The organism is Alteraquisediminimonas sediminicola (assembly GCF_019740335.1).
Lineage (GTDB): Bacteria > Pseudomonadota > Alphaproteobacteria > Sphingomonadales > Sphingomonadaceae > Alteraquisediminimonas > Alteraquisediminimonas sediminicola.
Genome location: NZ_JAHXZS010000001.1, coordinates 56,938 through 114,608, shown reverse-complemented (window position 1 = coordinate 114,608; position 57,671 = coordinate 56,938). Strand labels below are relative to the sequence as shown.

The following is a 57,671-nucleotide window of genomic DNA, read 5'->3' as shown; positions in this document are numbered from 1 at the left end:
ATATTGGGCGGCGGGCATGGCGACGTTCAACGTGCTGTTCCCCGATAATCGCCTGACCGTCACCGGCGATGTTCAATGGTTTGAAAGCATCGCCGCCAGCGGCAATAAGATGCGTCGTGGCTTTTGCGCCAGTTGCGGCACGCATTTGTTCAGCACTGCTGACCCGCTCCCCGCCGATGGCCAGATCCGCGTGCGCGCAGGCGCGCTCGACGATCCTGATATCCTGCCGCCGCAAGCGATCATCTGGACCCAAAGCGCACCCAAATGGGTCAAGCATGATCCGGCCCTGCCCCAATATCCGCAGCAGCCAACCGCGCCAGCTCAGACTATGCGTGAGGATCAGGCCTGATGCTGCTCAATTTCCTTGAAGAACTCCGCGCAGGCGGGATCAAGGCGAGCATGAAGGAGCATCTGCTCCTGCTGGAGGCGCTCGACCAGCAAGTGATCGACATGACACCAGAGGCATTTTATTACCTCTCCCGCGCCATTTATGTGAAGGACGAGAGCCTGCTCGACCGGTTCGATCAGGTCTTTGCCAAGGTCTTCAAAGGCGTGATGACCGAATATGGCGAGACAGAGGCCGATATTCCGGCGGAATGGCTGCGCGCGGTCACTGAGAAATTTCTCACCCCCGAAGAGATGGAGCAGATTAAATCCCTCGGCTCATGGGATGAGATCATGGAGACGCTGAAAAAGCGGCTGGAGGAGCAGCACGACCGCCATCAAGGCGGCAACAAATGGATCGGCACCGGCGGCACCTCGCCCTTTGGCAATAGCGGCTACAACCCGGAAGGCATCCGGATCGGCGGCGAATCCAAGCACAAGCGCGCGATCAAGGTCTGGGAAAAGCGCGAATTTCAAAATCTCGATAGCACCAAGGAACTCGGCACCCGCAATATCAAGGTGGCATTGCGCCGTCTGCGTCGTTTCGCCCGTGAAGGCGCGGCAGATGAACTCGATCTCGACGCCACCATTCGTGGCACCGCGCGACAGGGCTGGCTCGACATCCGGATGCGCCCGGAACGCCATAATGCGGTGAAATTATTGTTGTTCCTCGATGTCGGCGGTTCGATGGACCCGTTTATCAGGCTGTGCGAGGAATTGTTCAGCGCCGCGACCACCGAATTCAAGAATCTCGAATTCTTCTATTTCCACAATTGCATCTATGAAGGCGTGTGGAAGGATAATCGCCGCCGCTTTACCGAACGCACGCCGACATGGGATATTCTCCATAAATATAGCCATGATTATAAATTGGTGATCGTCGGCGATGCGGCGATGAGTCCTTATGAAATCAGCCATCCCGGCGGCTCGGTCGAACATATGAACGAAGAGGCGGGCGCGGTCTGGCTGCGGCGGTTGATCAACACCTATCCGGCGGCGGCATGGCTCAATCCGGCGAGCGAGCGGCATTGGGATTACACCCAATCCACCCGCATGGTGAAAGAACTGATGAACGACCGCATGTACCCGCTGACATTATCCGGGCTTGATGACGCCATGCGCTCGCTCACGAAGAAGAATTGACTCGGACAAGAATTGAAACCGGCCCGAAAGCCCCCTATCTTCGATAACAGGCGTATATTTTCCTGCATGGCGATGCGCATTTCTCACTGGAAATCCGTAGCCGAAAGGATTAACGACAGCGCAACACGGCCAGGAGGTCAGGCTTTGGATTACCAGCGCGTTTTTAATCAGGCGATTGATCGCCTGCATGCCGAAGGTCGTTACCGCGTATTCATCGATATTCTGCGGACAAAAGGCATGTTCCCCAATGCCCGTTGTTTCGCCGGTCATAACGGTCCCAAGCCGATCACGGTCTGGTGCTCGAATGACTATCTCGCCATGGGGCAACACCCCAAGGTGGTCGAAGCCATGGAAGAGGCGCTGCACAATGTCGGCGCTGGCTCTGGCGGGACGCGCAACATCGGCGGCAACACCCATTATCACATCGATCTCGAAGCCGAACTTGCCGATCTGCATGGCAAGGAAGCGGCGCTGCTGTTCACCTCGGGCTATATTTCGAACGAGGCGACCTTGGCGACGCTCGGCAAGATCCTGCCCGGCTGCATCATCTTTTCGGATGAACTGAACCACGCCTCGATGATCGCGGGGATTCGTAATTCCGGCTGTGAAAAGCAGGTATGGCGGCATAACGATCTCGCGCATCTCGAAGAATTGCTGGCCGCCGCCGATCCGGAAGCGCCCAAGCTGATCGCGTTCGAAAGCGTCTATTCAATGGATGGCGATATCGGCCCGATCTCGGAAATCTGCGACCTTGCCGATAAATATAATGCGCTCACATATTGCGATGAAGTCCATGCCGTCGGCATGTATGGCCCGCGCGGTGGCGGCATTACCGATCGCGACGGCGTGGCCGACCGCGTGACGATCATCGAAGGCACGCTCGGCAAGGCCTTTGGCGTGATGGGTGGCTATATCGCCGCCGATAGCGTCATCGTCGATGTCATCCGGTCTTATGCGCCGGGCTTCATATTCACGACCTCGCTGTCGCCGGTACTGGTCGCAGGCGTGCTCGCCAGCGTCCGCCATCTGAAACAGTCGAATGTCGAGCGCGAAGGCCAGCAGGCCGCCGCCGCTTATTTGAAGGATTGCTTCGCCAAGGCGGGCCTGCCGGTCATGCCATCGGTCACACATATCGTGCCGTTGATGGTCGGTGATCCGGTCAAGGCCAAGAAGATCAGCGATGTGCTGCTGGCGGAATATGGCGTTTATGTCCAGCCGATCAACTTCCCGACCGTCCCGCGCGGCACCGAACGCCTCCGCTTCACGCCGGGGCCGCAGCATAGCGAAGAAATGATGCGCGACCTGACGGCGGCATTGGTTGAAATCTGGGGGCGGCTGGAGATGAAGCTGGCGGCCTGATTGGAACCGTCATTGCCACCTTCATTGGCCATTGGCCTGATGTCCGGCACCTCGCGCGATGGCGTGGATGCTGCCTTGATCCGCAGCAACGGCCTCGGCCATGTCGAGCCGCTCGCGTTCCTGCACCACAGCTATGACGACGCATTTCGCGCCCGATTGGCCGAAGCATGCGATGTCGCACTCAAACTCCCCGCGCCCACAGCGCATGATCTGATCGAACAGGTCACGCGGGAATTGACGGATCGCCACGCCGAGATTGTCCACGCCCTGATCGAACAGGCGGGATACCACTCAAGGGACATCCATGCCATCGGCTTTCACGGCCACACCATCGCCCATCGCCCGGATCGCCGCTGGACATGGCAAATCGGCGATGGCCAAGCCCTTGCCAAGGCGACCAACATCATTACCGTCCATGACTTCCGCAGCGCCGATGTCGCCGCCGGTGGTCAGGGGGCGCCGCTCATCCCCATTTATCATGGCGCGATGACCCAAGGCCTTGGTCGCCCGGTGGCGTTGCTCAATCTCGGCGGGGTCGCGAACATCACGGCGATTGGACCTGATGAAGACATGATCGCCTTTGATTGCGGCATGGCCAATGCCCTCATCGACGATTGGGTGCAGCAGCATTTCGGTCTCGCTTATGACAAGGATGGCCGCATCGCCGCCACGGGCGTGGTCGATGATGCGACGCTCAAGCAGATGCTCACCCATCCGTTTTTCGACGCCTCTGCGCCAAAATCGCTCGACCGCGCGGATTTCTCGATTTCGCAGGTCGCGCACCTCTCACCCGAAGATGGCGCCGCGACCTTGACTGCCTTCACCGCCATGGGCGTTGCCAGAGGCTGCGCCTTGCTCCCCCATCCCCCTCAACAAATTCTGGTAGCGGGTGGCGGACGGCTGAATCCCGTGCTGATGGAAATGGTGGGACGTTTTTGCGGGGCGGAAGTCCATGCCGTCGATAGCTTTGGCTGGAATGGCGATGCGACCGAAGCCGAGGGCTTTGCCTATATGGCGCTGCGGCGATTGGCGGATTTGCCGATCAGCTTCCCCGGCACGACCGGCGCGCCCGTGCCGATGACGGGCGGCGTGATCTGCCGACCTTGATTACGCACCTCTTAGCACGACTTCCCATAACGCTTCGGGCCCGTTACTATGAGGGTTTACTGTGCATCGTCGCAAACAGGGGGACAGCATGGCCCAGATCGGTCACGACAAAGGGACCACATTGAAAATCGTCCGCCAGCCCAAGGGCCATGCGGATGATTCTGCTGTCGATGCGGCGATTGAGGCCGATGTTGAATCCGAAGAAACTTCAGGCGCAAATATGAACAATGACGACGCACCGGCATCCGATATGCTCGAAAGCCCTGCATGGATTTCGCATGACGATGCGCTGGAGTCATGGGACGAACCCGCCATTGCCAGCCGCTGGCCCTTGGTCCTGAATGGCGCGTTGCTGGTGCTGGCACTGGGCTGGACCGGCTTTGCCTGCTGGGCATTCGCCCCCAATATCCCGCTATATACCGATCAACTGCTGCTTGCCCGCGACATTGCCTATCTTGCTTTGCCTTTGGTCCTATTCGGCCTGATGTGGCTGATCCTCAATCGCAGCAGCTATGCGGAATCCAGGCGGCTGGAATTTTCCGCACGCAAGCTGCAACGCGAGGCCGCAGGGCTCGATAGCGTGCTTGCGGCGATCAACAACCGTATCAACGATCATAACAGCCAAATTCGTGAACAGGCTGGCGAACTTGCCAGCTTTGGCGAAGATACTGTGGATCGTCTCGCGACCACGTTGGCCGATCTTGCCCGCGAACGCGAGGCATTGGCACAGCAACGCGCCGCACTGGATGAAGCGACCAGCGCCGCCGAACAGCAAATGCAATTGCTGCTCCACGCCCTGCCCAAGGCAGTGGAGCAAAGCCGGTCGATGACGGGTGCGATGGAAATAGCGGGCAGCATTGCCCATGAACGCGCCAGCGCCTTGGAAGGCCAGTTGAGCGCCCTCACCGCCCTTGCTCGCGATACCCAGCAAGATGTCGGCACGGTCGCGCAAAAACTCGCGGCGCAAATCGGCCAGATCGAAACCGCCAGCCAGTCCACCAGTTCCAGCATCACCCAAGTCGCAACCGATCTGCACGCGACCGTCGATGCCCAGCTTGAACGCACCATCTCTGCCGCAGACGATGTGCGCCGCCTCATTTCCGAACAGGCGGCCGCGATTGTCGCCTTGTCCGAAACCTCGCGCAATGGGCTGGCGGACGCCGCCTCCAATGGCGTTGCCGCATTACAGGCCTCGCTAGACACGCTGGAAAAGCGCCTCGCCACATTGGATGCCCGCGCCGCCAGCACGGGCGCCGTCCACAAGGCAGAACTGGAACATCTGGCCGATGCGCTGGATGAAAATATCCGCGCCGTCGCCAGCCTGCACGAACGCGGCAGCGCACAGGCCGCCGCCCTTACGGGTGAGATTAGTGCGCATGAACAGCAGGTCGCCCAATTGCTGGAATCGCTCGAACGCAGCCATGACCGCGTCACCCATTTGGTCGCCGAAACCGGCCCGATCGAACAGCGCCTGTCCGATGTCGTCCAGTTGGTCGATGCGCAATTGCCGGAGATGGTCAGCCGCCTCGATCAATTGGCGAGCGAGAATTTGAATCACATTCAGACCAGCCTACCGGAACTCGAACGCGCCTATGCGTTGGGGCAGGCGATTGGCGATGCGCTCGATCAAAGCGGAAAGTCACTCAAATCGCAGGCGCGGGTCGCGGAATCACTGGCCGCCCGCACCAAGATCGACATTGCGGCGGTGCAAGAACAAATCAATACGCTCAACGCCGATCTGGAGGCCGTTGCCACGCGCGGTCAGGACCTTGCCGGCCAGACCGGACCGCAATTGCTCGAAGCCCTGATGCGGGTGCGCGAGACGGCGGAACAGGCCGCCGACAAGGCGCGTCAGGCCATTATCGACGTCATTCCACAGGCAATGGCCGAGCTTTCCGCACAGGGCAATGAGGCACTGTCCCGCGTGCTCGATGCCAATATCAACGACAAGATCGGCGCATTGCGCGATCAGGCCGATACTTCGGTCGAAGCCGCGCAAAAGGCCTCCGAACGCCTGATGCGCCAGATGCTGACCATCGCCGACACCACGGCGATGATTGAGCAACGCCTGAACGAAGCCGCTGCCGAGCGCGAGCATGACGAAAGCGACAATCTTTCGCGTCGCGTCGCCATGCTGATCGAGGCGCTGAACTCGACCTCGATCGACGTGACGAAATTGCTGTCCAATGATGTGACCGACACCGCATGGTCGGCCTATCTCAAGGGGGATCGCGGCGTGTTCACCCGCCGCGCGGTGCGCCTGCTCGACAGCGGCGAAGCCCGCAGCGTCCAGCATCATTATAATGACGATCCGGAATTCCGCGAACAGGTCAATCGCTACATCCACGATTTTGAAGCGATGCTCCGTCAGGTCCTCGCCACCCGCGATGGCCAGTTGATGAGCGTGACCCTGTTGTCCTCCGACATGGGCAAGCTCTATGTCGCGCTGGCACAAGCGATTGAGCGGCTCCGCACCTGATTTTTCATCCTTTCAATCCTTGATCGCGATTTAACCATCGCGATTAAGTCGTTGATATGAAGTGCTGAGCTAAGCACAAGTCATGAAGTATGCGTCTCATCATCGCAAATTGCGGCACCGCCATATCGCGGCCTGTGTCATCGCCATGTTCATTGGCGCGATGCCTGCACATGCAACGATCATGACCAGCCCCATTTCGGTCGGCGTGGTGACACCTTTGACGTTGACCAAGGTGCACGACATCGAATTCGGCGGCTTCAGCGCAGGTGCGACCAGCGGGCGCATTTTTATCAATGCCTATACCGATGGGCGCAGTTCCACGGGTGGCGTGACCTTATTGGGCGGCACGACATCCGCTGCCAAATTCTTGAGCTATGGCTATCGCGGCCAGACCATTTCCATTCTGCGTCCCGCGACCGCGATTACGCTGACCCGGGTGGGCGGCGGGGCGACGATGACCATGGACCAATTCACGCTGAATGGTGGTGCGCTTCGTTCCGTCAAAACGGATGGGGTCGTGGATGTGCGTGTCGGCTGTCGCCTGAATATAGCCGCAAACCAATTGGGGGGCAGCTATGCCGGATCGTTCACCCTGACGGTTGAATATCAATAAATGTGATCAGCGACGCAGGCTAAGATCGATCATATCGACCGTAATCCAGCCGTAAATGTAATTAAGATAATATATGGCGAACAATGCGCCCGACAGTAAAGTCGTACGGCGGATGATCATCCAAGCATTGAAATTGACAGGTGCGCTCTCGGCATGGCCGATTTCATGTTGCTTGCCAATGTCCGCATGGGTGCGCACGCCAAATGGCAGCACCATGAACAATGATGCGAACCAGAACAGAAAATAGATCGCGAGCGCAGAACCCCAGAACATCTTGCCTCCTTGCGGCCAGAAAGTAGCGAATTCAACTGAAAAACGGGTCGGCAGCGAACGCCCGCCACCGACCCATCATCATCAGATCGTAATCAGCGCGACATCGACAATCGGCTTCTTTCCCGTCCAAGCGACGGCGCAACGCCGCACGGCGAGACGCACGGACTCGCGCAATTTTTCCATATCCAGGCCATCATATTTATCGACGGCATTTTCAACGACGGTAATCGCCTCTTCGATAAAGTCATCGCGATCTTCTTCGACCGGTACACCCATCGGCTTGATCGACGGGACGCCATGCAAACAGCCATCGGCATCAATCGCAATCGCGACCTGCACCGTGCCATATAAGGCCAGACGCCGCCGCTCGGCGATGGTCGTGCCATTGGCGGGCAGGATCACATCACCATCCAAAACCAGTCGCCCGGTTGCCTCATTTCCGATCTTGACCGGTCCCTTTGGCGCCAAGCGGACGACATCGCCATTCGACTGGACCAAGGTGCGCTTCACGCCCTGTTCGATCCCGAACCGCGCCTGTTCAGCCATATGGCGGCGTTCGCCATGGACCGGCAGCAAGATTTCAGGCCGCAGCCAGCCATACATCGCCGCCAGTTCAGGACGACCCGGATGGCCGGACACATGGACATGCGCCTGCTTTTCAGTGACCATGATCACATTCTTGCGCGCGAGATTATTCTGGACGACGCCAATCGCCTTTTCATTGCCGGGGATCTGGCGCGATGAAAAGATCACGGTATCGCCCTCTTCGAGCTTGATCTGATGGTTCTCCGCCGCAATTCGTGCAAGTGCCGCGCGATCTTCGCCCTGCCCACCCGTGGCCACCACCAGCACATCGCGCCGGGGCAGCGACATCGCGGTGTCGAAATCGATCACATCGGGGAATTTCTTGAACATCCCGCACGCTTTGCCGACGGTCAGGAAGCGATCCAGCGAGCGACCGGCAACGCACAGCTTGCGGCCCGTCTTGACCGCAACATCGCCCAAAGTCTGCAAGCGCGCAGCATTGGAGGCAAAGCTGGTGACAACCACCCGCCCGCGCGCCGCCTTGACGCAACGCAGCAGATCGTCGCGCACGCCGCCTTCGCTGCCCGATGCCTTGGGGTTGAACACATTGGTGCTATCGCACACCAAGGCCAACACACCCTCATCGCCAATTGCTGTCAGTTCCTCCGGTGTCGCGCCCTCGCCGATCACGGGATCGTCATCCAGCTTCCAATCGCCGGTATGGAACACCCGGCCATAAGGCGTATCGATCAGGATCGCGCTCATATCCGGAATGCTGTGCGCAAGTGGCACATAACGGCAGTTGAACGGCCCGACCTGAACCTGCCCGCGATCCGGGACGATATGGAGCTTCACCTTATCGGCAATGCCTTCTTCTTCCAGCTTGCCCCTGATCAGGCGCGCCGTGAAATCCGTCGCATAGAGGGGCACGCCGAGATCGGCGGCGAGATAAGGCACCGCGCCGATATGATCTTCATGGCCATGGGTCAGCAAGATGCCCAACAGATCGTCGCGGCGCTCTTCGATGAAGCTGAGGTCCGGCAATACCAGATCAACGCCCGGATAATCGCCACCCGCAAAGGTCAGGCCCAGATCGACCATTAGCCATTTGCCCTGACAGCCATAGAGATTCACATTCATGCCGATTTCATCCGAGCCGCCAAGGGCCAGGAACAGCAATTCTTTACCCGGTGTAGTCACCTGTATTCATTCCAATCTAAAAACATCGTGCGGAAAACCGGCTTCCGATTTTCCAAAAAAATATCTAATACCAATAATATGCGGCCAATATCTGCATCTCATGCGACAAAGCACGCGCTCACAATAATCAGCCGGTCCGTCGTTGATACATGATGATCAGTCCCCTGATCGTCAGGTCCGATTCAATCGCATCGAATACCGGGCTGTGCTGCTCGAACAATGTGGCCAGCCCGCCGGTGCCAATCACCTGCACCGGACGGCCAATTTCCTTCTTCATACGGGCGACCAGCCCTTCGATCATCGCGATATAGCCCCAATACACCCCGATCAACATCTGATCTTCGGTGTTGATGCCAATCACCTTATTCGTATCAGGTGCGCGGATGGCGATCCGTGGCAGCTTTGCCGCCGCCGCCACCAAGGCATCGAGCGATAGATTAATCCCCGGCGCAATGATACCGCCCGCATAATTGCCTTGGGCATCCACATGATCGAACGTGGTCGCCGTGCCGAAATCGATCACGATCAAATCGCCCGCATGGGATGCATGAGCAGCAATCGCATTGATCACGCGGTCCGCGCCCACGGTTTTCGGTTCATCAACCAACAGGCCGATACCCCATGGCAATTCGTCGCGCCCGGCAATCAGTGCGTCCACGCCGAAATATTTGCTCGCCAGCACTTCCAGATTATGAAGCGCGCGCGGCACCACCGTCGCGATGATGACGGCTTCCACCACCGAACGATCACGGCCACCCAAGATGAGCAACTGGTTCAGCCACACCGCATATTCATCGGCGGTGCGCTTCGGATCGGTCGCGATGCGCCAACGCTCGACAATCTCGTCCCCGTCGATCAGGGCGAAAACGATGTTGGTATTCCCGGCATCAATGGCGAGTAGCATCGCCGCACTCTCCTTAAACTTTTCGGCCTTTAAAATTTCGGATCAGATCAGGAATACGTCCCCGGCATGGATCGTCTCTACGCTTCCCGACGCACGACGCAAGCGTAACGCGCCATCCGGGGCCATGCCGTCGAACATCCCGTCACAAGCGTTGCCATCCGGCAACCATGCCCGCATCATGGTGCCCAGCGGAAATGATCTCTTGCTCCATTGATCAGCAATCGCAGCCAAGCCTTCCGCCCGCCATAAGGCAATATATTCGGCAAAACGATGCTTGAGCGTCTCCACCAATTCCCCCGGCGTCGGATATGCCAGCCCCGCCTCGGCAAGGCTGATCGTCGCGCGGTCGGGAATGATCGGCGCATGGGCGAGATTGACGCCAAAACCAGCGATAATCGCATCGCCCTCGCGCTCCAGCAAAATCCCGGACAGCTTGGCATTATCCAGCATCAGGTCATTGGGCCATTTGATCCGCAACCGATCCGGCCCGGTAAAAGGCAGCAACGCCGCATCCAACGCGACCGCCGCCACCAACGCAAGGCTGGGCGCAGGCGGATCGCCGGGCAGCAACCTTACAAGCGTCGATGCGTAGAGATTGCCGGGTGCGGGCGACCACAGCCGCCCCTGCCGCCCCCTGCCCGCAGTTTGATGCTCGGCCCAAAGCCAGCAACCTTCGGCAGCGCCAGCCTTGGCCAGCGCCGCCATATCGTCATTTGTTGACTGCGTTACCGCGACTGAACGGATCATGCCGTTCAGAACAACGACCCCGCCGCCCTGTCGCTCAACTGCCCCAGCACCGGAATCGCGAGATAGCCGATAGGCGACACGGCCAAGGCCGTCAGCAGCATCAAGCCGGTTTCCACGACATTATTGTTCGCGGCAAACACCTCTTCGCCCGGTTCATCGAAATAGATGATCTTGACGATCTTGATGTAATAAAACGCGCCGATGACCGAGGTCGCGATACCCACCGCTGCCAAGGGCAAGAGGCCAACTGCAACGGCGGCATCGAATACGAGGAACTTCGGCCAGAAACCGAACAAGGGCGGAATGCCGGCCAGCGAGAACATGAAGATCGCAAATGCCGCCGACAGACCCGGACGGCTGCGCGACAGACCTGCCAGTGCTGATATGGCCTCAATCGGGCGGCCTTCGGCATCGCGCATCTGCAATACGCAGACAAAGCTGCCGATCGTCATCACGACATAAACGGCGAGATAGGTCAGCACCGCCGCGATCCCCTGCTGGGTCCCCGCTGCAAGGCCGATCAGCGCAAAGCCGACATTGTTGATCGACGAATAGGCCAGCAATCGCTTGATGTTGGTCTGATTGATCGCCGCCACGCCGCCGAGAATGGTCGAGGCCAAGGCCGCGAAGATCACGATCTGCTGCCATTGATGCGCCGCAGGGCCCATCGCCACGACCGCCACCCGGATCGCCATGCACAAGGCCGCGACCTTGGGGGCCGAGGCGAAGAAGGTCGTCACCGGGGTCGGCGCGCCTTCATACACATCCGGGGTCCACATATGGAACGGCACGGCGCTGACTTTGAACGCAAGACCTGCAAACACGAACACCAGACCGAACAATTCGCCCATCGACACGCCATCGCCATAGGCCTTGGCAATGCCATCAAAGGCGGTGGTGCCGGTAAAGCCATAGACCAAGGAAATACCGTACAGCAGAATGCCCGATGCGAGCGCGCCTAGCACGAAATATTTCAGGCCCGCTTCCGCCGAACGCTGATCCGAGCGCATGAAGCTCGCCAGCACATAAGCGGCAAGGCTGTTGAGTTCGAGACCGACATACAGCGACAACAAATCGCCCGCCGATACCATCATACCCATGCCGACACAGGCCAAGAGGATCAGGATCGGATATTCGGCCCGCAGCCCCATATGGCTACCATCCGCCAATTGGAAAAAGCGCGGGGCAATAAGGATCGACGCACCAGCGGCAAAATAGATCAGCACCTTGGCAAAGGCGGCAAAGCTGTCGGCCTGATATTGACCGCCAAAGGCCGCGCCCGCAGGCCCGAGCAACGCCAAACCGGCAACGGCCAGCAACACAACAGCAATCCAGCTGATCAGCCGCGTCGCCTTGTCGCCAGCCCAGCCCGCCACCAGCAACAACACCAAAGCGCCCGCCGCCAAAATGACCTCAGACAGGGTCAGGGAAAGAGATTCAGCGTAACTCATCAGTGTTGCCCCTCCGCCAATGCAGATGCCGGTGCGTGTTCGGCGGCCTTTTCATGGGCAGCCGCCGGTTGAGGCGCGCCCTTCTTCAACTGCGCATCGCCGGGCGGGTTGGCCCGTTCGATCCGGGCCAGCAATGTCCCGACATCCTTGCGCATCGGCGCAATGAAGCTTTCCGGATAGACGCCCATCCACAAGGTCACCGCGGCGATCGGCGCGAGAATAAGCCATTCGCGCTTGTTCATATCCGGCATGGCCGCGACATCCGCCTTGTCCAACGGGCCATACACCACCCGACGGTAGAGATAGAGCATATAGGCCGCGCCCAGGATCACCCCGGTCGTCGCAATGAACGCCACGAGGCTGTTCGCCTCATAGGCCCCGACCAGCGCAAGAAACTCGCCGACGAAACCCGAGGTGCCCGGCAGGCCGATGCTCGCCATGGTGAAAAACAGGAAGAACAAGGCGTATTTCGGCATATTTTCGGCCAGACCGCCATAACGGCTGATTTCGCGTGTGTGCAGGCGATCATAGATCACGCCTACGCACAGGAACAATGCCGCCGACACCAGACCATGGCTGAGCATGACCACCAGCGCGCCTTCGATTCCCTGACGGTTGAAGGCGAACAAACCGATGGTCACAAACGCCATATGCGCGACCGATGAATACGCGATCAGCTTCTTCATGTCCTGCTGCACCAACGCGACAAGCGAAGTATAGATCACCGCGACCAGCGACATGCCCATCACCAATGGCACGAACTGGCCCGAGGCCTCCGGGAACATCGGCAAGGAGAAGCGCAGGAAGCCATAGCCGCCCATCTTCAACAGCACGCCCGCCAGAATGACGGAACCCGCCGTCGGTGCCTGCACGTGCGCGTCCGGCAACCATGTATGCACCGGCCACATCGGCATCTTGACCGCAAAGCTCGCGAAAAACGCCAGCCACAACAAGGTCTGCGCCTGCACCGGGAAATCATGGTTGAGCAAATTCGGGATATAGGTCGTGCCCGCCTGCTGCGCCATCCACATCATCGCGATCAGCATCAGGACCGAGCCGAACAATGTGTAGAGGAAGAATTTATAGCTGGCGTAAATCCGGTTCGCGCCACCCCAGATACCGATGATCAGATACATCGGGATCAGACCGGCTTCGAAGAAGATGTAGAACAGGAACAAATCCTGCGCCGCAAACACGCCGACCATCAGGCTGGCCATCAACAGGAACGCCGCCATATATTCCGGCACGCGCTTTTCAATCGCGGTCCAGCTTGCAAGAATGCAGATCGGCATCAGGAACGCTGACAGCATGATCAGCATCAAGGCGATGCCATCAATCCCCAAAGCCCAGGCGAACCGCCCGAACATCGGCACATTTTCGACAAACTGCCATTGTGCGCCGCCAATTTCATAATTGGTCCACAACACAATACCGAGGGCGAAATTCGCCAGCGTCGCGATCAACGCGATCCAGCGTGCATTGTTCGCGTTCGTCAAAAGAGCCGCAGCCGCTGCCACCAGCGGCAGTGCGATCATGACGGAGAGAATGGGAAAGCTCATCATGATCACCCAACCATTGCCCAGGTGGCTGCTGCGGCCAGGCCGAGCAACATCACCAATGCGTAGCTATAGACATATCCGCTCTGCAAACGACCGGCGAGCCGGCTGCCGCTGACGACCAGTGCCGCCACCCCATTGGGGCCAAAACGGTCGATCGTACCTTCATCGCCGCGTTTCCACAGGAAACGACCGATGGCAAAGGCCGGTTTGACGAAGATCACGTCGTACAGTTCGTCGAAATACCATTTCCGATAGAGGAAATCGTGCAAGATACGGAACTGGCTGACGAACGCCGCCGGGATGCCGGGGCTACGCACATACGCAAACCATGCGATCACAAAGCCGGTGAGCATCACGGCAGATGCCGACATCTTCACCCACATCGGCACTTCATGCATCGCGTGCATCAAATGCGCGTCAAACGCGAGCGAGCCCTGCCAGAATGCCGCGCCATGTTCCGCATCGAGAAACGGCGTGTGGAAGACATAGCCAGCAGCAATCGCGCCGATGGTCAACACAGCCAGCGGCAACAGCATGGGCCATGGGCTTTCATGCGGATGATAGCCCGCCGTGCCATCGCTTACCGAACCATGCGCGTGATCATGTTCATCATGCGCGTCATGGCCATGGGCCGCATGTGCATGATCGTCATGATCATGGCCATGTGCGTCATGCACCGCATGCTGAATATGCTCGGACTGTTCCCAGCGCGGCTTGCCATAGAAGGTCAGGAACACCAGACGCCAGCTATAGAAGCTGGTGAGCAGCGCCGCGAACACGGCCACGGCAAAGGCAATGCCGCCCGATTCCGAACCACTGGCGAACGTCGCCTCAATAATCGCATCCTTGGAATAGAAGCCGGCAAAGCCGAATACGCCCAAGACGCCCACACCCGTGATCGCCAAAGTCCCGGCCATCATCGCCCAGAAGGTCAGCGGGATATGTTTCCGCAGGCCCCCATAATAACGCATGTCCTGTTCATGGTGCATCGCATGGATGACCGAACCTGCGCCCAGGAACAACAACGCCTTGAAAAAGGCATGGGTGAACAAATGGAACATCGCCGCATTATAAGCGCCAACGCCCGCCGCAAAGAACATATAGCCAAGCTGCGAACAGGTCGAATAGGCGATCACCCGCTTGATATCGAACTGGGTCGTGCCGACCGTGGCGGCGAACAACGCGGTCGCGGCCCCAACATAAGTCACGACATGCTGCGCGGTTTCGCTCGTTTCGAACATCGGCGACAGGCGGCAGACCATGAACACGCCAGCCGTCACCATCGTCGCCGCGTGGATCAGCGCCGACACCGGGGTCGGACCTTCCATCGCGTCCGGCAACCATGTGTGCAGGCCAAGCTGCGCCGATTTGCCCATCGCGCCGATAAACAGCAGCAAGCACAGCAACGTCATCACATCAAAGCGCGCACCAAGGAAACCGATGGTCGAACCCGCCATATCCGGCGATGCGGCGAGAATGGCCGGGATCGACACCGTGCCAAACACGAGGAACGTGCCGAAAATGCCGAGCGAGAAACCAAAGTCACCGACGCGATTGACGACAAATGCCTTGATCGCCGCCGCAGATGCAGACGGCTTTTTATACCAAAAGCCGATCAACAGATAAGAGGCAAGGCCAACGCCTTCCCAACCGAAGAACATCTGGACCAGATTGTCCGACGTCACCAGCATCAACATCGCAAAGGTAAACAGCGACAGATAGGCGAAGAAGCGCGGCTGGCTGTCGTCTTCCGACATATAGCCCCAGCTATAAAGATGGACGAGCGCGGATACCGTCGTCACCACCACCAGCATGACCGACGTCAGCGTATCGACACGCAACGACCAATCGACGCTGAGATCACCCGAGCGGATGAAATCGAGAACCGGCACGACATGGGCATGCGCCCCGCCGGTCAGGAAGGAAATGAAGATCGGCCAACTGAGCGCGCAAGATGCGAACAGCGCACCGGTCGTCACCAGCTTGGCCGGGACGTTGCCGATGGTACGGTTGCCAAGGCCCGCGACAATCGCCGCCAACAGCGGCAGGAATACAATGAGCTGGATCATGTCAGCCCTTCATCCGGTTAATATCGTCAACCGCAATCGTGCCGCGGCCTCGGAAGTAAATGACAAGGATCGCAAGGCCGATTGCCGCTTCGCCAGCGGCCACGGTCAGCACGAACATCGCGAAAATCTGGCCGACGAGATCGCCCAGATAGACGCTGAAGGCGACAAGGTTGATGTTGACCGCCAGCAGGATCAATTCCACCGACATCAGGATGATGATGACGTTCTTGCGGTTGAGGAAAATCCCCAACACGCCAAGCACGAACAAAATCGCCCCCACGACGAGATAGTGCATCAGTCCGATCACAACTCCACCCCCTGCCCCACGGGCTGATCGATATTGCGGGTCGCATCTTGCGGACGACGCTTGACCTGCTCGGAAATATTCTGCGGACGGATACCGCCACGCGCACGGTGGGTCAGCACAATCGCGCCAATCAGCGCCACCAGCAGCACCAGACCCGCACCTTCAAAGACATAGAGATAACGGGTGTACAGCAAATCGCCGATGGCTTCGATATTCGGCACATCACTTGGGATCGGTACCAAACGCTGCGCCATTTCAAGCGAACCTGCTTTCCATGCGCCGACAGCAAAGATCATTTCCACCGCCAGCACCATCGCCAGTAACAGGCCGAATGGCAGATAACGGACAAAGCCCGCCCGCAATTCGGCAAAATCAATGTCGAGCATCATGACGACGAACAGGAACAGCACGGCCACCGCGCCGACATAGACAATGACCAAGAGCATCGCGATGAACTCGGCCCCAAGCAGGAGCATCAGGCCCGCCGCATTGAAAAAGCCAAGGATCAGCCACAACACGCTATGCACCGGGTTGCGGGCGCTGATGACCAGCACCGCAGACGCAATCAGCATGGTCGCAAAAAGGTAAAAGGCAAAAGCCTGTATCATGTCGCGGCCCCCTTACCGGTACGGCGCATCGGCAGCGATATTCGCCGCGATTGCGCGTTCCCATTTGTCCCCATTCGCGAGCAGCTTTGCTTTGTCGTACAGCAACTCTTCACGGCTCTCCGTCGCGAACTCGAAATTCGGCCCTTCGACCACCGCATCGACCGGGCAGGCTTCCTGACAGAAACCGCAATAAATGCACTTGGTCATGTCGATGTCATACCGGGTCGTGCGGCGTGAACCATCGGCGCGCGGTTCGGCCTCGATGGTGATCGCCTGTGCCGGGCAAATCGCCTCGCACAATTTGCACGCGATGCACCGTTCTTCGCCATTCGGATAACGGCGCAGCGCATGTTCGCCCCGGAAACGCGGTGAAATCGGGTTCTTCTCGAACGGATAGTTGATCGTCGCCTTGGGCTTGAAGAAATACTTCAAGGTCAGCCAGTGCGCCTTCACAAACTCCCAGAGCGTGAACGACTTGATGAGATGGGCGACGCTCATGCAGAATACCTTGTCAGCATCAGATAGCCAGAAATCAGGACGATCCAGATCAGCGAGATGGGCAGGAAGATTTTCCACCCCAGACGCATCACCTGATCATAGCGGTAACGAGGGACCGTGGCCTTGACCCAGGAGAAGATGAAAAAGCCGAGGAATATCTTGGCGAACAGCCAGATGATGCCCGGCACCAGATACAAAGGCGCCCAGTCGATCGGCGGCAACCAGCCCCCCCAGAACAGGGTCGCATTGAGCGCGCACATCAACAGCACGTTCGCATATTCGCCCAGCCAATAGAGTGCAAAGGCCATGCCCGAATATTCGGTCTGATAACCGGCGACGAGTTCGGATTCAGCCTCGGTCAAATCGAACGGCGCGCGCCCGGTTTCCGCCATGGCCGAAATCATGAAGATCACGCTCAACGGGAAAATCAGCGGGTTGAGGGCAAAGCCGTTCACCAGCCCGAAGATATGCCCCTTTTGCGCGAGCACGATTTCGGAGAGGTTGAAGCTGCCTGCAAACATCACCACGCCGAGCAGGACAAACCCGATCGACACTTCATAAGACACCATCTGTGCCGCCGCACGCAGCGCCGAATAAAACGGATATTTCGAGTTGGACGACCAGCCCGCAATCATCACGCCATACACGCCGATGGAGGATGCCGCGAGGATGTACAACAGGCCGACATTGATGTCGGACAGCACCATCTTGTCGCCAAACGGGATCACCGCCCACAGGATCTGCGCCACGGTGAACGTCAGGATCGGCGCGATCAGGAACAAGGCCTTGTTCGCCGCCGATGGGACGATGATTTCCTGCAACGCGACCTTCAAACCATCGGCAAAGCTCTGCAACAGGCCGAAGGGACCGACGACGTTCGGGCCGCGACGCAGCGCAAAAGCGCCCCAAAAGCGCCGTTCGCCATAAATGATCATCGCCACCGCCAGCATCAACGGCAAGGCAATCGCCAAGACAAGGATCAGGTTCGCAACGAACCAGCCCAGCCCATCACCCAATTGGGTCTGAAACCACGCGGTCATTCGGCGGCCTCCGCAAATGTCTCGCCATGAACAAGTTCAGCCGAACAACGCTGCATCGTCGCCGATGCGCGGCAAATGGCATTGGTGAGGTAGAAATCTTTGATCGGATAATCGGCGACATCACCTTCCGGCTTGGCATCAAGCTTCGGCACGACCCAGCCATAATCGGCCAGACCTTCAACCCCAAGCGCGGGGACCGCCGCCGCCATCTTCGTGCGAAGCTGTTCAAGATTGTCGAACGGCAATTTCTTGCCGACAACATCCGACAATGCCCGGAAAATCGCCCAATCCTCACGCGCATCGCCCGGCGGGAACACCGCGCGTTCGCCGCGCTGGACCCGACCTTCAAGGTTCACATAAGTCCCGGCCTTTTCGGTATAGGCCGCCGCCGGCAGGATCACATCCGCCGCATGCGCACCCGCATCGCCATGATGGCCGACATAGACCTTGAACGTATCGGCAAAGAGGTCGTAATTGACCTCATCCGCTCCAAGGAAGAAACCAAGCTTCGGCTTTTCCACCGCCAGCGCGCGGATACCGCCCGCAAACGCATAGCCGAGCATCAGCCCGCCCATGCGGCTCGCGGCGAAGTGGAGGACGTTAAAGCCGTTCCACGTGCTGCCATCTTCCAATTCACGGACAAGCTTGTATTTTTCCGCCAGCGCCAAAGCCGCGCCATGCGCGCCTTCATACCGCAATGCGCCGCCGCCAACGATGATCGCCGGACGCGCCGCATTTTTGAAGGCATCGGCCACGGCCTTGGGCAATTTCGTAAGCGTCTTGAGCGATGCGCCCAGATTTTCAACCTTATAGGTCAAATCCGTTTCCGGCCCGATGGCGAAAACCTTGGCCCCGCGCTTGCGAATGGCCTTCAACACCCGCGCATTGACCAACGGCGCTTCACGCCGCAGATCGCTGCCGACCAGCAGGATCACATCCGCCTTTTCGATATTGGCGATGCCGGTGTTGAAATTGACCGCCGACAGCGACGAGGTGTCATAGGCCAGACCGGTCTGACGACCTTCCAGCATCGACCCGCCAAGCGCCGTCACCAATTCACGCGCCGCAAACATGGTTTCGCAATCGACCATATCGCCCGCCACTGCCGTGACCGAACCGCCCGCCTTTTTCGCCGCTGCGGCAACTGCCTTGAAGGCGTCTTCCCAGCTAGCGGCTTCGAGCTTGCCATTCTTGCGGACAAAGGGACGATCGAGCCGCCGCGCGGTCAGGCCATCCACGGCATGGCGCGTTTTATCATGCGCCCATTCCTCGTTCACATCCTCGTTGATCCGCGGCACGATCCGCAGCAACTGACGACCACGCGAGTCAAAGCGGACATTGGTCCCCATCGCGTCCATCACATCGATGCCGGGCGTCTTGGTCAATTCCCAAGGCCGCGCCTCAAACGCATAAGGCTTGGACGTCAACGCGCCGACCGGGCACAGATCGACGACATTGCCCGATAATTCGCTCGTCACCGCGCGTTCGAGATAGGAGGTGATCTGCATATTCTCGCCGCGATAGATCGCGCCGATTTCCTCGACACCGGCGACTTCTTCCGCAAAGCGGACGCAGCGGGTGCATTGGATGCAGCGGGTCATCACCGTTTTCACGATCGGACCCATATATTTCTCGGTCACCGCCCGCTTGTTCTCGTCATAGCGGCTGCTGCCCCGGCCATAGGCCACGGACTGATCCTGCAAATCGCATTCGCCGCCCTGATCGCAAATCGGGCAATCGAGCGGGTGGTTGATGAGGAGAAACTCCATCACCCCTTCGCGCGCGGCCTTCACCATCGGCGAATCCGTGCGGATCGTCTGACCCTCCATCGCGGGCAAGGCGCAGGATGCCTGCGGCTTGGGCGGCCCCGGTGCGACTTCGACGAGGCACATGCGGCAATTGCCGGCAATGCTCAGTCGTTCATGATAGCAGAAACGCGGGATTTCCTTGCCCGCAGCTTCGCATGCCTGAAGCACGGTCGAACCTGCCGGAACCTCGATCTCGATACCGTCTACGGTGACTTTAGGCATGGTTACTCCGCTGCCTCCTGATGTGCTGCGCCATGGGCTTCATTGATCCGACGCTCGATTTCCGGGCGGAAATGGCGGATCAGCCCCTGGATTGGCCATGCCGCTGCATCGCCCAGCGCGCAGATAGTATGGCCTTCAACCTGTTTGGTGACCTGTTGCAGCATGTCGATTTCGGAAATCTCCGCATCGCCGGTCCGCAACCGTTCCATCATGCGCCACATCCAGCCGGTGCCTTCGCGGCACGGCGTGCATTGGCCACAGCTTTCATGCTTGTAGAAATAGCTCAACCGGCTGATCGCGCGCACGATGTCGGTCGATTTGTCCATCACGATGACGGCAGCGGTGCCAAGGCCGGAGCCCAACGCCTTCAGCCCGTCAAAATCCATCGGCGCGTCCATGATCTGCGCGGCAGGCACCATCGGCACGGAAGAACCGCCCGGAATGACCGCCAACAGATTATCCCAACCGCCGCGAATGCCGCCTGCATGCTTTTCGATCAATTCCTTGAACGAAATGCCCATCGATTCCTCGACGACGCAGGGCGTGTTCACATGGCCGGAAATCTGGAACAATTTCGTCCCGACATTGTTTTCACGGCCAAAGCTCTTGAACCAATCGGCCCCGCGACGCAGGATTGTCGGCCCCACCGCGATGGATTCAACATTGTTGACCGTGGTCGGGCAGCCATAAAGCCCTGCCCCCGCCGGAAATGGCGGCTTGAGGCGAGGCTGGCCCTTTTTGCCCTCAAGGCTTTCCAGCATCGCGGTTTCTTCGCCGCAGATATAAGCACCCGCGCCGCGATGCACGAACACATCGAAATCATAGCCCGAACCCGCGGCATTCTTGCCAAGCAGACCGGCGGCATACGCCTCTTCCACTGCGGCGAAGAGTACCTTCGCCTCATAGATGAACTCGCCGCGAATATAGATATAGGCAGCGCGCGCGCGCATCGCGAAACCGGCAACCAACGCGCCCTCGATCAGCTTGTGCGGATCGTGACGGATGATTTCGCGGTCCTTGCACGAACCCGGTTCGGATTCATCGGCATTGATCACGAGGAAATTCGGACGGCCCGGCTTTGGCTCCTTGGGCATGAAGCTCCACTTCATCCCCGTCGGGAAGCCCGCGCCGCCACGACCACGCAGGCCGGAATTCTTGATCGTATCAATGATCGCGTCCGGCCCCGCCTCCAGCAATTTCTTGGTGTTGTCCCAATCGCCACGCTTGCGCGCCGCATCGAGATTCCACGGCTGAAAGCCATAGAGGTTGGTGAAGATACGGTCCTTGTCGGAAAGAGGTGAGGTGCTCACTTCCATTCCCCCCGATAATCGTGGTTTTCGGTCGCCATCGCCTGAAGCGCCGTCGGGCCGCCTTCCGGGCAGCTCGTCTGACGGTCGATCTGCGGACCGATTTTCACCGGCTTGCCCTCGGCCAAGGCCTCCAGCAGCGCCGACATGGTGTCATAGGTCAGGTCTTCGAAATTATCGTCGTTGATCTGGACCATCGGCGCATTGGTGCACGCGCCCAGACATTCGACCTCGGTAAGCGTGAACAGGCCGTCCGGCGTGGTATGCCCCTTGGACAGGCCCCGGTTCTTGCAGGCCGCCAACACATCGTCCGAACCGCGCAACATGCACGGCGTCGTGCCACAGACCTGCACATGGAAACGACCAACCGGTGCCAAATTATACATGGTGTAGAAGGTCGCGACCTCATAGACCCGCATATAGGCCAGGCCGAGTTGATCGGCGATATATTCCATCACCGGGACCGGCAACCAGCCCTGCGTGTTGGTTTCCGCGCCGACCTGACGCTGGGCGAGATCGAGCAACGGCATGGTCGCCGATTGCTGGCGACCTTCCGGATAGCGCGCGATGATCGTCGCCGCCTGTTTGGCATTTTCCTTCGTCCAGGCAAAATTGCCCCAACGAGCGCGGACTTCGGCTTCAGCCGGAAGCTGCGGTGCATCGGCCATTAGCGGTCACACTCCCCGAACACGATATCCATCCCGCCCAAAATGGCGGTTATATCGGCCAACATATGGCCCTTGGCCATGAAATCCATCGCCTGAAGATGGCTGAAAGCCGTCGGCCTGATCTTGCAACGATAGGGCTTGTTGGACCCATCCGAGACCAGATACACGCCAAACTCCCCCTTCGGGCTTTCCGTCGCGACATAGACGCTGCCTTCCGGCACGTGGAAACCTTCGGTGTAGAGCTTGAAGTGATGGATCAGGGCTTCCATCGACTGTTTCATCTCGCCGCGCTTGGGCGGCACGACCTTGCGGTCATTCGATGACACCGGACCTTCCGGCATCTCGCGCAGGCACTGCTTCATGATACGAGCCGATTGGCGCACCTCTTCAACGCGGACCATGAAACGATCATAGCAATCGCCACGGGTGCCGACCGGAATATCGAATTCCATCCGGTCATAAACATCATAAGGCTGCGAACGACGAATATCCCAAGGAATGCCGGAACCACGGATCATCGGGCCGGAAAAGCCCCATTTCAGCGCGTCTTCCTTGCTCACGGTCGCAATATCGACATTGCGTTGCTTGAAAATGCGGTTGTCGGCGACAAGGCTGATCGCATCTTCGAACAATTCCGGCAAACGGGTATCGAGCCACTCATCAAGATCGGCCAGCAGTTTCGCCGGGACATCCTGATGCACGCCGCCCGGACGGAACCACGCCGAATGCATGCGCGCGCCCGAGGCGCGTTCGAAGAAATTGAGGCAATCCTCACGAATTTCGAACAGCCACAGGTTCGGCGTCATCGCGCCCACATCCATCACATGCGAACCGAGGTTCAGCATGTGGTTGCAGATGCGGGTCAGTTCCGCGAACAACACGCGCAGATATTGGCCCCGCAGCGGCACTTCGATGTTCAGCAGCTTTTCAATCGCCAGCACATAGCTATGCTCCATCCCCAAGGGCGAGCAATAATCGAGCCGGTCGAAATAGGGCAAGGCCTGCAAATAGGTCTTATATTCAATCAGCTTTTCGGTACCGCGATGCAGCAGACCGACATGCGGATCGGCGCGTTCAACGATTTCGCCGTCCAGTTCGAGCACAAGGCGCAACACGCCATGCGCCGCAGGATGCTGCGGACCGAAATTGATAGTGTAGTTCTGGATGACCTCATCACCCGTGGTGGGCGAGGCTTCCGCGATCAGCTGGCTCATTTCGCAGCATCCCCCTTGGCATCGGCCTTTTCATCGCCGGGCAGGATATAATCCGCCCCTTCCCATGGACTCATGAAATCAAACGAACGGAAATCCTGCGCCAGCTTAACCGGCTCATATTTCACGCGCTTTTCTTCTTCCGAATAGCGCAGTTCGACATAGCCCGTCAGCGGGAAATCCTTGCGCTGCGGATGGCCGGTAAAGCCATAATCCGTAAGAATGCGACGCAGGTCCGGATTGCCTTCGAACAATACGCCATACATGTCGAACACTTCGCGTTCCAGCCAACCGGCCACCGGCCAGATGTCCGTCACACTTGGGACCGGCTGATCGTCATTGGCAGCGACATGGACGCGGAGGCGATGATTCTTCGTCACCGACAACAGGCAATAGACAACCTCGAACCGCGGATCGCGATCGGGCCAGTCCACACCGGCGATTTCCATCAACTGCTGATATTCGAGCTTGTCGCGCAAGGCGATGAGCGCATCGACAAGGCCGGTGCGCTCGACATGCAGGGCGATTTCGCCATGGGCTTCGACCGCATCGATCAAGGCCGGACCGATGGCGGCGCGGGCCGCATCGATAATGCCTTCATTGCTCGCGAATTTGGGGGCTGGATGCTGGATCATGATCAACGCTCAAACGTGCCGACGCGGCGGATTTTCCGCTGCAATTGCATCACGCCATATAACAGCGCCTCTGCCGTGGGCGGGCAACCGGGGACATAAATATCCACCGGCACGATCCGGTCGCAACCACGCACCACCGAATAGCTGTAATGATAATAGCCGCCGCCATTGGCGCAGCTACCCATCGAGATGACGTATTTCGGTTCCGACATCTGATCATAGACGCGACGCAAGGCCGGGGCCATTTTGTTGCACAGGGTGCCTGCGACGATCATCACGTCCGACTGACGCGGACTGGCGCGCGGCGCCACGCCAAAGCGTTCGAGATCGTAACGCGGCATGTTCACATGGATCATCTCGACCGCGCAGCAGGCAAGGCCGAAGGTCATCCACCACAAAGAGCCGGTGCGCGCCCATTGGAACAAATCTTCCGTGCTGGTAACAAGGAAGCCCTTGTTATCCAGCTCGGCATTGATGTCGTTGAAGAATGACGGATCGGGCGCTGTCCCCGGAACCGGTGCCAGATCTACTCCCATTCGAGAGCTCCCTTCTTCCATGCATAAGCAAAGCCGATCACAAGCTCGACCAGGAAACCCATCATCGCGAACCAGCCGGTCCAACCGATCTTGTCCAGCGAAACCGCCCAAGGATAAAGAAAGGCCGCCTCAAGGTCGAAGATGATGAACAGGATCGCCACGAGGTAAAAACGGACATCGAACTGCGCGCGCGCATCCTCGAATGCAGGAAAACCGCATTCATATTCCGCCAGCTTGTCCGCGTTCGGCTTATATGCGCCGGTCACGTGATTGAGCGCCATCGGGCCAAACACGAACAGGCTCGACAAGACCAACGCTACGCCGAGGAATAGCAGGATCGGCAGATATTCAGATAGATCGACCAAGGGAAGAATCCTGATTGCTGCGATAATGATTGGCGGGCTTTTAGGAGCGTCTTGCTCAGGCTGCAAGCATATAGGCATGCATTTTAGCTGTCACCTATTTTGCAGCGCATCATCGGCACAATTGCGCCAAAAATGGATGATTTTGTTCGCCTTTTGGCAGCAAGCCCGCGCCATATGCGCCAAGCCTCGCTAAGCTGCCGTTTTCAACGGTCGGCCAAGGGGCATTTATCCCCCCAAGCCGACCCGATTTGATGAAATTACCGAAGGCTCTGCGCGACCAATTTGTGCAACCGGCTATGCAGCGCATCATTGGCGGCCAAAAATTCACTGCGCTCAAGGCATTTGTCGCCACCACGGAAGTCAGTAACGAATCCGCCCGCCTCGCGCACGAGCAGCATCCCAGCGGCCACATCCCAATCTTTGAGATTGCTCTCCCAAAAACCGTCAAAGCGCCCCGCCGCGACCCAAGCGAGATCGAGCGACGCCGCGCCAAAACGGCGAATGCCAGCAACTTCCGGCGCAACCGCGCCAAAAATGCGGCTCCATTCGGCAAAATCGCCATGGCCAAGGAACGGAATGCCGGTCGCGATCAACGCTTCCGACATATCGCGCCGCGCCGACACGCGCAGGCGCTTATCGTGCAACCATGCGCCCCGACCCTTTTCGGCCCAGAAGCTTTCATCGGTCAGCGGCTGATAGACAAGGCCGGTGGTGATTTCGCGCTTGCCGTTCGTCTGCGGCTCTTCGACCGCAATCGAGATCGAGAAATGCGGCAGGCCGTGCAAGAAATTGCTGGTACCATCGAGCGGATCGACGATGAAGCGCGGCTTGTTCGGGTCGCCCGCGATTTCGCCACCCTCTTCCATCAGGAAACCCCAATCGGGGCGCGCCTTGCTCAATTCTTCGAACAAGGTGCGTTCGGCGGCTTCATCGGCCTTGGTCACGAAATCAGCCGGACCTTTGCGGCTGACCTGTAATTGCTGCACCTCGTTAAAGTCGCGGCGCAGCTTCGCCCCGGCCTTGCGCGCGGCGCGGTCCATGATGGTGAGCAATCCGGAATGGGCAGCCATTGGGTAATCCTTATCAGCCACATCGGGCCATTATATGTGTCGCCTGCCCGCGCCAATCAACAACGCAAGACATATCGCCATAACGGCGGCGCCTGCATCAGGGCCGCCACCATGCGATCAATGCTTAGTCGGCGCGCTTGACATAGGTCTGTTCATACACGTCAACGACCACGCGGGTGCCCGCGCCGATATGCGGCGGGACCATGATGCGCACGCCATTGTCGAGGATCGCAGGCTTATAGCTGGAAGAGGCCGTCTGGCCCTTCACCACGGCGTCGGCTTCGACGATGGTGGCTTCGATCTGATCCGGCAATTGGACGCTGATTGGGCGTTCTTCCCAAAGTTCCATCACCACGTCCATGCCGTCCTGCAAGAACGCCGCCGCTTCGCCGAGCAGATCGCGGGCCAAGGACACCTGTTCATAGGTTTCCTTGTCCATGAACGTCAGCTGGTCGCCTTCTGCGAACAGGAACTGGAAGTCCTTGGTGTCGAGACGCACGCGCTCGACCGTTTCCGCCGAACGGAAGCGGACGTTGGTCTTGCGGCCATCGATCAGGTTCTTCATTTCGACCTGCATATAGGCGCCACCCTTGCCGGGCTGCGTGTGCTGGATTTTCACCGCGCGCCACAGGCCCTTTTCATATTCAATGATGTTGCCGGGACGAATGTCGACACCGCTGATTTTCATGGGATCACCTGACAGTCTGAAATGGGAAAGAGCGTAAGCTGGCGCGGCCCTTAGCCTATGCGAGCACATCCGTAAAGCGCCTGATCGCCGCCGCCGGGCCTTGAGGGTCATTCCAGACTGCGCCGCTTACCGCGATAAAGTCTGCGCCCGCCTCGATCAAAGGCCGTGCATTATCGGGCGTGATGCCGCCAATCGCAACGCAAGGGAGACCAAACAGGGTCGTCCACCAACTCAGGAGGGAGGGTTCGGCCTGATGAGTCGTTTCCTTGGTCGTGGTCGGATAAAATGCCCCGAACGCGACATAATCAGCGCCCGCTTCGCCCGCTTCCATCGCAAGATGGCGGCTGTCATGGCAGGTTACGCCGATCTGCGCATCCGGCCCCAAGACCTCGCGCGCTTCTTTCGGATCGCCATCGCCCTGCCCCAGATGCACACCATCCGCGCCGAGGCGCTTGGCAAGGCTGATGCTGTCATTGACGATGAAGGCAACATCGAATTCAGCGCAAATCGCCTGCAATGGCTCGGCAAGTGCGGTGGCGGTGTGCTGATCCATATCCTTGACCCGGAACTGGAACGCCGCGACCGGCCCTGCCGATAGCGCCGCGCGCAGACGGTCGGGAAAGTCCCCGTCCACCTTTTCAGGCGAAATCAGGTATAATTGGCACTTCGGGCGACGATCGCGATCAAAACGGTCGGCAAAACCGGGGTCGAGCGAAAGGTCGGCGGGGTCAAAATCGTCATTCATGCCCCTCCCTCTAGCGATATTCGCTGGATCAAGCCAGAGGGAGGAAAATGAATTGGGTGCTTAGAGCGCGCCCTCGATTGCTGCAACCAGTGCCGGATCATTCGGGGCCGTGCCAGGGACGAAGCGGCCAATCACCGCGCCATCGCGCCCGATCAGGAATTTTTCGAAATTCCACAAGACTTCAGGCTCTTGCGTCGGCTCGATATTATGGCCTTTCAACATGCCACGGAACGCATCGCCATCGCCTGTCGCCTTGGGCTGTGCGCTGGTCAGCGCGGCATAGAGCGGGTGCTTGCCCTCGCCCGTCACCGGGATTTTCGCGAACATCGGAAAATCGATGGAGAAATTGGTGCGGCAAAAATCTGCAATCTCGTCATTGCTGCCCGGTTCCTGCGCGCCGAAATCATTGGCCGGGAAACCCAACACGACCAAGCCTTTGTCCTGATAGTCGCGATACAGCGCTTCCAACCCCTCATATTGCGAGGTCAGGCCGCATTTGGAGGCCACATTGACCACCAGCCGGACCTTGCCGGCATAATCGCCAAGCGAGCTATCTGCGCCCGCAATCGTCTTCAATGGAATATTTTCAATCGCCGTCGTCATGTTGCACTCTCCCAGTGGAATCGCGGGGAAGATGCAACAAAAAGGGGCAGGACAAAAGCCCCACCCCTCTTCAATTTTGCTTCACAAATGTGAAGAGAAATTTTATTCCTTGCCGGTGTAGATGTTGACCAGCTTGTCGAGCATCGCCAGCGCGTCGCCGCGCGGACGCTGGAAGGTGTTGCGACCGATGATCGAGCCATTGCCGCCGCCATCGCGAATGTCGCGTGCGTCCTGATAGACAGCGTCCGCACCCTTGGCGGCACCGCCCGAGAAGACGACCAGACGACGACCGTTGAAGCAGGACTTCACGACGTGCGAGACGCGCTTGGCCTGAGTCGAGGTATCGAGACCTTCATAGGCCTTTTGCGCGTCCTTCTGCTCGATATGGTCGCTCGGCAGCTTCACCTTGATGATGTGCGCGCCCAGCAATGCGGCCATATGTGCGGCATAAGCGCCGACGTCGAGTGCGAGTTCACCCGCCTTCGACAGATCGCCACCACGCGGATAGGACCACAACACGGTAGCGAGGCCGACCGACTTGGCTTCGGCAGCCAGTTCGCGGAATTCTTCCATCATGTCGAACACATCGTCCGCACCCGGATAGATGGTGAAGCCGATGGCCGCGCAACCAAGGCGCAACGCATCGTCGACCGAACCGGTCACGGCCTGATTGACGCCGGTGGCCCAGCTGTTCGAGCTGTTGACCTTGAGGATCGTCGGGATCTGGCCCGCAAAAGTATCTGCGCCCGCTTCGAGCATGCCCAAAGGCGCGGCATAAGCCGACAGGCCCGCATCAATCGCGAGCTGATAGTGATAATGCGGGTCATAGGCCGGTTCGTTGATCGCAAAGCTGCGTGCCGGGCCATGTTCGAAGCCCTGATCGACCGGCAGGATGATCAGCTTGCCGGTGCCGCCCAAACGGCCCTGCATCAGGATGCGATAAAGATTGGCCTTGGTCCCGGCATTGTCCGATTCATAGGCAGCGAGAATATTCTTGACGATCTGGCTCATATTTGGCTCCTGATTAATGCCGTCGCGCCCCCGCGACGGCTGGTCGCATGTCGTTGTTATTATATTATTATTAGGCCGTCAGCGCGGCAACGCCGGGCAATTCGCGCCCTTCCATCCATTCAAGGAACGCGCCGCCAGCGGTTGAAACAAAGGTGAAATCAGCCGCCGCGCCCGCATGGTTGAGGGCCGCAACGGTATCACCGCCACCGGCCACCGAAATCAGCGAGCCTTCCGCCGTCAGCGCAGCCGCCGTTCTCGCCAAGGCCACGGTGGCAAAGTCGAACGGCGGAATTTCAAATGCGCCCATCGGCCCGTTCCAGACCAAGGTCTTGCAGGTCTTGAGCACATCGCCGAGCGCTTCCACCGCCGCAGGGCCAACGTCGAGGATCATCTCGTCCGCCGCCACTTCATGAACGTTGATCGTGCGCGTCGGCGGGTTGGCGGCGAATTCCTTGGCCACCACCACATCATAAGGCAGATGGACCGTGCAACCGGCCTTATCTGCGGCATCCAATATGGCATCCGCCACATCTTTCAGATCATGTTCGCACAAGGATTTACCCACATCGACGCCACGTGCGGCAAGGAAGGTATTGGCCATGCCGCCGCCAATGATCAGATGATCGACGCGGGCGACAAGATGCTTGAGGACATCCAATTTGGTCGACACTTTCGCACCGCCGACAACGGCAGCAACCGGATGTTCCGGCTTGCCGAGCGCCTTTTCCAGCGCCTCCAGCTCCGCCTGCATCGCGCGACCGGCAAAGGCCGGGAGCAGATGGGCAAGGCCTTCGGTCGAGCAATGCGCCCGATGCGCCGCCGAAAAGGCATCATTCACATAAAGATCGCCAAGTGCGGCCATGGCGGCCGACAAGGCCGGGTCGTTCTTTTCTTCGCCCGCATGGAAACGGGTGTTTTCCAGCACCGCAATCGCGCCATTCGGCAATGCCGCAACCGCAGCCACCGCATCCCCACCTTGGCAATCAGCGATAAAAGCAACATCGCGACCCAACAATTTGGCCAGCGCCGGGGCAATCGGAGCAAGCGACATATCATCGCGGCGTTCACCCTTGGGACGACCGAAATGCGCCAGCACCAACACCTTGGCCCCACGGTCCGACAGTTCAGAAATTGTCTGAACAGTCGCACGCAAACGGGTATCATCGCTGATTTTTCCGTCCTGCATCGGCACGTTCAGATCTTCCCGTACCAACACGCGCTTGCCGGTCAGATCGCCCATATCATCCAAGGTTTTGAAGCTGCTCATATCACCCTTTGAAGTTAAGACTGTTTCATAAGAAGAACCCCGACGGGAGCATCCCGCCGGGGCTATTCATCTTGGTTCAGATCAGCTTGGCAATCGCACCGGCGGTATCGACCATCCGGTTGGAGAAGCCCCATTCATTGTCATACCAGCTCACAACGCGCACGAGCTTGCCTTCAAGCACGGTGGTTTCGAGGCTGTCGACGGTCGAACTGTTCGGGCAGTGGTTGTAATCGATCGACACCAAAGGTTCGTCCGAATAGCCGAGAATGCCCTTGAGCGGGCCATTTTCCGACGCCGCCTTCAACAGGGCGTTCACTTCTTCCACCGACGTATCGCGCGCAGGCGTGAAGGTCAGGTCAACCAGCGACACATTCGGGGTCGGCACGCGAATGGCCGAACCATCGAGCTTGCCCTTCAGTTCTGGCAGCACTTCCGCCACGGCACGGGCCGCGCCAGTGGTCGTCGGGATCATCGACATGCCAGCGGCACGCGCACGACGCATATCGCTGTGGATCTGATCGAGGATCTTCTGATCGTTGGTATAGGCGTGAATCGTGGTCATCAGGCCGCGTTCGATGCCGATGGCTTCATGCAGCACCTTGGCGACCGGCGCGAGGCAGTTGGTCGTGCACGATGCGTTCGACACGATCTTGTGATCGGCGGTCAGCTTGTCGTTGTTCACGCCGAATACGACGGTGAGGTCAACGCCCTTGGCCGGGGCCGAAATCAGGACGCGCTTGGCACCTGCGGTCAGATGCTTGCCAGCGCTTTCCGCATCGCAGAAGAAGCCGGTGCATTCGAGCGCGATGTCGATGCCATTGGCGGCATGCGGCAGATTGGCCGGATCGCGCTCGGCAGTCACCTTGATGCGCTTGCCATTGACGATGATGTCATTGCCATCGGCTTCGACCGTGCCAGGGAACGGACCGTGGACGCTGTCGCGCTTGAACAACAGGGCGTTCGACTTGGCATCGGCCAGATCGTTGATCGCAACGAGTTCCAGACCGCAGTCCGGACGTTCCAGAATGGCGCGCGCCACGAGGCGTCCGATGCGGCCGAAACCGTTAATGGCAACTTTCGTCATGTGTAACTCCCTTATGAATATCAGAGCTTTGCTTCGATCTGCGGAACAATATTCTCAACTGACAGCCCGAAATGTGCATAGAGACATTCCGCCGGTGCCGAAGCCCCGAATGTGTCGATACCGAAATTGAGGCCATCAAGGCCGGTATGAATTTGCCAACCGAGCGTCACGCCCGCTTCGATCGACACTTTGAGCGCATCGGCAGGCAACAGGTCGGCGCGATAGGCCGAGCTTTGCGCCGCGAACAATTCCCAGCTCGGCATCGAGACGACATCCGCGCCAATGCCCTTGGCTTCCAGCGCGTCCGCAACCTTGACGGCCAGTTCGACTTCCGAACCGGTCGCCATCAAAACGACCTTGCGCGCTGCCGTTGCGGCCCGGAGGCGATAGGCCCCCTTGGCGCAGAGATTTTCGCTGGCATCGGTACGAAGCTGCGGCAAATTCTGACGACTCAGCGCCAGCAATGCCGGGCCATGCTTGTTCTCCAGCGACAATGCCCAGCATTCCGCCGTTTCCACCGCATCTGCCGGGCGGAAGACGGTCAGGTTCGGAATGAGGCGCAGGCTCATTACATGTTCGATCGGCTGGTGTGTCGGGCCATCTTCGCCAAGGCCGATGGAATCATGCGTCATCACATAGACAACGCGGGCATGTTGCAACGCCGACATGCGAATGGCGTTGCGGGCATAATCGCTGAATACGAGGAACGTGCCGCCATAAGGAATAACGCCGCCATGCAGCGCCATGCCGTTCATCGCTGCCGCCATGCCGAATTCGCGAATGCCATAATAGATATAGCGACCCGAATAATCATTCTTGGTGAACGGCTGCGTCAACTTGGTCTTGGTGAGGTTCGAACCGGTCAAATCCGCCGAACCGCCGATCAGTTCCGGCATGGCTTTGGTGAACGCTTCCAGCGCCATTTCCGAAGCCTTGCGGGTCGCGACCTTGACCGGGTTCGCAATCAGATTGTCGAGATATGCCTTGGCGCCATTATCCTTGGGCAGATCACCCGCCATGCGGCGCAGGAATTCCGTGCCGTTGCTGGAGGCCGCAAGACGACCCTCCCATGCTGCGCGGGTAGCCGCGCCCTTCGCACCGGCCTGCTGCCATGCAGCGGCGATGTCGGCAGGAATGACGAACGGTTCGGACGTCCAGCCGAGTTCGGCACGGGCCGCCGCGATTTCATCGGCACCGAGCGGCGAACCATGGGTCGCGGATGTCCCCTGCTTGTTCGGCGCACCCTTGCCGATCAACGTGCGGCACGCGACAATCGACGGGCGCGGATCGGCGGCGGCTTCGGCCAGCGCACGGGCGATGTCGGCAAAATCATGGCCATCGCAGCTCGTGGTGTGCCAGCCGGTCGCCTGATAGCGGGCCAGCACATCTTCGCTCGACGACAATTCGACCGCGCCATCAATGGTGATGCGGTTATCGTCCCACAGCACATTCAACCGGCCAAGGCCAAGATGACCGGCAATGCCGATGGCTTCATGGTTGATGCCTTCCATCATGCAGCCATCGCCCGCGATCACCCAGGTGCGGTGATCGACCAGATCGTCACCAAACACGGCGTTCAAATGGCGTTCGGCCATCGCCATGCCGACGGCGGTGGCAATGCCCTGCCCTAATGGACCGGTGGTGGTTTCGACGCCCGGCAATTCATGTTCTTCCGGGTGGCCGGCGCAGGGGCTGCCCAATTGGCGGAAGTTGCGGATGTCGTCCATCGTCGGCTTGGCATAGCCGGTGAGGTTCAATAGCGCATAAATCAGCATCGAGCCATGACCGGCAGACAGCACGAAGCGGTCGCGATCGGCCCATTTCGGGGCCTTGGCATCGAATTTCAGGAAATCATTGAACAAGACGGTCGCAACGTCCGCCATACCCATCGGCATGCCGGGATGGCCAGAATTCGCGGCCTGCACGGCGTCCATCGAAAGGGCGCGAAGGGCATTTGCAAGTTGCGTTGGAGCGACAGTCATGTTTTTTCCTGACATTGTTCGTCAATGGAGGGCCGAGTCGTTTCAGCCCATCCGCGCGCGTTCCATGTCCGCAATCGCCGCCATCGTCAACCATAAGGAAGGTTGGGGAGCAAGCTATGCCATAAAGGCCGGTCGGCCTTTGCATTCATCACCCAAGTCGTTAAGGCCGTTTCATGCCCGATGCTTTGACCCGAATTCACGCCGCGCTGGACCGTATTGAGGCCAGCCTCAATCGCCCCAAGCCCGCAACCCCGCCTGCGCCGAATGTCGAAGAAATCCTTGCGCCTCTGGCCGCACGGCATGAACAATTGCGCGCCAATGTCGCCGTCGCGATTGCAGAACTTGATCTGCTCTTGCAACTCAAGGGCGCAAACTGATGGCAAGCGTTACCCTTGATGTCGCCGGTCGGCGCTATACCATCGGCTGCCAACCGGGCGATGAAAAACGCTTGACCGAACTCGGCCAGATGATCGACGACAAGGCAAAGAAATCGCTCGAAATTCTGGGCGGCGACACCACCGAGGCGCGTCGCTTATTATTTGCCGGATTGTTGCTGGCGGATGCGCTGACGGATGCACAGGCCGCGCTTGCCGATCAGGGCGCGACTTTGGCCCCGGCCCCCACACCGACTGCCGCCCCTGCCCCAAATCAGGCCGCGCTTGATGCGCTTGCCGCGCGGCTGGAACGGCTCGCGGATAAACTTGAGCAACAGCCCTAGGCCGTGTATAGAAAGCAAGACGGGTGCTGCCCGGCACGAGCTTTAGCGATTATCCCTGAGGCGATTCACTTCCTAAGGGGGCTGTCCCTGCGCAGGTCTTGGCCTGTATCACATGGTCCCCACCTGATGCTTTTGGCGTCAGAGGATATTCAAGCAAACGACCACGGCGGCTCCGTCACCTTATCCGCAGCACAACTCTCTCATGCCGTGCAAGGCCTCGCATGACGGCTCTCGACCCCAAAACACCCCTCAGACGCGAATTACGCGCAAAGCGCCGGGCGTTTGCGCAGTCCCTCTCCCCTCAGGCACGAGAGGCTGCTGAACAGCACCTCGCCAATAGACTGCGCCCGTTGTGGCACCCCGGCCTTAAGGTCGTGGCCTATATCCCGGCGGGCGGTGAAATCAGCCCCTTGCCCTGCCTGATCGACGCGCACGAAATGGGCGCGACCACCGGGCTGGGTTGGATCGCCGACGCGCCGGAGACCATGGTCTTTCGGCACTGGCAGCCTAATGATGAATTGATCGACGGCCCGTTGGGCGTGCGCCAGCCCGGCGATGATGCGCCCATCATCACGCCCGACATCATCCTCACCCCATTGGTCGGCTTTGACGATACGGGTAATCGGCTGGGGCAAGGTGGCGGATTTTACGACCGGATTTTTGCGCGTTACCCCGATGCCAAAAGGATCGGGCTTGCGTGGTCGGTCCAGCGGTGCGAGAGCCTGCCCATCGACCCTTGGGACCAGCCATTGCACGCGATTATCACGGAAGCTGGCATGATCGGAGAATTGACCCCATGAAACCTAGCTGGCGCAAACCCGCAGGCATGTTCATCATCCTTGGCCTGATCACGCTGCTGGCATGGCTGGTCGGCAGCTTTGCCTCCATCATCGGTGGCTGGCATTGGGCGCTGCAGATACCGGTCTATCTGGTCGCCGGAATCATCTGGATCATGCCGTTGAAACCACTTTTGCGCTGGATGGAAACTGGTCGATGGTCCTGAGGGATCATCGATGAAAATTTAAGCCCGAAACAAGGTCCATCGCCCGCAACAGTGCCTGAATTTCAGCGCTTGATATCCGGAGAATTTTTGGGAGGTTTGTCAGCTAATCTGCTGATAACGCCACCCTTTTAAAGGGTGGCGCGAGTGACGGGACTCGAACCCGCGACCTCCGGCGTGACAGGCCGGCGCTCTAACCAACTGAGCTACACCCGCATGCTTTGCATTGCGTGGAGCGGCAATTAGGGGGGTCGACCCGGACTGTCAAGCGACCAAATGCAGGAAAGTTTCAACAAAGCACTTTCTCTTGCCGCTTCAGCCCCAAATGACGGCGCGGCCTTGATGCGATCCGTCGATTTTCCAAAGGTTAAGGCTGACGCCGCCCCTCCCTTTGCCTATATCATCTGTCAGCAAGATGACCGAAAGATGTACCATGACCGATGATGCCGACCGCCTGACCCAATTGCGGCGCGAGCTTGCCGCCCGCCAACTCGATGGATTCGTCATTCCATTGAGCGACGAGCATATGAGCGAATATGTCGGCGGCTATGCCCAAAGGCTGGCGTGGCTGACAGGCTTTGGCGGATCGGCAGGCACGGCGGTGGTGCTGGCGGACAAGGCGGCGATCTTTATCGACGGGCGCTACACATTGCAGGTGCGCGATCAGGTGGACGGCGCTTTTTGGTCCTATCAATCGGTGCCGGAAACCAATGTCGCCGATTATCTCAAGGCCAATGCGCCAATGGGTGCGAAGATCGGCTATGATGCATGGCTGCACAGCAAATCATGGGTGCAATCAGCCACCAGCGCCCTTGCAACACGCAACGCGACCCTGATTGCGGTGCCGAGCAACCCTGTGGACACCATATGGGCCGACCGCCCCGCCCCCTCAAATGCCGTGATCGAGCCGCATCCAGATCATCTGGCGGGCCAATCCGCCAGTGACAAGCGCAACGCCATCGCGACATGGCTGGCTGACAAGCAAGCGGATGTCGCGATCCTGACGGCGCTTGATTCGATTGCATGGGCATTCAACATCCGTGGCCGCGATGTCGAGCGCACGCCGGTCGCCCTCGCCTTTGCGATGATCTGGGCGGATGAGACGGCAGACCTGTTCATAGCCCCTGACAAGCTCACAGACGACATACGCACCCATCTTGGCGCTGAGGTCCGCCTCCACCCCTATGCGGGCTTCAGTGACGCCCTGAGCTGGCTGGCGGGCAAGACGGTGGCCGTAGACCCTGATCGCGCCGTGGCGGGCATCTACAACCAGTTGCAAGCGGCGGGTGCCAACATCATCGAATCACGCGATCCCGTCATCTTGCCCAAGGCGATCAAGAACGCCGCCGAAATATCCGGCACCAAAGCAGCACATCGCCGCGACGGGGCGGCGCTCAGTCGATTCCTGCACTGGTTGTCGGTCGAAGGGCCAAAGGGCCAGCAGACCGAAATGTCCGCATCCGACCGGCTAGAGGCGTTCAGGCAGGAGACGGGCGAATTGGTCGATCTCAGCTTCGATACGATTTCCGGCGCAGGCCCGAATGGCGCGATTGTCCATTATCGCGTGAGCGAGACTACCAATCGCCCGATTGCATGCGGCACGCTCTATCTCGTCGATAGCGGCGGGCAATATCGCGACGGCACCACCGATGTCACCCGCACCATCGCCATCGGGCCGGTGGATGCGGAAATGAAACGCCGCTTCACCCTTGTCCTCAAGGGCCATATCGCCCTCGCCCGCGCCCGCTTCCCCAAAGGCACGCGCGGCAGCCAGTTGGATGTACTGGCCCGGCAATATCTCTGGGCCGAGGGCTTGGACTATGCCCATGGTACCGGCCATGGCGTCGGTAGCTTCCTGTCGGTCCATGAAGGGCCGCAACGCATCGCGACCGGCGGCGGGGTGGATGAACCGCTGGCCCCCGGCATGATCGTCTCCAACGAACCCGGCTATTACAAGACCAATGGCTATGGCATCCGCATCGAAAACCTGGTGCTGGTGACGCCAGACCAACGCGCGGGCGAGGAAAAGGACATGCTCGCATTCGACACCCTCACCCTCGCCCCGATTGATCGTCATGCGATTGAGCCATCATTGCTGAACGATCAAGAACGCCAATGGCTCAACCATTATCATGCGCGGGTGTTGACGGAATTGGGACCGGTGCTGGATGGTGACGCGCGGGTCTGGCTGGCCGGAGCCTGCGCGCCGCTGTAAAAACCTGAACAAGCGATGGGAGAACGACATGTCGAATAAGGTCTATTACGCCCTTGCCGCGCTCGCCCTTGCCGGGGGCATCGGCGGCGCTGTTTGGGCGAAGTTGCGCCCGGCACCCACGCCGACCTTGCCCGCTGCCGACCACATGACGGCATGGGATTTCAACCTTGTCGCGATTGATGGCACGCCGATGCCGATGCGCCAATTCAAGAATAAGGTCGTGCTGCTCGTCAACACCGCGAGTTTCTGCGGCTATACCCCGCAATATGATGGGCTGCAAAAGCTCCACCTCGCCTATCAGGCCAAGGGCTTCACCGTCATCGGCGTGCCGTCCGGCAATTTCCTCGATCAGGAATATACATCCAACAAGGACATCTCGAAATTCTGCAAGGCCAAGTTCGGGATTCGTTTCCCATTGGCGGAACGCGGTGATGTGGTGGGGCCAAAAGCGATCCCGATCTATCGCTGGGCCGCAAGCATCTTAGGCGCGGACAATACGCCGCGCTGGAATTTCCACAAATATCTGATTGGCCGCGATGGCCGCCTGATCCGCGCCTTTGGCACCAAGATCGAACCCATGTCGCCCGATATCGTGCAGGCCGTGGAACAGGCGCTGGGTAAATAATTTACGCCCCTCGCCGCGTCACCAATGGCCACAACACGCCCAGCATCAGCCCGCCCATCACCAGCGCGGCGGCAATCAGTTTCCAGCCCGGCATCGGCTCATGCAGCACCAGCGCCGAAGTCGCCATGCCGAACACCGGTACCATCAACGCCAAGGGTGCGATGGAGGCGGCGGGATAACGCGACAAGAGCCACGCCCAAACGACATAGCCGAACAACGTATTGCCCAAGGTCTGCCATATCAGCCCCAACCAACCGACCAACGTGGCATGGCTCAGGCTATGGACGATGGCCACAGGTCCATCAACCCAATAGGAAATGGCGAATAAGGGCGGAAAGGCAAACAGGCTCGCCCAGACGACATAAGCAATCATATCGACCCGCCCTGCCGCGCGGGACATCATATTGCCCATCGCCCAACACATCGCCGCCGCCACCGCCAGCATCAGCCCAAAGGGCGTGGTGAAGCCATCATGCTGGGATAAAATGACGCCAAGGCCAGACAGTGACAGCAAAACCGCCACCCATTGCATCTTGGCGATGCGTTCATGGTTGAACACTGCCGCCGCCGCCATCGTGAACAGCACCTGCATCTGCAACACCACCGATGCGATACCGGGACTGATATGGCCATTCAGCGCAAAAAACAGCAGCCCGAACTGCCCCAGCCCAATCAACAACCCATAAGTGGCGAGATTGGACCAAGGCACATTCGGGCGCTTGAAGAATAATGCCGCAGGCAAAAAGGCGATGAAAAACCGCAGGCCTGCGAATAAAAAGGGCGGAAAATCCGCCAGCGCCAATTTCGCCACCGTGAAATTGGAGCCCCAGATAGCCATGATCACAACAGCGAGCAGCAAATGCCGCACCGGAACTGCTGCGTTCATGGCTTATCCTTTAGATACAGAGTGATTTCGAGTGAAATGGAACATTTCACGGCTCGGAAATCACGGTATCGAATAAGTGATTGCGAGTGAAATAGAATATTTCACGGCTCGACAATAACGGCAACCAAAAGAAAATAGGGTCGGTCACCATGTGACCGACCCTATTATTTCGTTAGGCAGCAGCCTTCGAACGGCTGGCGCGCTTGCGCTCGTTCGGATCGAGGTGACGCTTACGCAGGCGAATGGACTTTGGCGTAACTTCGACCAGCTCATCGTCATCGATATAGGCAATTGCCTGTTCCAGCGTCATCCGACGCGGCGGGGTCAGACGAATGGCATCGTCCTTACCGCCCGATGCGCGGAAGTTGGTCAACTGCTTCGACTTCATCGGGTTGACTTCAAGGTCGTCCGTCTTGGCGTTTTCGCCGACGATCATGCCTTCATACAAGGCTTCGCCCGGTGCGACCATCAAGATGCCGCGTTCTTCCAGAGGGCCGAGCGCATAGGCATTTGCCTCGCCCGCACCGTTGGAGATCAGCACGCCATTTTTGCGGCCTTCAATCGTGCCCTTATACGGACCGTATTTTTCGAACAGACGGTTCATGATCCCGGTGCCGCGCGTGTCGGACAGGAATTCGCCATGATAGCCGATAAGGCCGCGCGACGGAGCCGAGAAGGTGATGCGAGTCTTGCCGCCGCCCGATGGGCGCATGTCAGTCAATTCCGCCTTACGGATAGCCATCTTTTCAACGACGGTGCCCGAATATTCTTCGTCCACGTCGATCACGACGGTTTCATAAGGCTCTTCCTTGCCGTTCGGGCCTTCGGTGAACAAAACGCGCGGACGCGAAATGCCGAGTTCAAAGCCTTCGCGACGCATGGTTTCGATCAACACGCCGAGCTGAAGTTCACCGCGACCGGCGACTTCAAAGCTGTCCTTGTCATCGCTTTCCGTGACCTTGATCGCGACATTGCTTTCGGATTCGCGGAACAAACGGTCGCGGATCATGCGGCTCGTCACCTTGGTGCCTTCACGACCGGCCATCGGCGAATCGTTCACGGCAAAACGCATCGACAGCGTCGGCGGATCAATCGGCTGCGCCTGAAGCGGTTCCGACACGCTGGTATCAGCGACGGTGTTCGCCACAGTGGCGACCGACAGACCGGCGATAGAGATGATGTCGCCAGCACGGGCTTCATCCACCGGCACGCGTTCCAGACCACGGAAGGCCAGGATCTTCGAGGCGCGGCCCTGTTCGACGACATTGCCATCGCTATCGAGCGCATGCACCGCCATGTTGGTCTTGACCGTGCCAGAGGCAACGAGACCCGTCAGGATGCGGCCCAGGAAGTTATCGCGATCCAACAGGGTCACGAGGAACTTGAACGGCGCATCGACATCGACCTTGGGCGCAGGCACATGGCTGACGATGGTTTCGAACATCGGGGTCAACGTACCCGAACGTGCGGCATGATCGAGCGAGGCATAGCCATTGCGGCCCGATGCGAACAAGACCGGGAAATCGAGCTGTTCGTCGGTGGCTTCCAACGACACGAACAGGTCGAACACTTCGTCCAGCACTTCTTGAATGCGTTCGTCCGGACGGTCGACCTTGTTGACGACGACGATTGGCTTCAGGCCCAAGGCCAGCGCCTTACCGGTCACGAACTTCGTCTGCGGCATCGCGCCTTCCGACGAATCGACCAGCAGGATCACGCCATCGACCATCGACAGGATGCGCTCCACTTCGCCGCCGAAGTCGGCGTGGCCTGGCGTATCAACGATGTTGATGCGCGTGCCTTCCCATTCGATCGAGGTGCATTTGGCAAGAATGGTGATCCCGCGTTCTTTTTCGAGATCGTTAGAGTCCATCGCGCGCTCTTCGATCCGCTGATTGTCGCGGAAGGTGCCGGACTGCCGGAAAAGCTGGTCAACGAGAGTAGTTTTGCCATGATCGACGTGGGCGATGATGGCGATATTGCGCAGCGACATGAAACGAACCTTATTGCATTGAGAGGATAAGCGATCCGTCTTGCCAGCCGGGAGCGCTTCTTTGGCCGCGCCCCTACCCCATTTTGTGCATTGCGGCAACCGTTGTCTTTTAATGAATCCGCCCAGCAACAGCCGTTGCGTTTTGTTTATGCGCCCGGCAATAGCCTTTACATGCCCATTTATTGTGACGAGAGCGGTGGTGTTTCAGCGGGCGTGATGACGCTCGCCGCCGTATACATGTCGGAAAGCAACAGCGAAAAACTGCTGGCGCGTTTCCGCACCGTCACCGGCCTGCATGGCGAGTTGAAAGGGAGCCGCATCGATTATACCGAGCGCGGCTTATTTTATGAATTATTTGATCGCTTTGATGCGTATGGAATCATCGCCACCATCGATTTGCGCGGCCCGGAACGTATGGGGCTGGTGCAGCCGGAACAGGATTACGGGGTCTATGCCGAACTGATGGCCCGCGCCGTCAGCTCTCAATTATCCAATCCAGACCGCCGCGACACCGTTATTGTCGATGAGGGCCGCTATAATTACCAGACGCTGGAACTGGTACGCAGCGGGATCAATGCGCTGCTACGACAATCGGACGGTGCGTCGGGTCATCAGACCCAATTTATCGCCCAATTTGCCGACAGCCGTCGCTCTCCCGGCGTGCAGATTGCCGATGTCGTCGCCAACACCTTTTACAATCTAATGGTCGGCGGGCATCGCGGCGGCTGGATGGAGCGGATCGTCTCCCCGTTCAGGGAATTGGATCGGGTAGAGACCGTCCATATCAATCCGCACAAGATGGTCGCCCGCTGGAATCGCCAGCATGAGGACCACAGCAGCGTGAAAGCCTAATTCAATCCTTGGTGCGCGTCAGTTTCAACCGGCCATTCAGCACGCCAAAGGCCAAGCGCCCCTCGACCAGATCCAGCGCATCATTGCCGAATTGCTCAAACCGCCAATCCTCCAGAATCGCCAACCCCTCGCGTACCCCGGCGGCGAGCAGTTCCAATTCATCCGACCGGGCGATCAGTCGCGCGGCGACCCCCGACTCCTTCGCGCGAATCTTGAGCAACAGTTTCAGCAAATCGGCGATCAACGCGCCATCCTTGCCAAGGCCGGGCTTGCGATCATCGCGCATCGGCATTTCGTCGGCCTGTAACGGCGCGGCATTGCGGATCGCGTCCATTAGCCGTCCGCCAATGTCATTGCCCGCCCAAGTCGCGCTCAAGCCACGGACCCGCGCCAGATCGCGCTGCTCGCGCGGCGGATGGCCCGCGATATCGGCCAGGGTCTCATCCTTCACGATGCGACCGCGCGGCAGATTCTTGTTCATCGCCTCGCGCTCGCGCCATGCAGCCAGTGATTTCAACCGGCCCAGCACATCGGCCTTGCGGCTTGGCGCCTTGATCCGCTGCCATGCCTGATCGGGGATGGTGACATAACCTGCCGGGTCGGCCAGGCGCTCCATTTCATTATCGAGCCAGCCGCCGCGCCCCAATTTCCGCAATTGTTCGAGCATCTTCGGGAACAAGGTCGCGAGATGAGTCACATCGCCAATCGCATAATCGATCTGGCGGGCATCGAGCGGACGCCGCGCCCAATCGGTGAATCGCGCCCCTTTATCGAGGCTAATTCCCAGCATCGACTCCACCAGATTGCCGTAACCGATCTGATCGCCCATCCCCAATGCCATCGCCGCAATCTGCGTATCGAACAACGGATAGGGCGTCTTGCCGGTCAGATTGACAATTATTTCGAGATCCTGACCGCCGGCATGAAATACCTTCAGCACATCCTCATTATCGACCATTAATTCCAGCAAAGGCGCGAGATCCAGCCCCTGCGCCTTGGGATCGATGGCCGCCGCCTCTTGATGGTCCCCGATCTGAATCAGGCACAAATCCGGCCAATAGGTGTTCTCCCGCATAAATTCGGTGTCGACCGTGATGAACGGAGATTGGGCCAGCCGTCCGCACAGGGCAGCAAGCGTATCGGTATCTGTAATGAGCGGGTGAATCTTCATGGCTTTTGCGCATAGCGTGCAATGCAGCGCTTGACAAAGCCGGGTTGGATGGTGTGACGCATCCGCTCATTTTTTTGCCATGCTCTTGATCAGGAAGTGAGCTGTCCATGCACGCCTATCGTACCCATCATTGCGCGGAACTGCGGCCCGAACATGTCGGCCAGACGGTCCGCCTGTCCGGCTGGGTCCATCGTCGCCGCGACCATGGGAATCTCGTGTTCGTCGATTTGCGCGACCATTACGGCCTTACCCAGATCGTGACCGATGTCGATTCGGAAGCCTTTAAGGCCATCGAACGCGTCCGCGCCGAATCTGTCATCACCGTCACCGGCGTTGTGGTTGCCCGTGGCCCGGAAGCGACGAACCCGAATCTCGCGACCGGCGGGATTGAAATCAGCGCCCAAGACGTGATCATCCAGTCGGCAGCGGCGGAATTGCCGATGCCGGTGGCGGGCGAAGCGGAATATCCTGAAGATATCCGCCTGCGCTATCGCTATCTCGATCTGCGTCGCGAACGGTTGCACAATAATATCGTGCTGCGCTCAAACGTGATTTCGTCGGTGCGCCGCCGGATGATCGATCAGGGCTTCACCGAATTCCAGACCCCGATCCTGACCGCCTCATCCCCCGAAGGCGCGCGCGATTATCTGGTGCCAAGCCGCGTCCATCCGGGCAAATTCTATGCGCTGCCGCAGGCGCCGCAGATGTTCAAGCAGCTACTGATGGTCGCGGGCTTTGATCGCTATTTCCAGATCGCGCCTTGCTTCCGCGATGAAGACGCCCGCGCCGACCGTTCGCCGGGTGAGTTTTACCAGCTCGATTTCGAAATGAGCTTCGTCACTCAGGACGATGTGTTCAACGCGATTGAGCCGGTGCTGCATGGCATTTTCGAAGAATTCGCCAATGGCCGCACCGTCAGCCCGCTACCGTTCAAGCGTATTCCCTATCGCGAATCGATGCTGAAATATGGCTGTGACAAGCCGGACCTGCGCAACCCGATCCTGATTTCCGATGTCGGCAGCCATTTTGTCGGCTCCGGCTTCGGCCTGTTTTCGAAGATCGTCGATGGCGGCGGCGTGGTCCGCGCGATCCCGGCACCGGGTGCGGGCAAGCACAGCCGCAAATTCTTCGACGATATGAACGATTGGGCGCGGTCGCAGGGCTTTGCCGGCCTTGGCTATATCAACATCAAGGATGGCGTCCCCGGTGGTCCCATCGCCAAGAATCATGGCGAGGAAGCCACCGCCAAGCTCATCGCCGAACTCGGCCTTGGGCCGGATGATGGCGTATTCTTCGCCGCTGGCAAGGAAAGCGACGCCGCCAAGCTCGCAGGCGCGGCGCGGACGCGCCTCGGCGAATTGCTCGAACTGATTGACCTCAATCATTTCGAATTCTGCTGGATCGTCGACTTCCCGATGTATGAATATGACGAGGACGCGAAAAAGGTCGACTTCTCGCATAACCCCTTCTCGATGCCGCAGGGCGGGATGGACGCGCTCCTCCACAAGGACCCGCTCGATATTCTCGCCTATCAATATGACATTGTCTGCAACGGCATCGAATTGTCGTCGGGCGCGATCCGCAACCATCTGCCGGAAATCATGTACAAGGCGTTTGAAATCGCCGGATACAGCCAGCAGGATGTCGACACCAATTTTGCGGGCATGATCAATGCCTTCAAATTCGGCGCACCGCCGCATGGCGGCTCGGCACCGGGGATCGATCGCATGGTGATGCTGCTCGCCAATGAACCGAACATCCGCGAAGTCATCGTATTCCCGATGAACCAAAAGGCGGAAGATCTGATGATGGGTGCGCCAAACTTCGCCACGCTGAAGCAATTGCGCGAACTCAACATCCGGGTCATCGAACAGACCAAGGGTTAATGGCTTATAGAGGGGCCGGGTTGCAGATCGTGCCCGGCCCCTCACTTCTGGTTCCCTTAATCACCAGTGATCTGGTGATATTGGATTCGGTCCGTATCCTGAAACATGGTTACCGGCGGATAACCAACTTGACCGGCCATCTCCATGCCCCCTATCCCATTGGCCTCGGTCAAAAAGGGATGATGAATGACCATCAAGCTTGCGGATTATGACGCGGAAGAATCGTTCAAGGGCGATTATTTCACCGACCTTGTCGCTCTTCAGAACCGTCTCGCACGCATTCAGGCTGCGCATATCATGCATGGCCGTCGTTCCGTCATTGTCTTTGAAGGCTGGGATGCCTCGGGCAAAGGCGGCATTATCCAGCGCCTGACCGGCGAATGGGACCCTCGCTATTTTCAGGTTTGGCCGATTGGTGCGCCAACGACCGAAGAAAAAGACCGTCATTTCCTGTGGCGCTTCTGGCGGCGCTTGCCCGGCAGCCGCTCCATCGCGATTTTTGATCGCAGCTGGTATGGCCGGGTCACGGTCGAACGTGTCGAGGGCTTCGCGACAGAGGCCCAATGGCGTCGTGCCTATGACGAGATCAACGAATTCGAGGCGCAGCAAATCGAAGCCGGCACCACGATCATCAAGATCTTCGCCCATATTACACAGGCCACACAGGACAAACGCCTGAAAGAGCGCATGGAAAATCCGTGGAAGCGCTGGAAAACCGGCACCGAAGACTATCGCAACCGCGCGCGGCGCAATGATTATCTCGCGGCCTATAAGGATATGTTTCACCACACCGACACCCGTTGGGCGCCGTGGCAGGTGATCAACGCCAATAACAAGAAGCAGGCCCGGCTTTCCGCGTTGCTCTATATTGCGGATCGATTGGAAGCCGCCGTGCCGATGCAACCCCTGCCCGCCGATCCGGCATTGGTCGAACTTGCCGAACAGGAATTGGGGGTCAAGCTCGATCTGGAGTGATCGGGCGCATCACTCTTGCGACTCTGGACCCTTATCGTCGGCGCGGGCCTGTGCCTTGCGACGGCGGAGATTTTCCCGCAGCGCTGCCGCCAGTCTTTCAGCCTTGGCCTGTTCAACCTGCAATTGTTCAGGCGTCCTCTTCGCCATCCCCTTGTCCCTTTATATCATGATCATCGCGGCATCGCCGACAGCGGCTAATGCGGTCTAACGAGTCGGGCAAGCCGTTAGCACTTCCACCCGGCAGGTAACGCGCAACAGCCTGACGCGCATCAACTGCACCCTGCGGAAAAAACATCGCTCATTCACACGTGTTTTAACGCATAACCGGCATCAAAGATCGATCCTCGCGACATCAAGTGCAATGGGTATCTTGCAATGGCGAACCACCTTTGCTAACCGCGCGGCGACCCGGACTTGTGGGGGGCGATTTTTCGCCCTTTTTTAACATGAGTTATACCTTTCGGGCCTAATTCAAGGGAGTGAACAGGCGCGTGGAAAATTCCAGCGGCATTCAGGTCAGTCTTGCCGGGCGTTACGCCAAGGCATTATTTGATCTCGCAGTCGAAAAAGACGCGATCAGCGACGTGGCAGCCAGCCTGTCGAGCATCGCATCCGCCCTCGTAGAGTCGGCTGATCTGCGTGATCTGACGACCAATCCGATGGTTTCGCGCAGCGATGCCGCCAAGGTTGTCGCCAAGCTCGGCGCCAAGATGAAGCTGGATGGCCTGACCATCAACTTCCTCGGCGTACTCGCCCAAAATCGCCGCCTTGGCGAAGTGAGTGCGATGATCCGGGCGTTTGAAGCGCTCGCCGCCTCCCATCGTGGCGAAGTGACTGCCGAGGTCACCTCCGCACACAAGCTTACCGCCACCCAGACGAAGGCGATCAAGGCCAAGCTGAAGGCTCAGCTCAACCGTGACGTCATTGTAAATGCTTCCATCGACCCTGCCCTGCTGGGCGGCCTTGTTGTCAAGGTCGGCAGCAAGATGATCGACGGGTCGATCCGCACCCAACTCAACACCCTCGCCACCGCGATGAAAGGCTGAACATGGACATCCGCGCCGCAGAAATTTCGAAGGTCATCAAGGACCAGATCGCCAGCTTCGGCACCGAAGCGCAGGTTTCCGAAGTCGGCTCCGTGCTGTCGGTCGGTGACGGTATCGCTCGTATTCATGGTCTGGACAATGTCCAGGCTGGTGAAATGGTCGAATTCGCCAATGGCATCAAGGGTATGGCCCTCAACCTCGAAGCTGACAATGTCGGCGTCGTGATCTTCGGTTCCGACTCTGAAATTCGCGAAGGCGATGTCGTCAAGCGGACCGGCACCATCGTGGACGTGCCGGTCGGCAAGGGCCTGCTCGGCCGCGTCGTGGACGGTCTTGGCAACCCGATCGACGGCAAGGGCCCGATCGTCAGCGATCAGCGCAGCCGCGTCGAAGTCAAGGCGCCGGGCATTATCCCGCGTAAGTCAGTGCATGAACCAGTGCAGACCGGTCTCAAGGCGCTTGACGCGCTCGTGCCCGTAGGCCGCGGCCAGCGCGAATTGATCATCGGTGACCGTCAGACCGGCAAGACCGCCGTCGCGATCGACACCTTCATCAACCAGAAGAACATCAACAAGGGTGATGACGACAAGCAGAAGCTGTTCTGCATCTATGTCGCCATCGGCCAGAAGCGTTCGACGGTTGCCCAGATCGTGCGTCAGCTCGAAGAAAATGGCGCGATGGAATATACCATCGTTGTTGCCGCCACCGCGTCGGAACCGGCACCGTTGCAGTATCTTGCACCGTATACCGGCGTCGCCATGGGCGAATATTTCCGCGACAACGGCATGCATGCCGTGATCGTGTATGACGATCTTTCCAAGCAGGCCGTGGCTTATCGTCAGATGTCGCTGCTGCTGCGTCGTCCGCCGGGCCGTGAAGCCTATCCGGGTGACGTGTTCTATCTCCACAGCCGTCTGCTGGAACGCGCTGCAAAGTTGAACGATGCCAATGGCAATGGTTCGTTGACCGCACTGCCGATCATCGAAACTCAGGCTGGCGACGTGTCGGCCTATATTCCGACCAACGTGATTTCGATCACCGACGGTCAGATCTTCCTCGAAACCGACCTGTTCTATCAGGGCATTCGTCCGGCTATCAACGTCGGTCTGTCGGTGAGCCGCGTTGGTTCCGCCGCCCAGACCAAGGCGATGAAGAAGGTGTCCGGCTCGATCAAGCTGGAACTGGCGCAGTATCGCGAAATGGCTGCGTTCGCGCAGTTCGGTTCGGATCTTGATGCCTCGACCCAGAAGCTGCTCAACCGCGGTGCGCGTCTGACCGAATTGCTGAAGCAGAAACAGTTCTCGCCGCTGCCGTTCGAAGAGCAGACCTGCTCGATCTTCGCTGGCACCAACGGCTTCCTCGACAAGATCGCCGTGTCCGACGTGACCCGCTTTGAAGAAGCCATGCTGGCCGATTTGCGCGCCAACCACGCCGATGTCCTGAAGGGCATTCGTGACAGCCGCGACTTTGGCGATGACAGCAAGAAGGCGCTGGTTGCAGCGCTCGAAAGCTTCTCGAAGACGTTCGCATAAACATCATCGTCACCCCGGATCTGATGGTCCGGGGTCAATGGCAGCCGGGATTGCCCGGCGCATTGAAAGAGGGATTAAATGGCTAGCCTCAAGGCGCTCAAAATCCGGATCAACTCGGTCAAATCGACCCAGAAGATCACCAAGGCGATGAAAATGGTCGCCGCCGCTAAGCTGCGTCGCGCGCAGGAAGCGGCGGAAGCCGGTCGCCCCTATGCCGAACGCATGGAAGCCGTCATGGCCAGCCTCGCCTCCAAGGTGACGGTTGGGCCGCAGGCTTCCAAGCTGCTCGCTGGCACGGGCAAGCAGGACGTACATTTGTTCGTGGTGGCAACGTCCGACAAGGGCCTTGCCGGTGCGTTCAACACCAATATCGTCCGTCTCGCCCGCAAGCAGGCACTGGAACTTCAGGCCGCTGGCAAGACCGTCAAATTCTACTGCATCGGCCGTAAGGGTCGCGACCAGATCAACCGCTATTTCCGCGGTCAGGTCGTGCATTCGGTTGAACCGGGCGATTTGGGCAAGCAGGTGTTCGCTAATGCCGGCACCGTTGCGCAGGATCTGATCGCGCGCTTTGAAGCGGGTGAATTCGATATCGCGCATCTGTTCTATTCCAAGTTCGTCAGCGTCCTGACGCAGGAACCGACCCAGCAGCAGATCATCCCGGTCCCGCTGCCGGAAAGCGGTGCTGTTACTGGCGCGGCCCCGGTCGAATATGAACCGAGCGAGGAAGAAATCCTCTATACCCTGCTCCCGCGCAACGTGGCGGTGCAATTGTTCCGTGCCACGCTGGAAAACGCGGCTTCGGAACAGGGCTCGAAGATGACGGCGATGGATAATGCCACCCGCAACGCAGGTGACATGATCAACAAGCTGACCATCCAGTACAACCGTAGCCGTCAGGCCGCGATCACTACCGAACTCGTCGAAATCATCTCGGGCGCTGAAGCCCTTTAAGCGACCAAGGCTAAGGAAGACATACCCATGGCAACCGCATCCACCACCAATGTCGGCAAGATCAGCCAGGTCATCGGCGCCGTCGTCGACGTGACCTTCGAAGGCAATCTGCCGTCGATTCTGTCGGCACTCGAAACCGACAATAACGGCCAGCGCCTCGTGCTCGAAGTGGCACAGCATCTCGGCGAAAACACCGTCCGCACCATCGCAATGGATGCCACCGAAGGCCTGACCCGCGGTCAGACCGTCCGTGACACCGGCGCGCAGATCTCCGTGCCGGTCGGCCCGGCGACGCTGGGTCGCATTCTCAACGTCATCGGCGAACCGATCGACGAACGTGGCCCGGTCGCAACCGATCTGCGCTCGCCGATCCATGCCAAGGCACCGGAATTTGTCGATCAGTCGACCGATACCAGCATCTTGGTCACGGGCATCAAGGTCATCGATCTTCTCGCACCATATGCCAAGGGCGGTAAGATCGGCCTGTTCGGCGGCGCCGGCGTGGGCAAGACCGTGCTTATTCAGGAACTGATCAACAACATCGCCAAGGGCCATGGCGGCACCTCGGTGTTCGCGGGCGTCGGTGAACGTACCCGTGAAGGTAACGATCTCTATCACGAATTCCTCGACGCGGGCGTTATCGCCAAGGATGCCGATGGCAATCCGACGCCGGAAGGTTCGAAGGTGGCACTGGTCTTCGGCCAGATGAACGAACCGCCGGGGGCACGTGCCCGCGTGGCCTTGTCCGGCCTGACCATCGCGGAATATTTCCGCGACGTCGAAGGTCAGGACGTGTTGTTCTTCGTGGACAACATCTTCCGCTTCACCCAGGCCGGTTCGGAAGTGTCCGCACTTCTCGGTCGTATTCCTTCGGCTGTGGGCTATCAGCCGACGCTCGCGACCGACATGGGTCAGCTGCAAGAACGCATCACCTCCACCAACAAGGGGTCGATCACCTCGGTGCAGGCGATTTACGTCCCGGCAGACGATCTTACCGACCCTGCCCCTGCCGCGTCGTTCGCCCACTTGGACGCCACGACCGTGTTGAACCGTGCGATTTCCGAACTCGGCATTTATCCGGCAGTCGATCCGCTCGACTCGACCTCGCGCGTGCTTGAACCGCGCACGGTTGGTCAGGTGCATTATGATACTGCGCGCCGCGTTCAGGAAACCTTGCAGAAGTACAAGTCGCTGCAGGACATCATTGCCATTCTCGGCATGGATGAGCTTTCGGAAGAAGATAAGCTCACCGTCAGCCGCGCTCGCAAGATCCAGCGCTTCCTGTCGCAGCCGTTCCACGTCGCTGAAGTCTTCACCGGCATCTCGGGCAAGTTCGTCCAGATCGAAGACACGGTGAAGTCGTTCAAGGCCGTGGTCGATGGTGAATATGACCATCTGCCAGAAGGCGCGTTCTACATGGTTGGCGGTATCGATGACGTCATCGAAAAGGCCGCCAAGCTCGCTGCTGACGCCTAATCCACTTTAGCCCCTCCCCGTGATCCGGGGAGGGACAAGGAAATAGAATATGGCACTTCATTTTGAACTCGTGACGCCAGAAAAGCTGGTCCGTTCGCAGGACGTGCATATGGTCGTCGTGCCGGGCGCGGAAGGTGACTTCGGCGTATTGCAGGGCCATGCGGCGCTGATGTCGACCATTCGCGATGGCGATGTGTCGGTCTATGCCACCGCCAATGGCGCGCCGGAGGTCATTTCGATCAAGGGCGGCTTTGCCGAAGTGAACGACAAGGGCCTCACCATCCTGGCAGAATCGGTCGCGTAAAGCGCCCTCTTCCAAGGCGGAATTTAAAAACGCACCGGGTCCATGTGATCCGGTGCGTTTTTATTTGTCTTCAATAAAGAGATTTTAGCGCCGCAGCAGGAACACCGCATGTTCCGCGCGGAAGTTGGCGGCAGAGGGGCTGATAAGCTTGTCCCCCGCAAGGAACCACTGACCTTCAACCGTCAGGCCGCGCGACGTCACGAAGTCGCGAAAATCATTGATGGTCAGATGGTGGATATTGGGCGTTTCATACCATTCGACCGGTAACAGCCGCGTCACCGGCATCCGGCCATTGCGCAATAATGACCAGCGCACATGCCAATGGGCGAAATTCGGGAAGCTGACAAATGCCCGGCGACCGATGCGGAGCAATTGATCCAGCACCAGATCGGGCCTGCGCGTGGTCTGCAAGGTCTGGCTCAGAATCGCATAATCGAAGCTTTGATCGGGATATTCCGCCAGATCGATATCGGCATCACCCTGAATGACTGACAGGCCCCGCGCCATCGCGGTCGCGACATTCCCGCGATCCAACTCCATCCCGCGCGCATCGACATGATGCTTGTCGCGTAATTCGGCCATCAACGCGCCATCGCCACAGCCGACATCCAGCACGCGGCTGCCCGGTGTCACATTATCGGCGATAATCTGGAGATCGGGACGCAGGCTCATACGCGGCCCTCCCCGGCCCGGATAAAGCCGTCGACGATGCTGTTCTGCTCCGGCACATCCAACAGGAATGCATCATGGCCGAACGGGCTGGATAATTCGACAAAGCTGACAGGCGCGCCCGCCGCATTCAGCGCATGGACGATATGGCGCGATTCGGCGGTCGGGTACAGCCAATCGGTATCGAAGCTGATCACGCAGAAACGCGTGTTTTTAGCAGCAGCAAAAGCCTTGGCCAACACCCCCTCATAAGGTTCGGCCAGATCGAAATAATCCATCGCCCGCGTGATATAGAGATAGGAATTGGCATCGAACCGGTCGGTGAAGCTGATGCCCTGATGGCGCAAATAGCTCTCGATCTGGAAATCGGCATCGAAGCCAAAGCTCTTGGCATCGCGGCCTTGCAGCTTGCGCCCGAATTTTTCGGTCAGGCCCGCTTCCGACAAATAAGTAATGTGCGCGGCCATGCGGGCCACGGCAAGGCCAGCCGCAGGCGGGTTGTTATCCGCATAATAATCGCCGTCCCGCCATTGGGGATCACCCATGATCGCCTGACGCCCCACCTCGTGAAATGCGATATTCTGGGCCGAATGGCGGGCGGTGGTCGCAATCGCAATCGCCGAACGGACGCGTTCAGGATAAAGAATCGTCCAGCTCAACACCTGCATCCCGCCCATCGAACCGCCGATAACGGCCTGCAAATCACCCACGCCGAGATGATCGAGCAGCATCGCCTGAGCCCGCACCATATCGGCGATGGTGATGACGGGAAAGCTCATCCCATAAGGCTTGCCGGTAGCGGGATCGATGCTGGACGGCCCGGACGACCCAAGGCAACTGCCCAGCACATTAACACAGACGATGAAATGACGCGCGGGGTCCACCGGCTTGCCCGCACCCACCAATCGCGTCCACCATCCCGGTTTGCCGGTAATCGGGTGGTTGCTCGCGACATGATGATCGCCGGTCAGCGCATGGCAGATGAGAATCGCATTGCTGCGATCCGCATTGAGCGTGCCATAAGTTTCATAGGCGAATTCGACAGGCGCAAACGCAACCCCCGCATCCAGCATCAGCGGGCCGGGCAAGGTCAGGTGGCGATTGAGGCCGAAGCGTTGATCCGTTTCCATCTCGCCTATTCCGCTATGGCCTTGCCGATGAAATTGCAACCGAAACGCGAAATGGCTATGGCCCTTAGCCATGAACAAGCCCGCTCCCAAAGACTGGATCATGGCGATTGCCCCTTATGTGCCGGGCAAGGCGTCTGCCGATGATGGCCGCAAGGTCATCAAGCTCTCCGCCAATGAAAATCCGCTCGGCACCGGCCAAGCCGCGCGCAACGCCCGATCAAGCGCGGGCGAGACGCTGCATATCTATCCCGATCCCGGCGCGGTTGCGCTGCGCGCGGCCATTGCCGAGGTCCATGACCTTGATCCCGCGCGGATTATTTACGGCACAGGGTCGGATGAGGTGCTGCATCTTGCCGCCGGGGCCTATGCCGGTCCGGGCGATGAAGTCATTTATGTGCGCTATGGCTTTTCAGTGTACGACATTGCCGCACGCCGCGTCGGCGCGACCCCGGTGATCGCGCCGGACAAGGATTATGCGACCGATGTCGATGCGCTGCTGGCCTGCGTGACCGACAAGACGCGGGTGGTGTTCCTCGCCAATCCGAATAACCCGACCGGCACCTATACCAGTGCGGCGGAAATCGCCCGGCTACATGCGGGCTTGCGCACGGACATCCTGCTCGTGATCGATCAGGCCTATGCCGAATATCTCTATCTTGATGAAGATGATGGCGGGTTGGAACTCGCCCGCACGGCCTCCAATGTGCTGGTGACCCGCACATTTTCGAAGATTTACGGGCTGGCGGCGGAACGGGTCGGCTGGGGCTATGGCCCGGTCGAAATCATCGACGCGATGCACCGCATCCGCGCGCCATTTTGCCTCACCACCGCAGGGCAACTCGCGGCAGTGGCAGCGGTGCGCGATCAGGCATGGGTGGACAACAGCCGCGATCACAATCGCCAATGGCTCGATTGGTTCGCGCGCGAAATCGACGCGCTCGGCAATCATGGCCTGCGCGTGGTGCCGAGCAAGGCCAATTTCGCGCTGATCCTGTTTGAGGGCAAGCTCACGGCAGAGGTCGCGTATAATGGCCTGATCGATGCAGGCTATATCGTGCGCTGGTTGCCCGGTCAGGGCCTGCCGCACGGGCTGCGGATCACCATCGGCAGCGAACAGGATTGCCGCGCCATTGTCGATGCGCTGCGCCATTTGGCGATGGCGGCGCATTGATGCTGCCGTTTACACGTGTCACGGTCATCGGGCTTGGCCTGATCGGCTCCTCCATTTGCCGCGCCGTGCGCGCCCATCTGCCGACGGTGCGAATCACCGGCCATGATGCGAGCGCGGAAGTCCGCGACATCGCCCGCCGGATCGACCTGTGCGACGATGTGACCGACACGCCGGGCGCGAGCGTGATCGATGCCGATCTCGTCATTTTGTGCGTCCCCGTCGGGCGGATGGGCGAAGTGGCCGAGGCCATTGCCGACGATCTGCCGAAAGGCGCGATCATCAGCGATGTCGGATCGTCCAAGGGCAGTGTCGCCAAGGCGCTGGAAGCTGCGCTTTCCGGCCATATCATCATCCCGGCCCATCCGGTGGCGGGGACGGAAAATAGCGGGCCGGAGGCGGGCTTTGCCACCTTGTTCCACAATCGCTGGTGCATCGTCACGCCCTTGCCCGATAATCGCGAGGCCGATGTCGAAAAATTGTGCGATTTCTGGACGAAATTGGGCGCGAATGTCGAGAAAATGACCCCGACGCACCATGATCTGGTGCTGGCCGTCACCAGCCATTTGCCGCATCTGATCGCCTATACCATCGTCGGCACGGCGTCCGACCTTGAACAAGTCACCCAATCGGAAGTGATCAAATATTCCGCCGGGGGTTTTCGCGACTTCACCCGCATCGCGGCGTCCGATCCGACGATGTGGCGCGATGTGTTCCTGTCCAACAAGGAAGCGGTGCTGGAAATGCTCCAGCGCTTTTCGGAAGACCTCGCCGCGATGCAACGCGCGATCCGCTGGGACGATGGCGATGCGCTGTTCGAACATTTCACCCGTACCCGCGCCATTCGCCGCAGCATCGTGGAGCAAGGTCAAGACGACAGCCGCCCCGATTTCGGGCGGAGTCATTTGTAAGAGCCTCAAACGCCGGGCGCGGGCATCCGCCCGCTTGGCTTCCTCGCAATAAGCTCGGGCGGCCGTTCGGCCTTGCGGCGCTTCGCGCCGTTGGTGGAGGATAGCAAGGTCAGCCCTTGAAAATTGCCACCAACGGCATCGAATGTTCGCATCCGGCGATGAAAGAGAAAACAACATTGCCCCCCACCCCGGTTCCATATATGGGAGGGCTTTAATGACATCATCATCTCACACCCCCTCCGCTCCATCATCTGGCGGCGCGATTTCCGGTCGCGCGCTGTTCCCGCATAAGCATCTGCTCGGCATTGGCGGCATGGCCCCGTGGCAGATCCAGTGCCTGCTGGATGAGGCCGAACAATGGGTCGATCTCAATCGCAGCAAGACCAAGCATGATGATCGCCTGATGGGCATGACCCAGATCAACGCCTTTTTCGAGAACAGCACCCGGACATTGCTGTCGTTCGAAATCGCGGGAAAGCGGCTTGGCGCGGATGTCGTCAATATGCAGGTCGCTCAATCCAGCACGAAAAAGGGCGAAACCCTGATCGACACGGCGGTGACGCTGAACGCGATGCGGGCCGATCTGATCGTCATCCGCCACCAACATTCGGGCGCGGTGCAACTTATCGCCGATAAGGTCGATTGCCCCGTCTTGAACGCGGGCGATGGTCGGCATGAACATCCGACTCAAGCCCTGCTCGATGCCCTCACCATCCGCCGCCGCAAGGGCCGGATCGATGGCCTGCGCGTCGCGATTTGCGGCGATGTGCTGCATAGCCGGGTGGCGCGGTCGAACATTCTCTGCCTCACCGCCATGGGCGCGGAAGTGCGCCTGATCGGCCCGCCCACCTTGTTGCCAGAGGGGATGGAGCAATTGGGCGTCCAGAGCTTCACCAATTTCGACAAGGGCATCGCGGGAGCGCATGTCGTGATGATGCTGCGGCTCCAGACCGAACGGATGGAGGGCGGGTTCATCCCGTCTCTCAAGGAATATCACGCGCTTTATGGCCTGAACCGCGAACGGCTGGCGCTGGCAGAGACCGATGCGCTGGTCATGCACCCCGGCCCGATGAACCGTGGCGTGGAAATTACGAGCGACATCGCCGATGATCCGGCCTGTTCCGCCATCACCGAACAGGTGGAAATGGGCGTTGCTGTCCGCATGGCCTGTCTGGATGTGTTGACCCGCGGACGGCGCGGCGTGGAGGGTTGGGCATGAGCAGCAATCTCCTCATCACCGGCGCGACATTGGTCGATCCGCACCATGAACAACAAGGCAGCGCCGACATCATCATCCGCCATGGCGTGATTGGACGCGGCGATACGGATGATTTGCCGGTGCTGGATGCCAAGGGGTTGATGCTGGCCCCCGGCCTGATCGATATCGGCACCTTCTCGATTGACTTGAACGCCATGACGGCGGGCGGGATTACCGCCGCCGCGCTGATGCCCGATCAATCGCCCCCGCTCGATAATGCGGCGTTGGTCCAGCGTGCAGCCACGGCGGGCAAGCCTGCGGTATGGATTCACCCCATCGCCGCCGCCTCCACCGGCCTTGCCGGGGGCGATATGGCGGAAATCGGCCTGATGAAGGAAGCGGGCGCGATTGCGGTGGCGACCGGGCGGCAATGGATTGCCGACAGCGGCCTGATGCTCAACATCATGACCTATGCCGCCGCACTTGATTTGCCGATCATCACCCATGCCGAAGATGCGGCCTTGGTGGGGCAGGCCGTGGCAACGACCGGGCCGGTCGCGACATGGCTGGGCTTGTCCGGCGCGCCTGCCATCGCGGAATCGCTGGCGATTGCCCGTGATCTGATGCTGGCGGAACAATCCGGCGCGCATGTCCATTTCCGGCAGGTCACGACCGCGCGCGGTTTCGATCTGATCCGCGCGGCCAAGCAGCGCGGCATCCGCGTCACCTGCGGCATCACGCCCGCCCATCTGTTGCTGTCCGAAAATGCCATCGGGGCGTTTTTGACCTTCACCCGCCTGTCCCCGCCCTTGCGTTCAGAGGCCGACCGTCTGGCCGCGATCGAGGCCGTACGTGATGGCACGATCGATCTCATTTGCTCCGGCCATGATCCGCATGGGCCAGAAGCCAAGCGCCTGCCCTTTGCCGAGGCACAGCCCGGCATGGCAGGGGCCGCGACCTTGCTCGCTTTGTCGCTGGCATTGGTGCGCGATCATGTAGTGACCTTGCCCCGGCTGATGGAATTGCTGTCGGCTGCCCCTGCGCGACTGTTCGGCCTTGCAGGTGGATCATTGCATGTCGGCGCACCGGGCGATCTCGTGATCTTCGACCCGCATGCGCCATGGCAAATCGATGGCGACACCTTGCCGGGCAATGCAGGCAACACCCCGTTTGACGGGCTGCCGGTGCAAGGGGTGGTCCGGCATGTCGTCAAGGGCGGGCGGATCGTCACGTAAATTACTGCACGATCAGGCGATAAAAAGAGGCCCGGCGTTGCCGCCGAGCCTCTTTCTTCGCGATGAAAAATATTGAATTTAGCGCGAGGCGATCTGGGTCGCCTTTGCTTTGGGTTTGGCCGCAAATTCTACCGGCGCATCGCCCGCCGCTGTGCGAACAAAGCAAAGCCCCCCACTCTGACGGATCGCGTTGCAGCTTGCATCCGCCGAGGCGCGGGTCGTAAAGCCGCCTGCCGAAAGGCGATAGATATTGCCCTTG

57 protein-coding genes and 1 tRNA gene (2 of these 58 only partly in view) are annotated in these 57,671 nt (G+C 59.2%); 24 read left to right on the top strand and 34 right to left on the bottom strand.

What is annotated here, in order from left to right; all coding sequences use genetic code 11:
* The 6 genes from K6117_RS00585 to K6117_RS00560 form a co-directional block, all read left to right on the top strand.
* Nucleotides 1-349: the 3' portion of a GFA family protein gene (locus tag K6117_RS00585; protein ID WP_221791846.1), read on the top strand. The gene continues 95 nt to the left of window position 1, outside the view; the window shows 349 of its 444 coding nt (coding positions 96-444); the start codon falls outside the window, past its left edge; the stop codon is at nt 347-349.
* The gene (locus K6117_RS00580; protein WP_221791845.1) at nt 349-1,527 is read left to right on the top strand and encodes a vWA domain-containing protein; all 1,179 of its coding nucleotides are present in this window, start codon (nt 349-351) and stop codon (nt 1,525-1,527) included. The genes K6117_RS00585 and K6117_RS00580 overlap by 1 nt, the downstream gene beginning before the upstream one ends.
* 144 nt (nt 1,528-1,671) lie before the next feature.
* Nucleotides 1,672-2,886 (top strand): 5-aminolevulinate synthase, encoded by a 1,215-nt coding sequence (hemA, locus tag K6117_RS00575; RefSeq protein WP_246604737.1) that lies wholly within the window; start codon nt 1,672-1,674, stop codon nt 2,884-2,886.
* Nucleotides 2,887-3,993, top strand: a complete 1,107-nt coding sequence (locus K6117_RS00570; protein WP_281422081.1) for an anhydro-N-acetylmuramic acid kinase — start codon at nt 2,887-2,889, stop codon at nt 3,991-3,993. It abuts the gene before it with no gap.
* An 88-nt stretch (nt 3,994-4,081) separates the two neighbouring features.
* Entirely contained in the window at nt 4,082-6,472 is a 2,391-nt protein-coding gene (locus K6117_RS00565; protein ID WP_221791844.1) for a coiled-coil domain-containing protein, read from the top strand.
* 82 nt (nt 6,473-6,554) lie between these two features.
* A complete protein-coding gene (locus K6117_RS00560; RefSeq protein WP_221791843.1) occupies nt 6,555-7,085 on the top strand; it encodes a DUF4402 domain-containing protein in 531 nt (176 codons plus the stop codon).
* Nucleotides 7,086-7,091: 6 nt separating this feature from the next.
* Here the strand turns inward: K6117_RS00560 and K6117_RS00555 are convergent, their stop codons facing one another.
* The 26 genes from K6117_RS00555 to tkt form a co-directional block, all read right to left on the bottom strand.
* Nucleotides 7,092-7,358, bottom strand: a complete 267-nt coding sequence (locus K6117_RS00555) for a DUF1467 family protein (RefSeq protein WP_221791842.1) — start codon at nt 7,356-7,358, stop codon at nt 7,092-7,094.
* 81 nt (nt 7,359-7,439) lie between these two features.
* Nucleotides 7,440-9,023: a ribonuclease J gene (locus K6117_RS00550; protein WP_221792785.1), complete on the bottom strand. Its 1,584-nt coding sequence runs from the start codon at nt 9,021-9,023 to the stop codon at nt 7,440-7,442.
* Nucleotides 9,024-9,210: 187 nt separating this feature from the next.
* Entirely contained in the window at nt 9,211-9,987 is a 777-nt protein-coding gene (locus K6117_RS00545) for a type III pantothenate kinase (protein WP_221791841.1), read from the bottom strand.
* Nucleotides 9,988-10,029: 42 nt separating this feature from the next.
* Nucleotides 10,030-10,734: a biotin--[acetyl-CoA-carboxylase] ligase gene (locus tag K6117_RS00540; protein WP_221791840.1), complete on the bottom strand. Its 705-nt coding sequence runs from the start codon at nt 10,732-10,734 to the stop codon at nt 10,030-10,032.
* Nucleotides 10,735-10,739: 5 nt separating this feature from the next.
* Entirely contained in the window at nt 10,740-12,185 is a 1,446-nt protein-coding gene (nuoN, locus tag K6117_RS00535) for an NADH-quinone oxidoreductase subunit NuoN (protein WP_221791839.1), read from the bottom strand.
* Nucleotides 12,185-13,747, bottom strand: a complete 1,563-nt coding sequence (locus K6117_RS00530) for an NADH-quinone oxidoreductase subunit M (RefSeq protein WP_221791838.1) — start codon at nt 13,745-13,747, stop codon at nt 12,185-12,187. Before K6117_RS00530 ends, nuoN begins: the two co-directional genes overlap by 1 nt.
* 2 nt (nt 13,748-13,749) lie before the next feature.
* Nucleotides 13,750-15,813, bottom strand: coding sequence for an NADH-quinone oxidoreductase subunit L (nuoL, locus tag K6117_RS00525; protein WP_221791837.1), 2,064 nt, complete (start codon nt 15,811-15,813; stop codon nt 13,750-13,752).
* A gap of 1 nt (nt 15,814) precedes the next feature.
* A complete protein-coding gene (nuoK, locus tag K6117_RS00520; RefSeq protein ID WP_221791836.1) occupies nt 15,815-16,120 on the bottom strand; it encodes an NADH-quinone oxidoreductase subunit NuoK in 306 nt (101 codons plus the stop codon).
* Nucleotides 16,117-16,728: an NADH-quinone oxidoreductase subunit J gene (locus K6117_RS00515; RefSeq protein WP_221791835.1), complete on the bottom strand. Its 612-nt coding sequence runs from the start codon at nt 16,726-16,728 to the stop codon at nt 16,117-16,119. The genes nuoK and K6117_RS00515 overlap by 4 nt, the downstream gene beginning before the upstream one ends.
* A 12-nt stretch (nt 16,729-16,740) precedes the next feature.
* The gene (nuoI, locus tag K6117_RS00510) at nt 16,741-17,226 is read right to left on the bottom strand and encodes an NADH-quinone oxidoreductase subunit NuoI (RefSeq protein WP_221791834.1); all 486 of its coding nucleotides are present in this window, start codon (nt 17,224-17,226) and stop codon (nt 16,741-16,743) included.
* On the bottom strand, nt 17,223-18,266 hold the full coding sequence (gene nuoH, locus K6117_RS00505) for an NADH-quinone oxidoreductase subunit NuoH (protein WP_221791833.1): 1,044 nt from the start codon (nt 18,264-18,266) through the stop codon (nt 17,223-17,225). Before nuoH ends, nuoI begins: the two co-directional genes overlap by 4 nt.
* The gene (gene nuoG / locus K6117_RS00500) at nt 18,263-20,296 is read right to left on the bottom strand and encodes an NADH-quinone oxidoreductase subunit NuoG (protein ID WP_221791832.1); all 2,034 of its coding nucleotides are present in this window, start codon (nt 20,294-20,296) and stop codon (nt 18,263-18,265) included. Before nuoG ends, nuoH begins: the two co-directional genes overlap by 4 nt.
* Before the next feature lie 2 nt (nt 20,297-20,298).
* Nucleotides 20,299-21,606, bottom strand: a complete 1,308-nt coding sequence (gene nuoF / locus K6117_RS00495; protein WP_425514669.1) for an NADH-quinone oxidoreductase subunit NuoF — start codon at nt 21,604-21,606, stop codon at nt 20,299-20,301.
* The gene (locus K6117_RS00490; RefSeq protein WP_221791830.1) at nt 21,603-22,271 is read right to left on the bottom strand and encodes a complex I 24 kDa subunit family protein; all 669 of its coding nucleotides are present in this window, start codon (nt 22,269-22,271) and stop codon (nt 21,603-21,605) included. Before K6117_RS00490 ends, nuoF begins: the two co-directional genes overlap by 4 nt.
* A complete protein-coding gene (locus tag K6117_RS00485; protein ID WP_221791829.1) occupies nt 22,271-23,485 on the bottom strand; it encodes an NADH-quinone oxidoreductase subunit D in 1,215 nt (404 codons plus the stop codon). The genes K6117_RS00490 and K6117_RS00485 overlap by 1 nt, the downstream gene beginning before the upstream one ends.
* Nucleotides 23,482-24,117, bottom strand: coding sequence for an NADH-quinone oxidoreductase subunit C (locus K6117_RS00480; RefSeq protein WP_221791828.1), 636 nt, complete (start codon nt 24,115-24,117; stop codon nt 23,482-23,484). The genes K6117_RS00485 and K6117_RS00480 overlap by 4 nt, the downstream gene beginning before the upstream one ends.
* A gap of 2 nt (nt 24,118-24,119) precedes the next feature.
* On the bottom strand, nt 24,120-24,653 hold the full coding sequence (locus tag K6117_RS00475; protein WP_221791827.1) for a NuoB/complex I 20 kDa subunit family protein: 534 nt from the start codon (nt 24,651-24,653) through the stop codon (nt 24,120-24,122).
* Nucleotides 24,644-25,018 carry an NADH-quinone oxidoreductase subunit A gene (ndhC, locus tag K6117_RS00470; protein WP_221791826.1) on the bottom strand — a complete coding sequence of 125 codons (375 nt, stop codon included), beginning with the start codon at nt 25,016-25,018 and terminating at the stop codon, nt 24,644-24,646. The genes K6117_RS00475 and ndhC overlap by 10 nt, the downstream gene beginning before the upstream one ends.
* 257 nt (nt 25,019-25,275) lie before the next feature.
* The gene (locus K6117_RS00465) at nt 25,276-26,088 is read right to left on the bottom strand and encodes an inositol monophosphatase family protein (RefSeq protein WP_221791825.1); all 813 of its coding nucleotides are present in this window, start codon (nt 26,086-26,088) and stop codon (nt 25,276-25,278) included.
* A gap of 124 nt (nt 26,089-26,212) precedes the next feature.
* Nucleotides 26,213-26,776, bottom strand: a complete 564-nt coding sequence (gene efp / locus K6117_RS00460) for an elongation factor P (RefSeq protein ID WP_221791824.1) — start codon at nt 26,774-26,776, stop codon at nt 26,213-26,215.
* A 55-nt stretch (nt 26,777-26,831) separates the two neighbouring features.
* The gene (gene thiE, locus K6117_RS00455; protein ID WP_221791823.1) at nt 26,832-27,521 is read right to left on the bottom strand and encodes a thiamine phosphate synthase; all 690 of its coding nucleotides are present in this window, start codon (nt 27,519-27,521) and stop codon (nt 26,832-26,834) included.
* Nucleotides 27,522-27,581: 60 nt separating this feature from the next.
* Nucleotides 27,582-28,124 (bottom strand): glutathione peroxidase, encoded by a 543-nt coding sequence (locus K6117_RS00450; protein WP_221791822.1) that lies wholly within the window; start codon nt 28,122-28,124, stop codon nt 27,582-27,584.
* 102 nt (nt 28,125-28,226) lie between these two features.
* Nucleotides 28,227-29,135: a class I fructose-bisphosphate aldolase gene (locus K6117_RS00445; protein ID WP_221791821.1), complete on the bottom strand. Its 909-nt coding sequence runs from the start codon at nt 29,133-29,135 to the stop codon at nt 28,227-28,229.
* Nucleotides 29,136-29,205: 70 nt separating this feature from the next.
* The gene (locus K6117_RS00440; protein WP_221791820.1) at nt 29,206-30,402 is read right to left on the bottom strand and encodes a phosphoglycerate kinase; all 1,197 of its coding nucleotides are present in this window, start codon (nt 30,400-30,402) and stop codon (nt 29,206-29,208) included.
* Between the two features lie 76 nt (nt 30,403-30,478).
* The gene (gene gap / locus K6117_RS00435) at nt 30,479-31,486 is read right to left on the bottom strand and encodes a type I glyceraldehyde-3-phosphate dehydrogenase (RefSeq protein WP_221791819.1); all 1,008 of its coding nucleotides are present in this window, start codon (nt 31,484-31,486) and stop codon (nt 30,479-30,481) included.
* Between the two features lie 20 nt (nt 31,487-31,506).
* A complete protein-coding gene (tkt, locus tag K6117_RS00430; RefSeq protein ID WP_221791818.1) occupies nt 31,507-33,468 on the bottom strand; it encodes a transketolase in 1,962 nt (653 codons plus the stop codon).
* Between the two features lie 173 nt (nt 33,469-33,641).
* Between tkt and K6117_RS00425 the strand changes: the two genes are divergently transcribed.
* The 4 genes from K6117_RS00425 to K6117_RS00410 all read left to right on the top strand — a co-directional run bounded on the left by K6117_RS00425 (nt 33,642) and on the right by K6117_RS00410 (nt 35,189).
* Nucleotides 33,642-33,845: a hypothetical protein gene (locus K6117_RS00425; RefSeq protein WP_221791817.1), complete on the top strand. Its 204-nt coding sequence runs from the start codon at nt 33,642-33,644 to the stop codon at nt 33,843-33,845.
* The gene (locus K6117_RS00420; protein ID WP_221791816.1) at nt 33,845-34,186 is read left to right on the top strand and encodes a cell division protein ZapA; all 342 of its coding nucleotides are present in this window, start codon (nt 33,845-33,847) and stop codon (nt 34,184-34,186) included. Before K6117_RS00425 ends, K6117_RS00420 begins: the two co-directional genes overlap by 1 nt.
* Nucleotides 34,187-34,407: 221 nt before the next feature.
* The gene (locus K6117_RS00415; RefSeq protein ID WP_221791815.1) at nt 34,408-34,986 is read left to right on the top strand and encodes a 5-formyltetrahydrofolate cyclo-ligase; all 579 of its coding nucleotides are present in this window, start codon (nt 34,408-34,410) and stop codon (nt 34,984-34,986) included.
* Complete coding sequence (locus tag K6117_RS00410; protein WP_221791814.1) at nt 34,983-35,189, top strand: DUF2842 domain-containing protein; 207 nt, start codon at nt 34,983-34,985, stop codon at nt 35,187-35,189. The genes K6117_RS00415 and K6117_RS00410 overlap by 4 nt, the downstream gene beginning before the upstream one ends.
* Before the next feature lie 136 nt (nt 35,190-35,325).
* Here K6117_RS00410 and K6117_RS00405 read toward each other — a convergent pair.
* Nucleotides 35,326-35,402 (bottom strand) — tRNA-Asp (locus K6117_RS00405).
* 217 nt (nt 35,403-35,619) lie between these two features.
* On the opposite strand from K6117_RS00405, the gene K6117_RS00400 reads away from it, so the two are divergent.
* Nucleotides 35,620-37,401: an aminopeptidase P family protein gene (locus tag K6117_RS00400; protein WP_221791813.1), complete on the top strand. Its 1,782-nt coding sequence runs from the start codon at nt 35,620-35,622 to the stop codon at nt 37,399-37,401.
* Nucleotides 37,402-37,429: 28 nt separating this feature from the next.
* Nucleotides 37,430-38,026, top strand: coding sequence for a glutathione peroxidase (locus tag K6117_RS00395; RefSeq protein WP_221791812.1), 597 nt, complete (start codon nt 37,430-37,432; stop codon nt 38,024-38,026).
* Between the two features lies 1 nt (nt 38,027).
* Here the strand turns inward: K6117_RS00395 and K6117_RS00390 are convergent, their stop codons facing one another.
* The gene (locus tag K6117_RS00390) at nt 38,028-38,912 is read right to left on the bottom strand and encodes an EamA family transporter (protein WP_221791811.1); all 885 of its coding nucleotides are present in this window, start codon (nt 38,910-38,912) and stop codon (nt 38,028-38,030) included.
* 172 nt (nt 38,913-39,084) lie between these two features.
* On the bottom strand, nt 39,085-40,905 hold the full coding sequence (typA, locus tag K6117_RS00385; RefSeq protein ID WP_221791810.1) for a translational GTPase TypA: 1,821 nt from the start codon (nt 40,903-40,905) through the stop codon (nt 39,085-39,087).
* A 171-nt stretch (nt 40,906-41,076) separates the two neighbouring features.
* Here typA and K6117_RS00380 point away from each other — a divergent pair, with 171 nt between their 5' ends.
* On the top strand, nt 41,077-41,757 hold the full coding sequence (locus K6117_RS00380; RefSeq protein ID WP_221791809.1) for a DUF3800 domain-containing protein: 681 nt from the start codon (nt 41,077-41,079) through the stop codon (nt 41,755-41,757).
* Nucleotide 41,758: 1 nt separating this feature from the next.
* Here the strand turns inward: K6117_RS00380 and rnd are convergent, their stop codons facing one another.
* Nucleotides 41,759-42,928, bottom strand: coding sequence for a ribonuclease D (gene rnd / locus K6117_RS00375; RefSeq protein WP_221791808.1), 1,170 nt, complete (start codon nt 42,926-42,928; stop codon nt 41,759-41,761).
* A 107-nt stretch (nt 42,929-43,035) separates the two neighbouring features.
* On the opposite strand from rnd, the gene aspS reads away from it, so the two are divergent.
* Together aspS and K6117_RS00365 are read left to right on the top strand one after the other, a co-directional pair.
* Nucleotides 43,036-44,814 carry an aspartate--tRNA ligase gene (gene aspS / locus K6117_RS00370; RefSeq protein WP_221791807.1) on the top strand — a complete coding sequence of 593 codons (1,779 nt, stop codon included), beginning with the start codon at nt 43,036-43,038 and terminating at the stop codon, nt 44,812-44,814.
* A gap of 186 nt (nt 44,815-45,000) precedes the next feature.
* A complete protein-coding gene (locus K6117_RS00365) occupies nt 45,001-45,789 on the top strand; it encodes a polyphosphate kinase 2 family protein (protein ID WP_221791806.1) in 789 nt (262 codons plus the stop codon).
* 9 nt (nt 45,790-45,798) lie between these two features.
* On the opposite strand, the gene K6117_RS00360 is transcribed toward K6117_RS00365, so the two are convergent.
* A complete protein-coding gene (locus tag K6117_RS00360) occupies nt 45,799-45,936 on the bottom strand; it encodes a hypothetical protein (protein WP_221791805.1) in 138 nt (45 codons plus the stop codon).
* A 344-nt stretch (nt 45,937-46,280) separates the two neighbouring features.
* Between K6117_RS00360 and K6117_RS00355 the strand changes: the two genes are divergently transcribed.
* The 5 genes from K6117_RS00355 to K6117_RS00335 all read left to right on the top strand — a co-directional run bounded on the left by K6117_RS00355 (nt 46,281) and on the right by K6117_RS00335 (nt 51,101).
* Nucleotides 46,281-46,835 carry a F0F1 ATP synthase subunit delta gene (locus K6117_RS00355; RefSeq protein WP_221791804.1) on the top strand — a complete coding sequence of 185 codons (555 nt, stop codon included), beginning with the start codon at nt 46,281-46,283 and terminating at the stop codon, nt 46,833-46,835.
* A 2-nt stretch (nt 46,836-46,837) separates the two neighbouring features.
* On the top strand, nt 46,838-48,367 hold the full coding sequence (gene atpA / locus K6117_RS00350; RefSeq protein WP_221791803.1) for a F0F1 ATP synthase subunit alpha: 1,530 nt from the start codon (nt 46,838-46,840) through the stop codon (nt 48,365-48,367).
* Nucleotides 48,368-48,445: 78 nt separating this feature from the next.
* Nucleotides 48,446-49,321, top strand: coding sequence for a F0F1 ATP synthase subunit gamma (locus K6117_RS00345; protein ID WP_221791802.1), 876 nt, complete (start codon nt 48,446-48,448; stop codon nt 49,319-49,321).
* 27 nt (nt 49,322-49,348) lie between these two features.
* A complete protein-coding gene (gene atpD / locus K6117_RS00340) occupies nt 49,349-50,797 on the top strand; it encodes a F0F1 ATP synthase subunit beta (RefSeq protein ID WP_221791801.1) in 1,449 nt (482 codons plus the stop codon).
* Nucleotides 50,798-50,846: 49 nt separating this feature from the next.
* Entirely contained in the window at nt 50,847-51,101 is a 255-nt protein-coding gene (locus K6117_RS00335; RefSeq protein ID WP_221791800.1) for an ATP synthase F1 subunit epsilon, read from the top strand.
* An 84-nt stretch (nt 51,102-51,185) separates the two neighbouring features.
* Here K6117_RS00335 and metW read toward each other — a convergent pair whose 3' ends face one another.
* Nucleotides 51,186-51,773, bottom strand: coding sequence for a methionine biosynthesis protein MetW (gene metW / locus K6117_RS00330; RefSeq protein ID WP_221791799.1), 588 nt, complete (start codon nt 51,771-51,773; stop codon nt 51,186-51,188).
* Nucleotides 51,770-52,900, bottom strand: a complete 1,131-nt coding sequence (gene metX, locus K6117_RS00325) for a homoserine O-acetyltransferase MetX (protein ID WP_221792784.1) — start codon at nt 52,898-52,900, stop codon at nt 51,770-51,772. Before metX ends, metW begins: the two co-directional genes overlap by 4 nt.
* Nucleotides 52,901-52,970: 70 nt before the next feature.
* Between metX and K6117_RS00320 the strand changes: the two genes are divergently transcribed.
* The 4 genes from K6117_RS00320 (at nt 52,971) to K6117_RS00305 (ending at nt 57,412) form a co-directional block, all read left to right on the top strand.
* Complete coding sequence (locus K6117_RS00320) at nt 52,971-54,071, top strand: pyridoxal phosphate-dependent aminotransferase (protein WP_221791798.1); 1,101 nt, start codon at nt 52,971-52,973, stop codon at nt 54,069-54,071.
* Nucleotides 54,071-54,979, top strand: a complete 909-nt coding sequence (locus K6117_RS00315; RefSeq protein ID WP_221791797.1) for a prephenate/arogenate dehydrogenase family protein — start codon at nt 54,071-54,073, stop codon at nt 54,977-54,979. The genes K6117_RS00320 and K6117_RS00315 overlap by 1 nt, the downstream gene beginning before the upstream one ends.
* 214 nt (nt 54,980-55,193) lie before the next feature.
* Entirely contained in the window at nt 55,194-56,198 is a 1,005-nt protein-coding gene (locus K6117_RS00310; RefSeq protein ID WP_221791796.1) for an aspartate carbamoyltransferase catalytic subunit, read from the top strand.
* Nucleotides 56,195-57,412, top strand: a complete 1,218-nt coding sequence (locus K6117_RS00305) for a dihydroorotase (protein WP_221791795.1) — start codon at nt 56,195-56,197, stop codon at nt 57,410-57,412. The genes K6117_RS00310 and K6117_RS00305 overlap by 4 nt, the downstream gene beginning before the upstream one ends.
* Before the next feature lie 78 nt (nt 57,413-57,490).
* Here K6117_RS00305 and K6117_RS00300 read toward each other — a convergent pair whose 3' ends face one another.
* On the bottom strand, nt 57,491-57,671 hold the 3' portion of the coding sequence (locus tag K6117_RS00300; RefSeq protein ID WP_221791794.1) for an SPOR domain-containing protein. 1,136 nt of this gene lie beyond the right edge of the window; 181 of the gene's 1,317 nt are visible here — the last part of the coding sequence; the start codon falls outside the window, past its right edge; its stop codon occupies nt 57,491-57,493.

Bases quoted from the DNA above. Each gene is read 5' to 3' on its own strand.
- K6117_RS00365 (WP_221791806.1), top strand. From the start codon at position 45,001: ATGACCATCAAGCTTGCGGATTATGACGCGGAAGAATCGTTCAAGGGC.
- typA (WP_221791810.1), bottom strand. From the start codon at position 40,905: ATGTCGCTGCGCAATATCGCCATCATCGCCCACGTCGATCATGGCAAA.
- K6117_RS00305 (WP_221791795.1), top strand. From the start codon at position 56,195: ATGAGCAGCAATCTCCTCATCACCGGCGCGACATTGGTCGATCCGCAC.
- K6117_RS00515 (WP_221791835.1), bottom strand. From the start codon at position 16,728: ATGATACAGGCTTTTGCCTTTTACCTTTTTGCGACCATGCTGATTGCG.
- K6117_RS00555 (WP_221791842.1), bottom strand. From the start codon at position 7,358: ATGTTCTGGGGTTCTGCGCTCGCGATCTATTTTCTGTTCTGGTTCGCA.
- K6117_RS00530 (WP_221791838.1), bottom strand. From the start codon at position 13,747: ATGATGAGCTTTCCCATTCTCTCCGTCATGATCGCACTGCCGCTGGTG.
- K6117_RS00360 (WP_221791805.1), bottom strand. From the start codon at position 45,936: ATGGCGAAGAGGACGCCTGAACAATTGCAGGTTGAACAGGCCAAGGCT.
- K6117_RS00450 (WP_221791822.1), bottom strand. From the start codon at position 28,124: ATGACGACGGCGATTGAAAATATTCCATTGAAGACGATTGCGGGCGCA.
- K6117_RS00440 (WP_221791820.1), bottom strand. From the start codon at position 30,402: ATGAGCAGCTTCAAAACCTTGGATGATATGGGCGATCTGACCGGCAAG.
- K6117_RS00540 (WP_221791840.1), bottom strand. From the start codon at position 10,734: ATGATCCGTTCAGTCGCGGTAACGCAGTCAACAAATGACGATATGGCG.
- K6117_RS00390 (WP_221791811.1), bottom strand. From the start codon at position 38,912: ATGAACGCAGCAGTTCCGGTGCGGCATTTGCTGCTCGCTGTTGTGATC.
- K6117_RS00560 (WP_221791843.1), top strand. From the start codon at position 6,555: ATGAAGTATGCGTCTCATCATCGCAAATTGCGGCACCGCCATATCGCG.
- K6117_RS00320 (WP_221791798.1), top strand. From the start codon at position 52,971: ATGAACAAGCCCGCTCCCAAAGACTGGATCATGGCGATTGCCCCTTAT.
- K6117_RS00445 (WP_221791821.1), bottom strand. From the start codon at position 29,135: ATGAGCCAGATCGTCAAGAATATTCTCGCTGCCTATGAATCGGACAAT.
- thiE (WP_221791823.1), bottom strand. From the start codon at position 27,521: ATGAATGACGATTTTGACCCCGCCGACCTTTCGCTCGACCCCGGTTTT.
- K6117_RS00400 (WP_221791813.1), top strand. From the start codon at position 35,620: ATGACCGATGATGCCGACCGCCTGACCCAATTGCGGCGCGAGCTTGCC.
- efp (WP_221791824.1), bottom strand. From the start codon at position 26,776: ATGAAAATCAGCGGTGTCGACATTCGTCCCGGCAACATCATTGAATAT.
- metW (WP_221791799.1), bottom strand. From the start codon at position 51,773: ATGAGCCTGCGTCCCGATCTCCAGATTATCGCCGATAATGTGACACCG.
- gap (WP_221791819.1), bottom strand. From the start codon at position 31,486: ATGACGAAAGTTGCCATTAACGGTTTCGGCCGCATCGGACGCCTCGTG.
- K6117_RS00580 (WP_221791845.1), top strand. From the start codon at position 349: ATGCTGCTCAATTTCCTTGAAGAACTCCGCGCAGGCGGGATCAAGGCG.
- K6117_RS00395 (WP_221791812.1), top strand. From the start codon at position 37,430: ATGTCGAATAAGGTCTATTACGCCCTTGCCGCGCTCGCCCTTGCCGGG.
- K6117_RS00485 (WP_221791829.1), bottom strand. From the start codon at position 23,485: ATGAGCCAGCTGATCGCGGAAGCCTCGCCCACCACGGGTGATGAGGTC.
- K6117_RS00490 (WP_221791830.1), bottom strand. From the start codon at position 22,271: ATGGCCGATGCACCGCAGCTTCCGGCTGAAGCCGAAGTCCGCGCTCGT.
- aspS (WP_221791807.1), top strand. From the start codon at position 43,036: ATGCACGCCTATCGTACCCATCATTGCGCGGAACTGCGGCCCGAACAT.
- K6117_RS00465 (WP_221791825.1), bottom strand. From the start codon at position 26,088: ATGGCTGCCCATTCCGGATTGCTCACCATCATGGACCGCGCCGCGCGC.
- K6117_RS00345 (WP_221791802.1), top strand. From the start codon at position 48,446: ATGGCTAGCCTCAAGGCGCTCAAAATCCGGATCAACTCGGTCAAATCG.
- K6117_RS00425 (WP_221791817.1), top strand. From the start codon at position 33,642: ATGCCCGATGCTTTGACCCGAATTCACGCCGCGCTGGACCGTATTGAG.
- K6117_RS00565 (WP_221791844.1), top strand. From the start codon at position 4,082: ATGGCCCAGATCGGTCACGACAAAGGGACCACATTGAAAATCGTCCGC.
- K6117_RS00480 (WP_221791828.1), bottom strand. From the start codon at position 24,117: ATGATCCAGCATCCAGCCCCCAAATTCGCGAGCAATGAAGGCATTATC.
- atpA (WP_221791803.1), top strand. From the start codon at position 46,838: ATGGACATCCGCGCCGCAGAAATTTCGAAGGTCATCAAGGACCAGATC.
- K6117_RS00380 (WP_221791809.1), top strand. From the start codon at position 41,077: ATGCCCATTTATTGTGACGAGAGCGGTGGTGTTTCAGCGGGCGTGATG.
- K6117_RS00310 (WP_221791796.1), top strand. From the start codon at position 55,194: ATGACATCATCATCTCACACCCCCTCCGCTCCATCATCTGGCGGCGCG.
- nuoI (WP_221791834.1), bottom strand. From the start codon at position 17,226: ATGAGCGTCGCCCATCTCATCAAGTCGTTCACGCTCTGGGAGTTTGTG.
- K6117_RS00410 (WP_221791814.1), top strand. From the start codon at position 34,983: ATGAAACCTAGCTGGCGCAAACCCGCAGGCATGTTCATCATCCTTGGC.
- K6117_RS00420 (WP_221791816.1), top strand. From the start codon at position 33,845: ATGGCAAGCGTTACCCTTGATGTCGCCGGTCGGCGCTATACCATCGGC.
- nuoH (WP_221791833.1), bottom strand. From the start codon at position 18,266: ATGACCGCGTGGTTTCAGACCCAATTGGGTGATGGGCTGGGCTGGTTC.
- metX (WP_221792784.1), bottom strand. From the start codon at position 52,900: ATGGAAACGGATCAACGCTTCGGCCTCAATCGCCACCTGACCTTGCCC.
- nuoN (WP_221791839.1), bottom strand. From the start codon at position 12,185: ATGAGTTACGCTGAATCTCTTTCCCTGACCCTGTCTGAGGTCATTTTG.
- nuoL (WP_221791837.1), bottom strand. From the start codon at position 15,813: ATGATCCAGCTCATTGTATTCCTGCCGCTGTTGGCGGCGATTGTCGCG.
- K6117_RS00550 (WP_221792785.1), bottom strand. From the start codon at position 9,023: ATGAATGTGAATCTCTATGGCTGTCAGGGCAAATGGCTAATGGTCGAT.
- K6117_RS00335 (WP_221791800.1), top strand. From the start codon at position 50,847: ATGGCACTTCATTTTGAACTCGTGACGCCAGAAAAGCTGGTCCGTTCG.
- atpD (WP_221791801.1), top strand. From the start codon at position 49,349: ATGGCAACCGCATCCACCACCAATGTCGGCAAGATCAGCCAGGTCATC.
- nuoG (WP_221791832.1), bottom strand. From the start codon at position 20,296: ATGCCTAAAGTCACCGTAGACGGTATCGAGATCGAGGTTCCGGCAGGT.
- tkt (WP_221791818.1), bottom strand. From the start codon at position 33,468: ATGACTGTCGCTCCAACGCAACTTGCAAATGCCCTTCGCGCCCTTTCG.
- K6117_RS00475 (WP_221791827.1), bottom strand. From the start codon at position 24,653: ATGGGAGTAGATCTGGCACCGGTTCCGGGGACAGCGCCCGATCCGTCA.
- K6117_RS00315 (WP_221791797.1), top strand. From the start codon at position 54,071: ATGCTGCCGTTTACACGTGTCACGGTCATCGGGCTTGGCCTGATCGGC.
- K6117_RS00545 (WP_221791841.1), bottom strand. From the start codon at position 9,987: ATGCTACTCGCCATTGATGCCGGGAATACCAACATCGTTTTCGCCCTG.
- K6117_RS00415 (WP_221791815.1), top strand. From the start codon at position 34,408: ATGACGGCTCTCGACCCCAAAACACCCCTCAGACGCGAATTACGCGCA.
- rnd (WP_221791808.1), bottom strand. From the start codon at position 42,928: ATGAAGATTCACCCGCTCATTACAGATACCGATACGCTTGCTGCCCTG.